Source organism: Synechococcus sp. BIOS-U3-1 (assembly GCF_014279975.1).
Classification (GTDB): Bacteria; Cyanobacteriota; Cyanobacteriia; order PCC-6307; family Cyanobiaceae; genus Synechococcus_C.
Genome location: NZ_CP047936.1, coordinates 2,647,166 through 2,702,488 on the forward strand (window position 1 = coordinate 2,647,166; position 55,323 = coordinate 2,702,488).

The window sequence follows — 55,323 nt, forward strand, 5'->3', positions numbered from 1 at the left end:
GCTTGCCGACAGCTGATCCGGATCCAACTCAGCACCGCTTCTGGCTCACCCTTCAACCCCATCAGCCCAATTTTCAACCCGCGCAGGCCTGGATCAGTGTTCAGGAACAACGCAACGCCAACAGTGTTCTGAGCCAATGCAAGACTCTCGCCTACGGCCAGTCGATTCAGGCCAGGCGGGAAGCGCAAGCACTGGGGTCAGAGCTGGCTCTACTGCGCAATACAAGCGGTGATCTCTGCTGTGGCGACAGCGCCAACCTGCTGGTGAAGCGAGAAGGGCACTGGATCACCCCACCGCTGAGCAGCGGTTGCCTGCCAGGTGTGATGCGAGCCAAAGCACTTCAACAGAAACTCGTCACAGCCACGCGCATTGGTCCAACACTGCAAGCCGACGACCAGGTGCTGCTGATCAACAGCCTGGGCTGCAGGTCCCTCAAACAGGTCGACAGAATGGAGCTGCATCCCTCTGCAGAAGCAAAGTTGCTGTGGCAGCAGCTGCTTCTTGGTTGAGGCAGAACAGGCTTTCAGGAAAGGAGTGTGTTGTTGTCGTGCAACCCTGGAATCCACTTCAACACTGCTGCCGACCAACCCTCGCCATGGGGTGCTGGCGCCAGTTGGTAACGACCCTCGGCCACGCCGACCTTCAGCTCGGGATGGGGTCCGGCTGCTCCTGGAACCACCACCGCACAGTCGCTGGCATCCAGCAGCGCCAGGTCATTCGGCGAATCCCCCAGGGCCAGCACCTTCACGTCCGGAACTCCCTGACGTTGTTTGAGAGTCTGCAATGCCTGGCCCTTGCTCACCCCGGCACCCAGCAGATGACCAAGACGATTGCCCTGCACCACTCCCAGCTGACGCATTTCAGCCAGCACCCGAAGACGATGCCGCGATTCAGGGAGCTTCGGTGGGACGAAGGGAACGCTGCACTGACGGCGTTGTGCCATCTGCAGAGCCTCACCGCTGAGGCCTAAGAGCCGATCGGCATCCATGTCACTGAGATCATCAAGGGCATGGAGCGGCTCCCCGAGCTCACGCTCTAGATCAGCAAGTTGCGGTCTGAGCTGTCTCCAGGATGGACCCAGGTCTTGGCGCCATACCTCACCAGTCGCGGATTCTCCATAGATGGCCCCACCGTTCTCGACGATGAACGGATCATGCAGACCCGCCAACTCACGAAAGCGGAGCACCTCCTCAGCCGTCTTGCTCGTGCAGGGGATCACGGGAATGCCGTGACGCTGAAGGCAACGGATCGCGTCCTTCGCGGCTGACCAGTCGTAGTGATGATCCATCAGCGTGCCGTCGAGATCAGTCACAACCCACCAGTTGGAGTGTGGAGTCATCGTCATGCCTGCACCAGCCAGAGCACGGCATACGGCTCGAGTGCATGCCGCCTTCGCGGCGCAAACTGCTGATCAGTGAGGCGATCGACCCAGACCAGATCATCTCGGCCGCCCATAACGGTGGGATCAAACGTCAAACGTGAGGCTGTGAAGTTGTGCACAGCCACCAAACTGTGACCCTGATGGGAGCAACGCAGAACGACACGATCCACGCGATCGACACTAAGCACGTCCAAGACGCTGTCCGGATGCAGTGCAGGTAGCTCGGCACGCAACGTGAGTGCATGGCGCAGAGCCGTCAACACAGCGGTTGCATCGCTATCGGGATCATCAAGGCGCCGCTCCAGCGCTGCTGCTTTGAATTGAGGGCGATTGATGTCCCGGCGATGACCACTTTGACGAAAGCGAGCCAGATCATTCGGACTCGCAAGCAAGGCTGGTAGATAAAAGGCAGGAATGCCTGGAAGCACCAACTTCAGCATTTCGGTGAGCAGAAAACGCTGGCGCTGAAGATGAGCTGGATCGACACCGGCATCGGCCATGGCGCTCCACCAGCTGATGTTGATCTCATAGGGAACATCATCCCCATCAGCGAGTCGACGGTGACTCACCAAGCCACCTCGCTGCTCACAGGCAATCAGCAAATTCAACAGACGCCGCTGGGGCATCAGACCCTCCAAAGGCCTCAACCCCACGCCGTCATGGCATGCCGTGAAGTTGAGCAATGCAGTGGAGTTTGGCAGTTGGGGCCAGCGCGAAAGCCAGCGGTTCAGCAGATCAGCAGACCCGCTCATGGCGGCCTCCATCAACAGGGGAGGAAGCGGGAAGTTGTAGGCGAGATGGGCTTCGCGACCACTGCGCAGGTAGGAGAGGTTCTCCTCCTCCGGAACGTTGGTCTCCGTCACCACCACGCCACCACCAGCGCAGGCGTAGGTGAGCAGATGTCGCAGCACCTCGACCAGTCGATGGACTTGAGGGCGATGAATGCACGAGGTGTTCGGCTCCTTCCAGACGAAGCCAACGGCATCGAGTCGAATCCAGCGCACACCATGGGCGAGCTTCTGCTTCAACAAACGCGTGAAGCCAAGCAGAACTTCAGGACAACGCCAATCCAGATCAACCTGATCCGGTCCGAATGTGGTCCACACCTGACGCTGACCGACAGAGCTCCGCAGATGGGTGAACAGCGCTGAACTGCGCGGACGGACCACGTCGTCCCAGCAGGGATCAGGGGCAGCTTCCAGCACACACAAGCGACCAGGCTCCTCATCTCTCAAAAACTGACGCACCCATGGATGAGATGCAGAAACATGGTTGAGCACCAGATCGGCCATCAATCGACGGCCCTCGGCCAACGCAGCGAGATCACTCCAGTCGCCATGCCGCTCCTCCAACTGCTCATGACTCGAAACGGCAAACCCACCATCACTGGTGGACTCAAGAAACGGCAGCACATGAATCACAGATGCAAACACCTGCAGATGGCGATTCACAAAGCTGCGAAGCCCCTGCAATCCAGGTTTTGCATCATCAACGACAGAATCCGCATAGGTGATGAGCACCACATCGTCTCGATGCCAGCAGTGATTCGGGTCTGCCGAATCGGCAAACGCCGAAGCCGGTCCGAGAATTTGCAGCAATTGCGACGACAACGCTTGGAGATCGGCGGAAGAATTATGCGGGTAGAGATCACTTAGCAGGATTCGCAGCGTTTGATCGCGCGGAGGCTGCATCAGGTTCCACCAGAACGTCGTTCAGGTATGGAACAAGTTCTTCTCCTCTGTTGTCGCATCGAACACCGCATGGATTTTCAGCAAAGCCTGATCACCACGGTTCATGATTACAGCCTTGGCAATCTCGACGCCATCGACTTCAACCAGGAGCTTCGGCAAAGGTCCACCGCTTTGCTAATTCCGTGTCTGATGGAGGAATTCAAGCGGCCAGCCCTGAGCCTGATCCGCGACACCTTATCCACGCTTACGGGACTTTCCAGTCTGGTGATCGCCCTTTCCGCCGACAGCATCGAGGACGTCGATGCAGCCGAAGCCTTCTTTGCAAACATGCCTTTCCCAGTGCAGGTGCACTGGACCAACGGCCCGGCAGTGCATGAAGTGCTCTCCTCCATGGGCAGCCTGGGCCTGGATCTAACCGGCCCACCTGGCAAAGGCTGGGCTGTCTGGCAAGGACTGGGAGTGGCTTGCCAGCAGGCGGAAGTGATCGGCTTGTTTGACGCAGACATCCGCACCTTTGGTTCTGGCTATCCGGAGCGAATGCTGCGACCACTGCTCAACCCATCCCATGGGATGGCCTATGTGAAGGCCTTCTACAGCCGACTCTCGTTAGAAACCCAGGCGCTGCAGGGGCGCGCTACACGATTGTTCGTTGGCCCCTTACTGGCAAGCCTGGAACAGATTTTCGGCGCACTGCCCTACCTCCGCTACCTCCAGACCTTTCGTTATCCACTGGCTGGTGAATTCGCCTTCACCCGCGACCTGGCGATGAACCTGCGGATCCCTTCCGACTGGGGACTGGAGATGGGACTGCTCTCCGAGGTGTATCGCCACGTGGCACCCAGCCGGATTACGCAGGTGGATCTGGGGTTGTTCGATCACAAGCACAAAAGCCTGGGGAACAAACCTGACGAAGGCCTGCAACGCATGGCCAGCGAAATCTTCTGCACTGTCTTGCGCAGCCTGATGGAACACGAGGGCTGCGTGATGTCGATGGATCAACTACCCACCCTGGAGGTGCTTTACCGGCGTGTCGGAGAAGACAGAGTGCGCCAATTCGGGCTCGACTCCGCCATTAACCGTCTTCCCTACGACCGTCATGGAGAGGAGCTTGCATTGCACAGGTTTGCAGACCTGCTGCGCCCAAGCCTGAGCGGTCTGCTGGCCTCGCCGATCGCACATCAGCTGCCCAGCTGGTCACGACTGAACAGCTGCAATCCATCCTTTGCAATGGACCTCGCACAAGCAGGCAGAGTCGGGCGCGAGTCACCGAGCTACACAACAAGCGCCATCAGACTTAGACGTCCCAACCACTCACCAGCAAGACTCGAAGTCCAGGCCAACGCTTCAACAACCGCAGCAGCTTGAGGCTGAGCATGAACTAAAGCTTTTCGTGGAAATCAGTGAACAAAAGATGATGGGTGTAACACAGCGAACTTCAATCAATGTTGCGACAACTACCGAATCAAAAGATTTGGTATCAAGCCTGTAAAATTGAAATATTGCAGAGGCTCGTTTTGTGACAAATCAGACATTTGACCTGTCAGATTTTGACGATATTAAAGGAGCGAGTTTTGCAACTAGATGATCGAATGCGCGTACCGCAACAACACTGACAAGATGGTGATTGTGAAGTGCATTGGGGAATCGCACTTTTACCTGGAAAAGGTTGTCATGCCCAAAGAGATGTTCTGGTTTGAAGCTCCACAAGAGGCTCAGCTGGAACTCTGGATGATGTCTCCACAAGGTCAGATGTTGGATGTACGAGCATATACAGCCGACTACGCGATGGATGCCGATCTCCAACAACAGTTGGGGCTTGAACGAACCTGTATGGCGGTCGCGGACACCCGCTGAATCAACAAAAGCTCCCCGAAGCTCAACTCCACCCTGCCGAAGATGAGCGTCGACTCATAAACCTATGAGGTGTTCGCTGATGGCAAGCTGCTCAGATGAGCGCCCGCCGACGAGCTGCCACTTTCTCAGCGCTACCTCTTGTTATGAATCAATCCCTGCTGGTGATTCAACACGTTGATCACGAGGGTCCTGATCTGATCCATGAACTCGCAATGCAACGAGGCATGAGCATCCAGACGATCCGTCCAGATCTCGGAGAGCAACTACCCGACCCGGCCAGCACTCCAGACACCATTGCCGTGGTGCTTGGAGGACCGATGGGGGTGAACCAACGCAACGACCCGAAGATGGATTGGCTTCGTCATGAACTGGAGTGGCTGTCGAGCTGGCATCGGCAGAAAAAACCAGTATTGGGAATCTGCCTGGGAGCCCAATTGCTAGCCGTGGCGGCGGGAGGATCGGTGGAGCCGCTCAGCGTGGGAGAACCTTCTGCACCCCTGAAGGAACTGGGGATTGGAGCCATCCACTGGCTGGTCGACCCCAGCGAAGAACCACTACTCCATGGCCTTGATCCCAGTGCACTGGCCCTGCACTGGCATGGCGACCGCATCCGACTTCCCGATGAGGCCACCTTGCTTGGATCGTCATTGCACTGCCCAGAGCAAGTGTTCAAAATCGATCGACATGCCGTAGGCCTTCAGTGCCACCTCGAAATTTCAAAACCAAACCTGGAGCGGTGGATTCAAGCCGACGCCGCTTACATCGTTAGCGCAATCGGAAAAAACGGAGCCGATCAGCTTCGCAACGACTGGAAGCGACTTGGCGGGCATCTGCAAAAAAGCGGGGCCCAGTTGTTCACCAATGTGTTCAGTCAGCTACAAAACATCAGCAGTCAGTAAATCCAAAACATTTCGAAACTGGTATCAGTTTGAAAACCACAACAACAATCCACTCAATCAAAATTGTCGTGTAGTAGTTACTACACAACGTTCACTTCATCCTTGGGTGAAGCGCAGTACAACTCAGGCCATGGAACGGGGACCTGAGCTTGCTTCGGATAACTGAATCATGAGTACGCTTCTCTATCGCGGCCACACCTACGACCAGTACAAAGAGTTTGCAAAAAAACCAGCTATCAAGCTCACTTATCGCCGGCAGGTCTATCAAACACGCCAGGCCGAAGCCCAACGGGAAAGAGTCGAATTGAAATACCGAGGTGTCGCGTACATCCACTGAAATGGCGCTGTTGCAAGCCATCCTCACTGAAGATGACTTATAAAAAATTTGACCTAAGCCGCTAGTGGCAGGGGTCTGACCCCGTGCAGTTGGGGTTTGGCATCCGACGTCGTCGTTGCATTCATCAGCGAAGGGATCCGCGCACTGTTGTACACGCGAAATTCCTGCACAAGAGACACTCCAGGCTTTCGAACAGCCTGGTTCAACACCACAGAGCCATCCGGATCAGAGATGGAACGGTGGAAGGTCCGCGGGGGGATGCGCAAGATATCGCCACCACCTTCAAGCCTGACGATGTGAAACGGCTGCTCCCAGGCAAGATTCACCAAGTAAAACGTTCGTCCACCACTGGCAGCCAGAAGATTGTCTTCCTGATTGGGATGCATATAAAACTGCCAGGCCCCTGTTTCGGGGTCATCTGGTGGACTCACGGCAGGGCCGGAGTGAATCACCAGATCACGGGCATTGGACGTCTCAACCGTGACGTCAAAGAAACGCACAGAAGGCGTGTCGCGAAACCGCTCGAAAGACAACAGTTCGAACATCACCGATGGGCCGGATGAAGGCCCGAACTCTGAACTGTTTTTACCGAGCTTTCTCTACTGAAACGGTGCCGTCGATAACGGTTCAGCCACCCAGATAAGCCATCTCTGCATGAGGTGACGTCCTGAAAGCAGCCTGGCCCCGGCCCTCCTCGCTGTACTGGTCGAGCCTTCTCTGCCACAGGGCACAGATCTCTCTCTCCAGGTCATCGTCACTGGTCAGAGCCGGTTTCAGATCTGTTCCACGAGCTGCAAACAGACAAGTGAAGGCTTGCCCATCAGCGGTAATGCGCAGTCGGTTGCAGTCTCCGCAGAACGGCTCAGTAATTGAGGCGATCACACCAATGGCAGCGACGCCATCGCGATAACGCCAGCGCAAGGCAGTACCACCCGGTGATCGACCGAGTGACGACAACGGCCATTGGCGGCTGATGCGATCGACCATCACGGCTGCAGGCAAAACCTGCTCCATGGCCCAACCGTTGCGATTGCCCACATCCATGAATTCGATTAAGCGCAGCTCCAGCCCTTGCTGACGGGCCAACATTGCTAGAGGAATCAACTGATCGTCGTTCACGCCCCGCTGGATCACCGCATTGAGCTTTAGGGCGCCGACAGCAGGGTCAAATCCGGCCGAACGAGCCGCCTCAAGACCAGCCAGTACCTGTTGAATCAGTCGCGTTCCAGCAGGCTCGCCACCGCGCAGGCCAGCCATGCGCGCCACCACCTCACCCTCGACCGCATCAAGACTGATGGTGATCCGTTCGAGGCCAGCAGCACGAAGAGCACGAGCCCGTTCCTGCGTCAGCAAGACACCGTTGCTGGTGAGTGCCACCTGCCGTAGACCCTGCAGAGGATTGCCAGGAGTGGCACGCCCCAAGGCAACCTGCTCCAGCAGCGGGAGCAACCGATCGCTCAGTAACGGTTCGCCTCCGGTGAGCCGCAGAGTATGGGCCCCCAATCGGGAAGCAACCCGGATCAGTCGCAATTGCTGTTCAAGGCTGAGCAGACCTGGGGGATCCACAGCATCGGGGCAGCAATAAGGACAGGCCAGATTGCAGCGTGCCGTGAGCGACATCCGCAGCACCCCGAGCGCTCGAGCCCTCTGGTCAATCGGGGGAGATGCGGCAATCATCGAATTAACGCTGCCAGATCAATGGGCCGATTGACATTGACCAACTGATCAGGGGGAAGTTTCACCGTGTCATAAGGAATACGTTCAAGCCAGCCGCGCCAACGACCCTTCCCCTCCGTCAGCTCATCGTCAAGCGCCTTGCGATAGAGCGCACCGGAGGGATAGATGCCAAATAGATGCTGGAGCCTGGAGCCATCATCGGCAACAAACGCTCTGGATTGCTGCGTTCTCCAGCAACGGATCAGTTGCTGCAATGCTTCCAGACGTAAGCCGGGCATATCCACAGGCAAGGTGAGCAGCGCTTCATCATCACGATCGTGCAGGAGACAGCTCAAGGCCCAGAGGGGACCTGCCGGCTGCCATGGCTCAGCTTGGACAGTCACACCTTTGCGAGTGCTAAGCAGCTCGTGATGACTGACATGACCCGTCAGCACACAGACCTCAAGACCCGCTGAGCGCAACAGTTGGACCTGAGCCTCAAGCCAGCGCGATCCATCCGGATGGCTCAGCAAGGCCTTATCTGCACCCATGCGACGACTGGCACCGCCGGCAAGAACAACACCCAGAAGACGACGAGACATAGAACCGAAGGTCTTGAGCCTTGGTAACACCTCAGGCCAACGACAGTGCAGTCACAACGACTACTAAAAAGACTCAAGTCACTTACAAACACAATTGAAGCAAAACCTCAGCAATGCAATTTTGTAGCCAATGCAACGATTCTTAAAGGCCCCAAATGGTGCAATTAATCGGCGGTCTGCATGAGCGCCGTATCTTGAAATCCTGAGTGCCTTCGTTTCGACACCGGGGTTTGAATCTCTACACCAACAAACCCCATGCTTGGCGAACTCTGGTCATTCCAGGGGAGATACCGAACACTTCATCTCACCTGGTTTGCTTTCTTTTTAACTTTTGTCGTTTGGTTCAATCTGGCACCACTGGCCACAACCGTTAAAGCAGATCTTGGACTGACTGTCGGTCAGATCCGTACGGTTGCAATCTGCAATGTTGCACTCACCATTCCAGCCCGTGTGCTGATTGGCATGTTGCTGGATAAATTCGGTCCTCGCCGCACCTATTCCACCCTGCTGGTGTTCTCGGTCATTCCCTGCCTGATGTTTGCATCAGCCCAGGATTTCAATCAACTGGTGGTGTCTCGACTGCTTCTCTCCATCGTGGGCGCTGGCTTCGTAATCGGCATCCGCATGGTGGCCGAATGGTTTCCTCCCAAAGAAATTGGCCTGGCAGAGGGCATCTATGGCGGCTGGGGTAACTTCGGCTCCGCCTTCTCAGCGCTGAGCCTGGTAGCCCTAGCTGGCTTTCTCTCCTTCTCCGGGGGATTCGAGCTGCCGACTGGCCCAGCCCTGAACTGGCGAGGAGCGATTGCTTTAACGGGAATTATCTCCGCCGTCTATGGGGTAATTTACTTCTTCAATGTCAGCGACACGCCGCCAGGAAAGGAGTATCAACGACCTGAGAAGACTGCAGGTCTTGAAGTGACCTCGATGAGGGATTTCTGGGGATTGCTAGGCATGAATGTTCCCTTCGCAGCAATCCTCTGCGTGCTGTGCTGGAGACTTCAGAAAGTTGGATTCCTAAACACTGGAACATATCCACTGGCCCTATTGGCTGTACTCATCTGGTTCATCTTCCAAACCTGGGGAATCATCCGAACCAACCGTGATCTGATCATGGGAACCAAGGTGTATCCCAAAGAAGATCGTTATGAGTTCCGTCAGGTGGCCATCCTTGAACTCACCTACATCGTGAACTTCGGTTCCGAACTAGCTGTGGTTTCAATGCTGCCAACCTTCTTTGAAACCACATTCGACCTGCCGAAAGCGACAGCAGGAATTTTGGCGTCCTGTTTCGCCTTTGTAAATCTGGTGGCTCGACCAGCTGGTGGTCTGATCTCCGACAAGCTCGGCAGCCGAAAAAACACCATGGGCTTTCTCACAGCCGGACTGGGCATCGGCTATCTGGTGATGAGCCAGATCAAACCGGGCACATTCAGCGGTTCTACAGGAATCTTCATTGCTGTGGTGATCACCATGCTTGCTTCCTTCTTCGTTCAATCTGGGGAAGGAGCAACATTCGCCCTCGTACCGCTGGTGAAACGCCGGGTTACTGGTCAGGTGGCAGGCCTGGTTGGGGCCTACGGCAATGTTGGCGCCGTGACTTACCTCACCATTTTCAGCCTGCTGCCGCTCTGGATGGGTGGAGGGAAAGATCCTTCCCCTGAGGTGATTGCAGCCTCCAACAGCACCTTTTTCCAGATTCTGGGAATCGCAGGACTGATCGTGGCTTTCTTCTGCTTCTTCTTCCTCAAAGAACCCAAGGGATCCTTCGCTGAGTTGCACGAAGGTGAAAGTCCCTCATCATCCACGCCAGCCCTGGCTCGCTGAACCATCAGCAGCCTCGACTGCAATCACAGATCCCCGGTGCAAACAGCACCGGGGATCTCTCATTCCATCGGCCTCATTGATGACCAGTCCCTGCGAAAGCATTCAGAGTCAGTGCCCGTACTGCGGCGTGGGCTGCGGTCTGGAACTAATGCCACCTGGAGAAGCCGGAAAATCCGTGAAACGGGATGCCGAAGGTAACCCGATGTGGACTGCGCGTGGCAACAAACAGCATCCATCGAACCTCGGACAGGTCTGCATCAAGGGGGCCACAGTGGGAGAGACGCTGGCTAAAGGCAGGCTGGCTCAGCCTCTGTACCGGCCAACGTTCAACGATGATTTCCAGCCGATCAGCTGGGACAGTGCCTTTGACCTCCTGACAGGGCGGATTCGCAGCACCCTCCGCGGGAAAGGGGCCGATGCCATCGCCATGTATGGCTCCGGCCAGTTCCACACCGAGGACTACTACATGGCCCAGAAGCTTTTGAAAGGAGCTCTGGGCACCAACAATTTCGATGCCAATTCACGCCTCTGCATGAGTTCAGCGGTGGCCGGCTACACCCGCAGCCTTGGCTCGGACGGTCCTCCCTGTTGTTACGAGGATCTCGATCACTGTTCTGTTGCATTCCTGATCGGAACAAACACTGCCGAATGCCACCCCGTGCTGTTCCAGCGCCTGCTCAAACGCAAAAAACGTGATCCAAAGGGCCTCACCATCGTTGTCGTGGACCCTCGTTGCACAGACACGGCCAAGATTGCCGACCACCATCTAGCCATCGCCCCGGGCACCGATCTCGCCCTGCTCCACGGTCTGGCTCGACTCGTCATTGAAGACAACGGCTTCGACAGCGATTTCATTGATGCCGCGACGGAAGGGTTCTCTGACTACACCAAAACCATTCATGCCTGGTCAGCGCAGGAGACCGCCAAGCTCTGCGGGATCACAGAACAGGAACTACGCGACGTTGGCAGGCTCTGGAGCCGCAAAGCAGGCATCCTCAGCCTCTGGTCCATGGGCGTGAACCAACGCAGGGAGGGCACCGCCGTAGTCAGTGGACTGATCAATCTGCATTTGCTCACCGGCGAAATCGGTAAGCCCGGTGCAGGACCGTTTTCACTGACAGGCCAGCCCAATGCCATGGGCGGCCGTGAAGCCGGAGGCCTGGCCCATCTGCTGCCGGGCTACAGGCTGGTGGCCAACCCGGAGCATCGCTCCGAAGTGGAGCAGGCCTGGGGATTGGCCTCAGGATCCATCGCTGCAGAACCTGGTCTGAGTGCCTGGCAACAGGTGGAAGCAATGGAGCGGGGTGAGCTGGATCTCTGGTGGGTTGCTGCTACGAACCCCCTGGTGAGCATGCCTGATCTGGAGCGGGTCAAGGCAGCGATGGAACGTTGCCCCCTCGTGGTGGTGAGCGAGGCTTATGCCGACACAGAAACATCTCACTACGCCCACCTGCTGCTGCCGGCATCGCAGTGGAGCGAAAAGTCTGGAGCCATGACAAATTCGGAGCGCCGTGTGACGCTCTGCCCGGCATTCAGACCACAACATGGCGACAGCCGGCCCGACTGGGAGGTCTTCGCAGAGCTCGGACGTCGTCTGGGGTTCGTCGAACAGTTCACCTACGCCTCATCTGCAGAGGTGTACAGCGAATTTGCCGCTCTGTCCGCTAGCCGGATCTGCGATGTATCAGGGCTGAGCCACCAGCTGTTGAACGAGCATGGTCCCCAGCAATGGCCTTTCCCCCTCGGCCATGAGCCGACACAAGCAGCCAAGCGTCTATACGTCGGTAAGCGATTCCCGACAGCCAACGGGCGTGCCCGATTCCAAGCGGATGCTCCGCTGGGACTGGCGGAACCACCCTGTGAGATTTATCCACTGGTGCTCACCGTTGGTCGCTACCTCGGCCAGTGGCACACGATGACGCGCACTGGAAAAGTGAAGCGCCTGAACAGCATGCACCCGGAACCCCGCCTGGAAATTCATCCTAGTGATGCGGAACGATTCTCCATTGAGGATGGGGGTCTGGCGGCGATCACCTCCAGGCGAGGCACACTCACAGCACGCGTCAGTGTGACCGATCGGATCCGCAAGGGCTCAGTCTTTCTTCCGATGCACTGGGGGTTCACGCAATCCGACGCCTGCGAGGCCAACACCCTGATGCACGATCAGGCCTGCCCGATCTCCAAACAACCTGAACTCAAGGCAACGGCAGTGGTGGTTGCCCCGGCCGTCTCAGTGATGCAACCGGTCGAACAACAGAGCGGACGACTGGAGAGACTGCGCAGGATGCTCATCCCAGCACTTCGCTGAACGCGGCATCAAGGTTGTGATGATCATGGCCAGGGCGCACCAGCTTGCAGAGAGCGAAGCGATCCAGCTCACGCAGCCTCATCCAGGCCTGTGAAGTCAGGTTGATGCCACGAAGACGAGCCGCATCCAGAAGCTGATCGGGAAGCTGAGCCGGCCGTTGCCAGGGCTCCTTCACAGCAGGAGGCAGATCTTTGACCATGCCATCCGCCATCGCAGCCGTGCAGACGCGCAGGTGATCGCGCATCTGAGCGAGGTGCTCGGGGGAATCGCCCCAGTCGACCAGACGCTGACGCTGCTCATGACTCATCGCCAACCAATGACTGAGCTTGAGCTTGATTCCTGCCAAATCAAGTTTGCGGCGAACACACAACGGGATACATCGCCAGGTGCCAATGAAGTCCTGTTCGAATGCAAAACAGTGCCGCGACTGATCCAGCTGCGGATGCATTGGTAGTAACAACAACGCTTTGCATATCTCTAGCTGAAAACAGTGGCAACAACGACCAACGACGTTGAGCAAAGCAGAGATGCTCAGCTCAACGTTCTTCACTTCAATGCGTTTCGCCCTTTGTTTGGGAATGATTTTCGGCTCGGCCCATGGCTGGTTGGCCTCCGAAGGATTGGCTTCAGGGCTCCTGCTCATCAACTCCCCGCAAGAGGGGTCGACACTGCAAAGTTTCAGTGAGCTCAGTAGCGATTCTTACAGTTTTTATCCATAGTGAGAGCAGATTGTCCATCTCAGAATGATTCGCTCCTACTCAACAACCAGCGCAAGCCGCAGCCCAATCACCGTTGCAGCAGGTTTCATCGGCGCGTTCATCGTGGCCTCTCTGGCTGTACAGATGGTCCGTAGCCAGCGAGCTGCAGTCCCTCCAGTGATGTCGTCAGAGTCTTCAACCCAGGTGGAGCCAGTCATCACCTCTCAGGCTGCAATGTGGTCTGTACTGGGTGATCGCTGATCAACACTGACGAACTCAGTCAGCAACCGATTCATTGATGTCTGAACAGCTTTCGCACCTCACCGGTCAGGGTGAGGTGCACATGGTTGAAGTCGGTGATCGTGCCATCACCAAACGCGAGGCAACCGCGATGGGTTCGCTGGTGATGAGCACCTCCACATTGGAGCTGGTGCTGAGCGGCGAAACCTCCAAAGGCGACCTAATGGCCGTGGCACGCGTCGCTGCCATTCAAGCCGCCAAGCGCACATCGGAACTGATTCCTCTTTGCCACCCGCTGCCCTTGAGCGGCATCGACGTGTCGATTGAACCTGACCCATCGCTTCCTGGTCTGACTGTGAGGGTCAGCTGTCGCACGACCGGTCAGACCGGCGTGGAGATGGAGGCGATGACAAGCGTCTCCATTGGACTGGTCACCCTCTACGACATGTTGAAGTCGGTTGAACCAGGCATGACGATCAACCGAATTCAGCTCATGCACAAAGACGGGGGTCGCCATGGAAGCTGGAGCTGCTGACCCCTACGGCCGCGAGGGCTTGCCCCTGACAAAAGCGCGACAACAAATTCTGGCTTCCATCCGGGATCAAACATCGCGTCGTACTGAACCGTCGATCGAAACGGTCGCGCTAGATGATGCCCTTGAGCGCGTCAACGCAGCCCCGGTGTTGGCCAGGGCCGATGTTCCCGGCTTTAGGGCCTCGATCATGGACGGCTACGCCCTGGGCCAAAGGCAGCAACCAGCCGTTGATGACACCTGGAGGTTGGTTGGTCGATCCGCACCGGCCGACCCTTACACCACTGTGCTTGCCCACGGTGAAGCTATTCGAATTCTCACCGGTGCACCCTTGCCTGAAGGGGCTGACTGGGTTCTCCCCCAAGAACTGGTGCAGAGGACGAACGACAGTCTTTGCTTAAAACACGAAGCCTCTGCCAACCCATGGATCCGGCCGGCCAACGAGGAATGCAGTCAAGGATCCATCTTGCTGAAACCAGGGCAGCACCTCGGACTTGCTGATCTTGCCCAAGCTGCCAGCTGTGGCGTCCAGCAACTGGATGTTTATCGCCAACCACGCATCGGGCTGCTGATCAGCGGCGATGAACTGGTGCCTCCAGGTGAACAGCGACCTAAAGGAGCCATCTGGGAAAGCAACAGCACCTTGCTTAAAGGTCTGCTGAGGCGTCTTGGCTACCAAGCATGGGATTGCCGGGTGGTGGCCGATCAACCGCACGCACTGCGCGAAACGCTCCTTGAGCTAAGCGCCTGCTGTGATGTATTGGTGAGTACCGGAGGTGTCTCCGCCGGTGACAGCGACTGGATCCGTCCGTTGATGACGGAGCTTGGCGAGGTGGACTTCTGGAAACTGTTCCTCAAACCAGGTCGGCCCTTCGCCTTTGGCTGCGTGGGCACTGACGTGCCGTTCTTTGGCCTGCCAGGCAATCCCGTAGCAGCAGCGATCACCGCTTTGCAACTGCTCTGGCCAGCACTACAGGTGCTGGAGGGCCAGCAGCAACCGGAGCTGTTACCAAGACTGCGTGTGAACCTTGAAACGCCTTACCGACGTCGGCCAGGACGGCCGGAACTAGCCCGGGCTTCGCTGATCTGCACCGCCGACGGGCAACTGCGTGCCCGAATCGATGGATCCCAGGCCTCCTCACGCATCGGCTCACTGCAGAATGCAGATCTGCTACTGGAAATTCCTGCAGAGTCAGGTGAACTGGAACGCGGGGATCAGCTCTGGGCACAGCTGTTGCGACGGCGAATGCTCTGAGAAAGCCCTCAGGGTCACAGCGGTGTGTTCTCCGATAACCAGGTGCCCACGCCATGGCTCCATTCCCGCTTCCAGAAAGGAGCGTCATGCTTTAGCGCCTCAAGCAACTCGGTGCAGCAGCGTTGTGAAGGCCCACGTCGATCAGCACTAATCGCCACCAAAACAATCAGCTCGCCGGGCAGCAACCGACCTACACGGTGCAGCACTAGCGCAGCACGGGCATCGTGTTTCTCCAGCAGTTCGCGGGTAGAAACCTCAATCAAACGCTCGCACAATCCTGGATAGTGGCTGAGCTCAAGGGCCTCCAGCGGTCGCCCATCCATGGCAACGTCGCGCACGCGGCCCATGAACATCGCTGTGGCGGCATCCCTCTGGGAACGCAACCAGCCGTCGAGCTGTGAGAAACCCAAAAGGGGTTGCTCAGCAATGACAATCTCAAGGTCAACCGGCTTCGTTCCCACAATCAACCTCCGGTAAACGGCGGCAGAAAAGCCAGTTCATCGCCCGCTTGCACTGGGTGGTCGGCGCTGACGATGTCCTGGTTGATGGCAACAAGCACCACCTGGGGTAAGTCACCCAGTTCAAGCTGATTCCAGATCTCTCTGGCTGTCTGCACAGCCGGCGCATGCAGTGCAACACAACGATCAGACCAACCCGCCTGGTCCCGCAGTGAGGCAAACAACAACACCTTCACCGAATGTGGCGCATCGGGTTGCCTCTGGTTCATCCGTGCCATACGAAACCATCACGGTTCTAGCGTTTGTCGATCACACCTCAATCAACGCTGCGTGCTGTCCATTGCCCTGCTGACGATTTCAGACAGTCGGACCCTGGAGAACGACCCGAGCGGAGATCTGCTTCAACAACGACTGATCGATGCCGGTCATCAATTGCAGACTCGTTCAATCTGTCCCGACGACCGCTATCAGATTCGAGCGCTCGTCAGCCAATGGATCGCCGATTCAGCCGTTGACGTGGTGCTCACCACCGGCGGCACAGGCCTGACGGGACGCGACGGCAGCCCTGAAGCGATCGGCCCCTTGCTGGACAAGACCATCGATGGGTTCGGTGAACTGTTCCGGATGCTCTCGTTCCAGACCATCGGCACAAGCAGCCTGCAGAGTCGCTGCCTCGCCGGAGTGGCCAACGGTACGTTCATTTTCGTTCTGCCTGGATCGCAGGATGCCGTCACCACAGCCTGGGAGCGACTGATCTCAGCCCAGCTGAACAGCGAAACCCGCCCCTGCAATCTGGCGCAGCTCAAATCACGGCTAAAGGAATCCGCACATCAGCCACCAACCTGAAGATCAGAACGGGATCGGCATGGTGACATCGGCCGGCTGTGGCGCACAGGATTCCACCTGCTCCTTCACCACATCTCCAACCACAATCACGGAGGGGGAGGCAAAGCCTTCACTGCGGGTGCGCGCTGCCACGTCAGAGAGAGTCGCCTTGAGACAACGCTGCCCGGCCACAGTCCCCTGCTGAATCACAGCCACTGGGGTCTCCGCACTGAGACCACCTGCCTCCAACTCAGCAGCGATCTTCGGCAGGTTGTGCAGGCCCATGTAAATCACCAGACCATCACTGGCTGTGGCCAGTGAACGCCAATTCACACTGGGGCGGCGCTTGTCGATCTCCTCATGACCGGTCACAAAGGTGACGGAAGAACCGGCTCGACGATGTGTCACAGGAATCCCGGCGTAGGCGGGTGCGGCGATTCCAGCGGTCACCCCTGGCACCACCTGAACCGAAACGCCGTGTTTCACCAGATGCGCAGCTTCCTCACCACCGCGTCCGAACAGAAAGGGATCCCCGCCCTTGAGACGCACAATGCAGCGGTGACGAGCAGCCAGCTTCACCAGCACTGCATTGGTGCTTGGCTGCGGTACGGAATGATGCCCACGTCGCTTGCCCACGAAATGACGTTCGCAGTTCTCGGGCACCAGATCAAGAACCTCCCGAGGAACCAGAGAGTCGTAAACCAAAGCGTCACAACGACCCAACAGGCGATGAGCCCTCACGGTGAGTAGATCGGGGTCTCCAGGGCCTGCACCGACGAGATAAACGGTTCCGGTGAGTTCAGCAGTCGTCACGGCAGAGCGGCAAGCAAGTCGATCAGGCCCTGACGAATCAGAGCTAGGTCTAGAAGCGGTGGAAGACCTCCAGCCTCGCTCAGTGCCTCCGTCATGCGATTGGGGGCCAGCGCAAGCATCAGTGGGTGAGCCTCGGGATGGCTTTTCTGATAGTCAGACCAATCGTCGAAGGACAGCAACGGCAGCCCCATGCGCTGGGACAACTCCAGAAGGAAACGATCGGCCTCTTCGGAACTCAATGGGTGATGAACCAGAACCGAGCCCTGAGCAGCAAAGGGCTGAAGCGCTTCAGCAACAAGAGTCCACCACCACTGCAAGGAACCAAGAAAAGGAAGCAGCGAGACTTCGGCACCTTCACGCTGCATTCGATTTTTGATCTCAGGCACATCCGCACGCGCGTGGGACCCCGGCCACAACAACAAGGGGACCAACCAACTCGGTTGCTCGGGACTCACTGGTGGTGAATCTGCAGTGAGTACCTCCAGCTGTACAGGAGCCTGACGACGCTGCTGGAGTGCCCGATGAAATTCGATCAGCGATTCAGGCACGACACCACCGGAACGCCCATGCACAACCAACCTGATCGCTCGCTGACAACCCAAATCGCTGTTCCGTAGCAATGGCCACGGATCGATACTCGAACTGACTGCTGTCATCAGTGGATTGTCATTCCTCCAGCTGCCATGCCGCGTCGTCCGTACACCAATCGCACTATCTCTGAAGGACGGTACAAGCGAGACAACGCTGTTCAAAGCTATCGCTCTGAAAGGGTTGATCCGCATTCCGATGAAAGACGCAGCAGTCACCGGAGACACGGCCAGTTCAAAACCGAGCTCGACCGGGATTTCGCCGCAATGAAACGAGTCTGGCAAATGCTTCGTTATGGGGCCATCCGAATGATCGGCGAAGTTGGACGTCAATACTGAGCCCGCGAAAGGCAGCCTTCTAGGGCTACATCAGATGGATGAGTTGTAGCCACAGTCACAAATTCGTTCATCCCAGCTGGATTGAAGAATCAACTGAGGAAATTGTTTGATCCACTACCGACAGTCACCAGACAAGACTCTTAAATGCCGCGAAAGCGCTCATTTTCTTTTTGAAGCGCAGGTCATCTGAACCCTTTGATTGATAAGCAGCATTTCGTGACCAATCATTCGCCCCTCGCTCGACAAGATCATGACGACTAGCTCTCCTTCCAGGCCATATCTGGATGGCAAGAAGCTGAATAAAATCGAACAAAACAAGTCGGCCAAAGATGGTCTATTGGTCGGTAGCGAAATTGAGAAATTTGCTGAAATGGGGTGGGAGCAGGTTGATGAAACTGACCTTCAACTTCGACTCAAATGGTATGGAATGTTTTGGCGGCCTAAAACACCCGGAAAATTCATGCTGCGCCTGCGTGTTCCTAACGGTGTGCTCTCAGCTCAACAATTGCGAGTTGTCGGCTCCATTGTTGAGCGCTACGGCGATAATGGCAGTTGTGACATCACCACCAGGCAAAACCTGCAACTGAGGGGAGTGCTTCTTGGTGACCTACCGGAAATCCTCAAGCGCCTTGAAGAAGCTGATCTGAGTACGATCCAGTCGGGTTTCGATAATCCTCGCAATGTCACCGGAAACCCAATCGCGGGGATTGATCCCAATGAAATCCTTGACACCAGGCCTTACACAGATGAACTTGAAAACTTTTTAACCAATCACCATAAGGGCAATCCTGAATATTCCAATCTTCCCAGAAAATGGAATACGGCAGTTGCCGGTGCAAAAGACAATTTCCTTCTTCATAATGACATTGCCTTCCACCCCGTTGAAAAAGATGGTGTGATGGGTTTCGGCATATGGATTGGCGGCATTCTTTCCTCACAGAAGAATGCCTATGCCATTCCCATGAATGCCTGGGTCAAGCCAGAAGACATTTGCCGGATGACAGATACTGTGATTCGCCTCTGGAGAGATAATGGAGAGCGCAACAAGCGCCCTAAAGGTCGATTCAGAATGTATCTCGATGAAGTTGGTCACGACAACTTCCGCGATCAAGTTGAAGAACAATTCGGACCGCTAACACCTGATCCCGGGTCAGTCTTTAACACCACTCCCCGATCGCACTACGGCATTCATCCGCAGAAACAGGACGGACTAGTGTTTGCTGGACTGCACGTTCCGGTTGGTCGACTGACAGCTCAGGATCTCCATGACTTAGCTACAGCGAGCATCACCTACGGAAGTGGAGAAGTACGGCTAACCGAAGATCAGAACGTGATCATCGTTGGACTACCGCAAGCACAGGTCGAAGCCTTTGAAAGTGATCCACTGCTTCAGCGGTTTCCACTCAATCCTGGCGCCATTTCGGCAGGTACTGTGTCTTGCACAGGAAGTACCTATTGCGGATTTGCACTCACCAACACCAAGGATCAAGCCTTGGCCGCGGCCAAACAACTCGATCAGGAGCTTGATCTACCTGAGGAATTAAAGATTCACTGGACAGGTTGCCCCAACAGTTGCGGTCAGGCCTACATGGGTGCAATTGGCTTAACAGGAGCCAAAGCCAAAAACAGTGAGGGCAAAACAGATGATGGATACACGATGACTCTGGGTGGATCCCAAGGACCCAATCCAACTGTGGGTGAATTACATCAGAAGGCCATTCCGGCTGAAAACATCAAAGAGGTTCTTCGCGAAGTTCTGATTGAGAGATTTGGTGCAAAGCCGCGAAAATAAATTCAAATAGCTAAGCAGATCAATGATTATGCAGTGCTGGTGCCGACTTTTTGAAGCCATCACAGCCAAGCTGATCACATGCCAACCTTACGAAATTGTTTTTATGACCAGCAACAGTGATTTCTTCTCAAAGCTAGTTAACTGGTTTACAAAAGCTGGCCAAGACAAACAACCCATTTTACGCGCAGAACATGAACGGGATGCGTTTTCCAAATTGATGAACAAGATCAGCGGTTAACTATTGGCCTCGGCACTTCATCAACCACCTCATCTCATCCCCCATCAAACACATTGAAATCATGAGTGTGACTGCTTCACAGATGGACTACGTACTTCCCAACGAACTTGTCGACGGCATGATCGGTGCCGGCGGCAAAAAATCCACCGTCAGTGTCAAAAACCTGTTGCTTAGGGGATTTTATTCAGGAGCAATCCTCGGCCTGGCCGTGATCCTTGCACTCACTGTGGGGCTTAAAAGTGGGCAACCATGGCTTGGCTCGCTGCTCTTCCCATTCGGTTTCGCCAGCATCGTTCTGTTTGGCATGGAGTTAGTCACGGGCAACTTTGCCCTGCTACCAATGGCCACCTGGGCTGGCAAAAGCACCTGGGGAGCCACCTTCCGAAATTGGTGCTGGGTGTGGTTGGGAAACTGGATCGGAACTGCTGTTGTGGCAGTTCTGATGGCCATCAGCCTTACAAGTGGAGGAACTGTTGACCCAGCATCAGCTGCTGAGGGTGGCGGGATGTGGCAACAGGTCGCTGCAAAAATCATCGGGCTAAATAAAGCCAATGTTGTTGTCAAATATGAGAATCTTCAGTCTCTTGGCTTCTTCCTGGCCATTGTTCGAGGCTTAATCGCCAACTGGCTGGTTTGTCTGGGTGTGACGATGGCCCTGGTCAGTAAAAGTGTTCCTGGAAAGATTCTGGCGTGCTGGCTGCCAATCACAGCCTTCCAATCGATGGGCATGGAGCACATCGTGGTGAACCAGTTCTTACACACCGCAGGACCAATCCTTGGTTCTGGAGTTCCCTACTGGAAATGCATTTTCTGGAACTTCCTGCCCGTCACCATTGGCAACATCATTGGCGGCATGGTCTTTATCGGAATGCTCTTCTACAGCACCCACCGCACCAACATTGGAAACGTGCTGCCAAGCGAGCACGATGACAAACTGGAACGCGAACTGGCCGCTGAACTCGGCGCCCGCTGACTGACGTTCTGTGTCTCAACCAGTGAATGAAGCCGTTTTCTGGGAGCGGCTTTCAAAATCACGACGTGCTCCACTTGAGCCCGAATGGCTGGAGAAGGTTTACTCGCCCTGTTTTTCAATTGAACTTCGCCGTGCTCTCTGCGAAAAACTTGGAATGCTGGCTGAACAAGGCTGGCCAATCATTGAACGATTGATTCAGCGGCATGGAGCACTTCCCGATCTTGTCCTGGCAGCTGGACTGTGCCACCAGCCAGGAGCGAGGGACTGGCTGCTTGATCAACTGAAAAACAGCTCTGAATTAGCTGAAGTCAATCTTTGCATCCTTGAGGCCTTGTCTTGCTGGGGTGCAGATGTTCCAGCACATGTAGTGCAGGAGTGCTTGCATCACCCCGGTCAAAATCATCGCTTGGCGGGATTGCAGTTAGTGGGTTTCCGATCTCACAGCCTGAGTGACGACGAATTGCTCAAGTTCTGCACTGAAGCCCTTAGCGATTTCCGGGATCCAGTGGTAATTGCCGCAATTCGAGTGTTGCAACGCAGAGATGGCGCAATCATCAGCGAACACTTATCGAATCTATGTAAAACCGGATCCGACGATGTCGCTGCCGCAGCTTTCCGGGCCCTTGGCTGCATTGCAACTCCGATTAGTCAGCGATACCTGAAAGAGCTTAGTGAAACGCTCAGCAGTGAGTCACGAAAACAACTTGCCTGCCAACAGTTGCAGCAGCAATTTCGAATCTGAGCAAACAAAAGCCCGACCAATATCGGGCTGGAGAGCTGTATGAGATTGATTTAAAGCTAAATCAAATGGATGATTACCACTTTTTATAGGGAAGGAACTTTCCGCACATCGTGATCTGAACACGATCACCCTTCGGGTCTTCAATTTTGTCCACATCCAGGGTGAAATCGATAGCACTCATGATTCCATCGCCAAACTTTTCCTGAATCACATCCTTCAGCGGCATGCCATACACCTGCATGATCTCGTAAAAGCGATAAATCAGGGGATCGGTTGGAATCACCGGCTCAAGGCTGCCTTTGGTCGGAAACTCCTGAATTGCAGCTGTAATAGCGGGGTCTAAGGACAACAAGGACGCCAGCTTCTCCGCCTCAACAGTAGAGGCTGTGGCCTGTCCATAGAACAGAGAGGCAATCCACACTTCGTCAAGCCCAAGAGCCGCCTCAAGATCGGCGAAACTCATTCCCTTCGCTTTTTTGGCAGCCATCAACGAGGCAGTCAATGTAGCCGGCGAAGGGGCTGCAAGTGATGGCGTGGACATGGGCGAAACAGTCATAAAAAGCACTAGAAACGGAAAAATATTGTCGCGACTTACACCAGAAAACAGCTACAAAGACGACCAAAATCAAAACTTATTTTGGATGCATTGACTACATCCTGATGAATTCAGAACTGCTCTATTGGTTTCAACGAACGTGTGATCGATGAACACTCTTTTCCGCACTCTCGCCACACTGCTGAATCGCCAGAATCAAAATTCAAGCTTCACCACAAGCTTGGTGCTTGAGCGCCTCTATTACGCCGATGGTCGCCACAACACCAGCCATCCACAGCACGGAAGCTTCGATGGACTTTCCGTACTCGCGTGAGTTGATCAGTAGCAATCGCTACCGCCGAGAGTGACCTCACTGCAGAACACTGCATGAAGAGACCGCTGCAGCCCTTGGCAAACAATGTCTGCAACGGTCGTGAACGCTTCAAACAGCATCTGCGCAAAGTCGGGAGCGGCGAACACACCAGCAAGGGCTTGAGTCGAGAAGAGGCTGCCGATGCAATGGCACTCATGCTCAGGGAGGAGGCCACACCGGCACAGATTGGCGCTTTCCTGATTGCCCACCGCATTCGCCGGCCGGAGCCCCAAGAGCTCACCGGCATGCTCGACACCTATCGATCGTTGGGGCCCGTTGTTCACAGCCCTGCGGATCAGAGAAGACCGCTCTGCTTCGGCATGCCATTTGACGGTCGGTCAAGAACTGCGCCCATCTATCCACTCACCAGCCTGGTGCTGGTGGCTTGCGGTCAACCGGTCGTCCTTCAGGGGGGTGACCGCATGCCAATCAAATACGGCATCACAGCCCTCGAGCTCTTCCGCCTCTTGGGTCTGAATCTGGGTGGACTGCCCCTCAGCAGCGTTCAGGAAGGGTTCAACACGCATGGCTTCGCGCTCATCCATCAATCGGATCATTTCGCGATCGCGGAAACACTGATTGATTACCGCGAGCAGCTGGGCAAACGGCCACCGGTGGCCAGCCTCGAGCTCTTATGGACTGCTCACCAGGGAGACCACCTTCTGGTGAGTGGGTTCGTACACCCACCAACCGAAAGCCGGGCCTGGGAAGCGCTCAGGCTCGCCGGCGAAACCGACCTGCTCACTGTGAAAGGCCTCGAAGGAGGAACAGACCTTCCCATCGGTCGGGCCTGCATCACGGCCCGAGTCCGCGATGGTCAGCCTGAACGTCTGATCCTTCACCCCCGCGATCACGGATGCCACAACGCAGACATCGAATGGTCTTCGGAAAGCGCCTGGAAGAGCCAGGCCCTCGAGGCGCTTAGCAACCGTGGTCCGCTCAGCGAAGCTCTGCGCTGGAATGCGGGTGCCTATCTCTGGAATGCTGGCCTAAGCGAGAGTCTTGACTCGGGGATTGAGAGGGCCACCACAGTGCTGGAACAAGGTCGGGCCCTAGATCAGCTCGATCAACTGCGCAGCCTGCCAAGTGCTTTGTGCATCAGATAACGCTCAAAAGACACTCCAGCGATTGTGATTGTTTCTGGAGCAACAACTCTCCAGCCGTAACGCTCGAACAACGGGCGACTGAACTGACTGGCTTCGGTGCGCAGAGATCTGACGCCATCCGCGATCGCATCAGCTTCAAGTCTCTCTAGGAGCGCTTTGCCGTGGCCCTGACGTGCCGACCGGCCCCGGCAATACAGAAGGGCAAGCCGGTCCTGTGGATGCCGAATAGCAAAGGCGGCATCCTCGCCACTGATCCATCCGGAGCCCTCCTTCAAAGTTTGATCCAACACACCCGGCAACCAGGCGAGTGCTGCCCAGGACATCACCTGCTGATCCGAATACAGCTGTGGGCCCTGACTTTCAATGGCATCGGCATAGATCTCCCGCAGGAGGTTCTCATCGGCTGGAACGATCAATCGCAGGGCCATGGCCGATGCCTATGGGAATGTGAGTCTCACCTGCCCAGCGGCTGCCTTGCAGCAACCACGTGTCCCCACTCTGCTCAGCGCCTTTCTGACGCTGCTCAATGACCGACTCAGCGAAAGCATCGTCTTCCCACTGCTGCCGTTCCTGCTGGCGAGCTTCAACGCCGATGGGCGCACACTGGGACTGCTGGCCGGCAGCTACGCACTCGCGCAGTTTGCTGCCACACCCCTAATCGGAGCCCTCAGTGATCGCTTCGGCCGCCGGCCAGTGATCGCCACCTGCGTTGCAGGCTCGGTGCTGGGTCTGGGCCTGTTCGCCCTCACCGTGAGCATGGACTGGCCCAAAGGCGCCACTTTGCCGCTCGTGCTGCTGTTCGGCGCTCGCCTCATCGATGGTGTGAGCGGCGGAACAGCAGCCACCGCTGGAGCGGTGCTGGCTGATATCACTCCGGAGGAACAACGGGCACGCGCTTTCGGCTTGATCGGTGTGGCCTTTGGTCTCGGCTTCATCATCGGACCGTTCGTGGGAGGACAGCTCGCCCGAATCAACGTGACCGTGCCGATCTGGGTGGCCACCGGTTTCGCCCTGTTCAACCTGCTGGTGGTGCTGGGTTTGCTTCCTGAGACCCATCCCCGCTCGGCGCGCCAAGCCATGCCGCGCAAACGAGACCTCAACCCCTTTGCCCAGATCGCCAAGGTGATTGGCAACCCCGCTGTCGGACGACTCTGTCTCAGCTTCTTCCTGTTCTTTCTGGCCTTCAACGGCTTCACCGCCATCCTGGTGCTCTATTTCAAACAGCGCTTCGACTGGGGACCAGAGCTCGCCACGACCGCCTTCCTGATTGTGGGTGTGGTGGCCACCGTGGTGCAGGGAGGCCTGATCGGTCCCCTCGTGAAACAACTCGGGGAATGGAAACTGACCCTGATCGGTCTGGGCTTGGTGATCCTTGGATGCCTGCTGATTCCCTCGACATCTCCTGAACAAGCACAGCTCGGCGTGTTCAGTTCCGTGGCCATCCTCGCCACAGGAACAGGATTGGTGACCCCCAGCCTGCGCAGCCTGGTGTCTCGCCGCCTTGACTCCGAGGGCCAGGGCACGGCATTGGGCAGTCTTCAGGCCTTGCAGAGCCTGGGGAGTTTCCTAGGACCACCCCTGGCCGGACTCAGCTACGACCTCTTAGGACAAATCAGTCCTTTCGTTGGCAGTGCCTGTCTGCTGATCATGGTGATGCTGCTGGTGGGAGGCAGCCCGCTGCCCTCCAGAACGCAATGAACCAGCCAGCTTCGGAACATCGGTCGAACTGCAGTTCGTCCTCTCGACGATTGCTACGTTTCGCGGATCGGTTCATGCACACTTGGTCACCCGATGAGTGACAACGTTCTTTCCACCGACCTCTACATCAACCGAGAGCTCAGCTGGATCGCCTTCAACAAGCGAGTGCTGATTCAGGCTCTGGATGAACGCACCCCTTTGCTGGAACAGGCCAAATTCAGTGCCATCTTCAGCAACAACCTCGACGAATTTTTCATGGTGAGGGTGGCCTCCCTCAAGGCCCAAGTAGAAGCCGGCATCGACAAGCGCAGTGAGGACGGCCGCACGCCACTGGAACAGCTGCAGGCGATACGAGAACATCTCACACCTTTGCTTCAACAGCAGCAAGAGCATTACCGCAGTCAGCTCAGGTGTGAACTACAGAACCATGGCGCCCATCTGCTCGATTACGAACAACTGAACGAACGTCAGCGACTCTGGGTCGACAACTACTTCCAGACAGCGATTTTTCCTGTGCTGACCCCCCTGGCGGTGGATCCGGCTCATCCCTTTCCATTCGTGAGCAACCTCAGCCTGAATGTGGCGGCTCTGATTGATGACCCCGAAACCGGTCAACGTCTGCTCGCACGCGTCAAAGTGCCCCAGACAATCCTGCCCCGCTTCGTCGCCATCCCCACCGACCTTGCAGGTGAGCAATCAGAACCTGTTCATACAGCTGTTCCTCTGGAACAGGTTGTGGCCTTCAACCTCGGTCTTCTCTTCCCCGGCATGAGCATCGAAGGGCACTACTTCTTCCGCGTCACCAGAGATGCAGATCTGGAACTGCGCGACCTGGAAGCCGACGATCTGATGATCGCCATTGAACAGGGCCTGAGAAAGCGACGCATGGGTGGCGAAGTGGTGCGGCTGGAGGTCGCCGAGGGGATGCCACAGGACGTCGTCGAGATGCTGATGGAGGGCATGTCCGTTGAGGAAGCTGATCTCTACAGGGTTGACGGGCCTCTAGGCCTCGACGATCTGTTCGGTCTGATGGGAATTCCATTAGCCAATCTCAAGAACGAGTCCCACTCGGGCCAGACACCTTCGGTTCTGCGTCGCGCCCAGCGCAACATGCTCGAAGACGGCTCCATCAAAGAGGAGGAGTTCGAAAGCATTTTCTCGGTAGTCCGCCGCCGTGATGTGCTGCTACATCACCCCTATGACCTGTTCTCCACATCCGTGGAGGAGTTCATCAACCAGGCCGCTGATGATCCGCTGGTGATGGGGATCAAGATGACCCTCTATCGCACCTCCAAGGATTCACCAATTATTGCCGCGCTGATCCGCGCTGCGGAAAACGGCAAACAGGTGATGGCACTGGTGGAGCTCAAGGCACGCTTCGACGAAGACAACAACATCCAGTGGGCCAAGCACCTGGAAAGCTCAGGAGTGCATGTTGTCTATGGAGTTCTGGGCCTGAAAACTCACACCAAGATCGTGCTGGTGGTGCGCAAGGAAAAAGAACGTCTTCGCAGTTATGTCCATATCGGCACTGGCAACTACAACTCGAAGACATCACGTCTCTACACCGATCTAGGCCTGCTTTCGGCACGACCCGAGCTCGGCCAGGATCTGGTCGAGCTATTCAATTACCTCACCGGGTTTTCCAAACAACAGGAGTTCCGAAAATTACTGGTTGCACCTGTTTCACTGCGCAAAGGCATGGAACATCTGATTCGTCGTGAGATTGAACACGCGCAGAACGACCGTGGTGGGCATATCCGGGCCAAGATGAATTCACTGGTGGATCCCAGCATCATTGCCCTGCTGTACGAAGCCTCACAGGCAGGTGTGAAAATCGAACTGATCGTCCGCGGGATGTGCTGCCTGTACCCCGGACGCGAGGGAGTCAGCGACAACATCAGCGTAGTGAGCATCATCGGTCGCTTTTTGGAACACTCACGCCTGTTCTGGTTCGCCAATCACGACGAACCCGAGGTTTACATCGGTAGCGCAGATTGGATGCCCAGAAATCTGGACAGACGCGTTGAGGCCGTGACCCCGGTTGAAGAGCCAGCACTTCGAGAGCAACTGGAACGATTGATGCAGATCTATCTCGAAGACAACCGTGGATCATTCGACATGCAAACCGATGGATCCTTCAGACAGCGCCATCCAGAAGGTGCAGAACGTAATTCTCAGCTGAACCTGATTGAAACCTGGAGAACAGGACTGCTCGCGAAAAACTGAACCATCGAGAGCCGTGTTCATCGATACGGGGAAATTGTGCTTTTTGTCTTTATTTCATATTCGATCCACGAGACTTAACACCGCATCATTGATTCGTAAAAACTTTCGATTTAATCAGCTCACTTTTTGCTTTGGGTGCTAAATTTTCCCCAAATCTAATTTTCAGGAGGCCAGGGTGATGGGGATCCCTCTGGAATCTGAAGGAGCAACTCAAAAAGTTGCTTCATCAGAACCTGTGTTGCCGACCACTGGTCGTCGCGACAGCAGTACACGTTCACGCTCATCTTCCAGTCGTTCAACACGTCAAAGCGGGCGCTTGGCCACTGACTCGATTGGTTATTACCTGAGCAGTATTGGTCGCGTTCCGCTGCTCACTGCAGCCGAAGAAATCGAGCTTGCTCATCATGTGCAAGCGATGAAAGAGTTGCTGGAGACGGCTGAGGAGGAACGCACTCCTAGGCAACGTCACCGCATTCGCATGGGCAAACGTGCCCGAGATCGGATGATGGCCGCCAACCTCCGACTCGTCGTGAGCGTTGCCAAGAAGTATCAGAACCAGGGCCTGGAATTGCTCGATCTGGTTCAGGAAGGAGCCATCGGCCTGGAGCGGGCCGTGGACAAGTTCGACCCTGCCATGGGCTACAAGTTTTCGACCTATGCCTACTGGTGGATTCGCCAGGGCATGACTCGCGCCATTGACAACAGCGCGCGCACCATTCGCCTGCCGATTCACATCAGCGAAAAGCTCTCCAAGATGCGCCGCATCACGCGTGAGCTCTCACATCGCTTCGGTCGTCAACCGAACCGACTGGAACTGGCGAACGCGATGGGAATCGAACCTCGCGATCTCGAAGACCTCATCGCCCAGAGCGCACCCTGCGCATCCCTTGATGCCCATGCCCGTGGCGAAGAAGATCGCAGCACTCTCGGCGAACTGATTCCTGACCCCAATGGTGCTGAGCCAATGGAGGGAATGGATCGCAGCATTCAGAAGGAGCACCTCGGCGGATGGCTCTCTCAGCTGAATGAGCGTGAACAAAAAATCCTCAAATTGCGCTTCGGACTTGATGGAGCCGAGCCACTGACGCTTGCTGAAATCGGACGTCAGATCAATGTGTCGCGCGAACGAGTACGACAACTAGAAGCCAAAGCCATCTTGAAGTTGCGTGTGATGACCAACCATCAGCAGGCGGCCTGAGTTTTTGCTCACGTCCCTACTGATCATCGGCATCTGGATGCTGCTGGTGCTCTCAGCAGCTGTGATCTGTCGAAAGCGATGGCCGGAACAACAGGAACTGAGTCGCAAGATCGTGCACATCGGCACCGGCCCGATCGTTCTTCTGGCCTGGTGGCTCGCAATTCCAGCCTCGATTGCCGTACCGGTGGCCCTCGTCGTCACCGTGATCACGGCCGTCAATCACCGCATACAACTTCTGCCCGCTGTTGAGGATGTCGACCGCAACAGCTACGGAACCGTGGCGTATGGTCTGGCGATCAGTCTGTTGCTGCTCCTGTTCTGGCCCGACCAAGCGGTTGCTGTTTGTGCTGGTGTGCTGGTGATGGCCTTTGCCGATGGGCTGGCGGGGCTTGTTGGTCGTGGCATGACATCGCCAAGCTGGACCGTATGGCAACAGCGGAAGTCCGTCGCTGGCACCCTCACGATGGGCTTGGTCACGGCGTTGGTGTTGTTCCTGCTGGTGCTGATCAGTCAGAGTCCTCTGCATCCCCTGCGTCTGATCGCTGTCTGTGCTCTGGCCGTCGGCCTCGAGCAATGGGGGCGCTGGGGAATCGACAACCTCAGTGTGCCGTTAGCAGTAGGCCTGTGCTGGACATGGATGACCGTTTAAACGGCCGCCACCTCCCTTACAACTCAAGACGCAGGAATCCCTGAGGCAGGAGTGCCAGCTTTCTTCACGGATTCAGCCAGCTCAGCGAGCAACTCGGCCGTTGCTTCAATACTGATGCAGGCATCGGTGACACTCTGTCCGTAAGTGAGTGAAGAGCGATCAGCACTGATTTTCTGATTGCCTTCGACCAGGTGGCTTTCCAGCATCACACCCATGACAAGGGTTGATCCCTTCTGCACTTGAGCAGCCACAGCCCGGAGAACCTCGCCCTGGCGGCGATAATCCTTATTGGAATTGGCATGACTGCAGTCGACCATCAAACGATCCGGGAGACCAGCTCCAGCCAATTCCGTGCATGCCTCCTGAATCGCCTCCAGGTGGTAGTTACTACCGCTGTTCCCTCCCCTCAACACCAGATGGCCATAGGGATTACCGGTGGTGCTCACGATGGACGCATTCCCTTCGCAGTTGATCCCGAGAAAATGATGGGGACTGGAGGCTGACTGCATCGCATTGATGGCGATGGTGGCACTGCCGTCGGTGCCGTTCTTGTAGCCCACAGGCATCGAAAGACCTGAGGCCATCTCTCTGTGGGTCTGACTTTCTGTGGTGCGGGCACCGATCGCAGTCCAGCTGATCAAGTCGGCGATGTACTGCGGCACCACTGGATCCAGCAATTCCGTCGCAGTGGGCATGCCGTCCCGGGCGAGATCCAGGAGCAGAGAACGCGCCATCCGTAATCCGGTATTGATGTCGTAAGAACCATCGAGGTGGGGATCGTTGATCAATCCTTTCCAGCCCACGGTCGTTCGAGGCTTCTCGAAATAAACCCGCATCACCACCTCCAGTTCCCCCGCATAACGGGCCCTCAGGGGAGCGAGACGGCGGGCGTAGTCAAGGGCCGCATCCACGTCGTGCACGGAACAGGGGCCAACGATCACAAGCAAGCGGTGGTCCTCTCCCCGGAGAATGGCCTGGATGCGATGTCTGGCGGTTGCGACGGTTTCAGTGGCCCTGGCGTCGGCAGGAAAATCCCCGTGCAGCAATGCCGGTGAAACCAGTGGCAGGGTATCCACCACATGCAGATCGTGAGTGGTGGTCATGCCCTGAGCAATAAATGAGGTCACGTTACGCAAGCTGCTTCAGAGCGCATGACGTCAGCAGGGAACGGTGACGCAGGAGAATGAAGTGCGTTTGCCGTTCCTGCGCCGATTCCGATGCTGAGCACCTACCGCGAGAACGCTGCAGAACGCCTGGCTCAGGGGATCCCAGCGCTGCCACTCGATGCCAGCCAGGCCAAAGCGCTTACGGAGCAGTTGCAGGACCCGCCTGCTGGAGAAGAGCAGGAACTGCTGCATCTGCTGAGTGAACGCATTCCACCCGGGGTGGATGAAGCCGCCTACGTGAAGGCAACCTGGCTGAGTGCTGTGGCGCAGGGCGAAGCGACCAGCCCGTTGGTGTCACCGCTGGAAGCGATCCGTCTGCTTGGAACGATGGTGGGGGGCTACAACGTGGCCGCCCTAATAGAGCTGCTGAAACACAGCAATGAAGAGCTGGCTGAATGTGCCGCTGAGGGCCTGAGCCGCACCCTGCTTGTGTACGACGCCTTCAACGAACTGATGGAGCTGGCGGCAGACAACCGTTTCGCCAAACAGGTGGTGGACAGCTGGGCAGCAGCGGAATGGTTCACCTCCAAACCGGAGCTGGCTGAGTCCATCACCGTGACTGTCTTCAAGATCGAAGGTGAAACCAACACTGATGATCTCTCTCCAGCAACCCATGCCACGACCCGTCCGGACATTCCCATGCATGCCCTGGCAATGCTGGAGACCCGAGACCCTGAAGGCCTTCAGACCATCACAACGCTGAAGCAGGGTAAACATCCCGTGGTCTACGTAGGCGATGTTGTCGGCACAGGAAGTTCCCGCAAGAGCGCCATCAACTCGGTGCTCTGGCACACGGGCGATGACATTCCACATGTCCCGAACAAGCGAGCCGGCGGGGTAATTCTGGGCGGAAAAATCGCTCCCATCTTTTTCAACACCGCGGAAGACTCGGGCGCACTGCCGATCGAATGTGATGTAACTGGTCTGAACACCGGTGATGTCATCACCATTCGGCCCTACCAAGGCACGATCGAACGGGATGGTGAGGTGGTGAGCCGCTTCGATCTGAAGCCAGCCACGATCAGTGATGAGGTGCGCGCTGGTGGCCGCATTCCGCTGATGATCGGTCGAGCCCTCACCGACAAGGTGCGCGCAAAGCTTGGTTTGCCGCCCTCCGAGCTGTTCATCCGCCCCAGCGCTCCGGTGGATACCGGCAAGGGCTTCACCCTCGCGCAAAAAATGGTGGGCAAGGCCTGCGGCCTCACCGGTGTGCGCCCAGGCACCAGCTGCGAACCGCTGATGACAACAGTCGGCTCCCAGGACACCACCGGGCCGATGACCCGGGACGAAATGAAGGAGCTGGCCTGCCTGGGCTTCTCCTCCGACCTGGTGATGCAGAGCTTCTGCCACACCGCCGCCTATCCCAAGCCTGTAGATCTTCAGACCCAGAAGGACCTGCCCGATTTCTTCGCTCAGCGCGGCGGCGTCGCGCTGCGGCCCGGCGATGGCATCATCCACAGCTGGCTGAACCGCATGCTTCTTCCCGACACGGTGGGCACCGGCGGTGACAGCCACACCCGCTTTCCACTGGGCATCTCCTTCCCGGCCGGATCAGGCCTTGTGGCTTTCGCCGCGGCCATTGGCGCTATGCCGCTCGACATGCCTGAGTCAGTTCTGGTGCGATTCAGCGGCTCTCTGCAGCCCGGTGTGACCCTGCGCGATGTGGTGAACGCCATTCCCTGGGTTGCCATTCAACGCGGCCTACTAACAGTCGAGAAAGCCAACAAAAAGAATCTGTTCAATGGCCGGATCATGGAGATTGAAGGCCTCCCTGATCTGAAGCTCGAGCAGGCCTTTGAACTCACCGACGCCAGCGCCGAGCGCTCCTGTGCCGGCTGCACGATCAAGCTTTCCGAGGACACGGTGAGCGAATACTTGCGCAGCAACGTGGCCCTGCTCAAGAACATGATTGCGCGTGGTTACAGCGATGCACGCACCCTGGCCCGCCGCATCAAGGAGATGGAGGTGTGGCTATCCAATCCCCAGCTGCTCAGCGCAGATGCCGATGCCGAATACGCCGAGGTGCTGGAGATCAACCTCAACGAACTCACCGAACCCGTTGTGGCCTGCCCGAACGATCCCGACAACGTAAAGCTGCTCAGCGAGGTGGCTGGAGCGCCGGTGCAGGAGGTCTTCATCGGCTCTTGCATGACCAACATCGGCCATTACCGGGCCGCGGCCAAGGTGCTGGAGGGAGCCGGTGAAAACAAGGCCCGACTCTGGGTCTGCCCTCCCACCCGCATGGATGAGGAAACTCTCAAGGCCGAGGGTTATTACGCCACCTTCGAAGCAGCCGGCTCACGCATGGAAATGCCAGGCTGCTCCCTGTGCATGGGCAACCAGGCCAGGGTCGAAGACGACACCACCGTGTTCTCCACCAGCACTCGCAACTTCAACAACCGCCTCGGCAAAGGCGCCCAGGTTTACCTCGGTAGCGCCGAACTGGCAGCGGTCTGTGCCCAGCTGGGCCAGATCCCTACAGCCGACGACTACCGCAGCATCGCCTCAGCAAAGATCGACCCTCTTTCCGACGAGCTTTACCGCTATCTGAATTTTGATCAGATCAACGGCTTCGAGGATCAGGGTCGGGTTATCAGTGCGGATGAGGAGGCTCAGATGCTCGCCGGGGCCTAACCCCCGACAGGCAACGCAATGGTCGCTCTCAGTGAACTAAAACAACGCCGCCACCAGCTGGGCTCCAGCCGCAGCATCCGGCGGTTGCTTGAGCGACGCTGGTGGGTTGTGGTGCTGGCCCTGATGCTCACTGGCCTGGGCGCTGCCCTGACCGGTGTGCTGTTCAAGGCCGGCATCAAAGTCTTGAGTGGCTGGCGACTGGAACTGCTGGCGGATCTACCGGCCTGGGCTGTTTTGCCTGGACTCGGAGCCCTGGGCGGCCTGATTTCAGGGCTGATGGTGGCCTACCTGGCCCCAGCCGCTGGCGGCTCAGGCATCACCCACATCATGGGTTTCCTGAAACACCGGGCGGTGCCGATGGGGCTGCAGGTGGGCCTCGTGAAGCTGGTGGCTGGAATCGTGGCCATCGGCAGCGGCTTCCCTCTCGGCCCGGAAGGGCCTGCGGTTCAGATGGGCGGCTCGGTGGCATGGCAGATGGCCCGCTGGCTGAAAGCACCTGTGGCCTTTCGCCGCATGATCGTGGCCGCCGGTGGCGGAGCCGGTATCGCAGCGGTGTTCAGTGCCCCCATCGGAGGCTTCGTCTACGCCGTGGAGGAATTGCTGCACTCCGCCAGACCGGTGGTGTTGCTGCTGGTGATTGTCACCACCTTCTGGGCCGATGCCTGGGCAGATGTGCTGGGTCTGGCAGGCCTCAATTCCAGCGGTGGTGGCCTCGATGCAACGCAGGGATTCCAGCTGGAGCGGGAATACACACCACTGGTGAACTTCCTGCCAATTGATCTTGGCTACCTGATCGGGCTTGGTGTGGTGGTTGGGGTTCTGGCGGAGCTCTACTGCCGCTATGTGCTCGCCATGCAACGCAAAGGCAATGCCTGGTTCGGCGATCACCTAGTGCTGCGCATGGTGATCAGTGGTGGCGTGCTGGGGGCCGTGTACGCCTTTCTACCTGGAGATTTTCACAACCTTGAAGGGCTGCAGCACCTGATTGCTGATGGCAAGGCCGATATCCCCATGGCGCTTGGCACCTTCATCGTGCTCTTCTTCAGCACCGGTCTGGCTGCTGCATCAGGAGCTCCAGGAGGCTTGTTCTACCCGATGCTCACTCTTGGAGGCGCCATCGGTCTGGCCTGCGGCATCTGGGTGGAAGCGCTCACCGGACACGTTCCAAGCACCTATGTCTTCGCCGGCATGGGTGCCTTCGTAGCGAGCTGTTCACGCACGCCAATTACGGCCATGTTCCTGGCCTTCGCGCTCACCAAGGATCTGCTGATTCTCAAGCCGATCCTGGTGGCTTGCCTGGCCAGCTTCCTCGTGGCACGTCTATTTGATGACCGATCAATTTATGAGCGCCAGCTGGGTATGGAGCTGTTGGAAGAGGACCACCTGGATGCGCGCAGAGAACGGCGTGGTGGCATCCACCACGCTTGGGAGGGGTCCGTTCGACGCCGGAAGTTTGATGCTCCCAAACCATCAACGCCTCCAAAAAACAAAGCCAATCCACCTGATCCATAGGGGCACTTGATTCCATGGCTAGGAAGCTCAACAGGCGCCTTCGGTGTTTCTGCTGCCGCCGGTGATGAGCAGTTCTTCACGTCGCGGGGCTACAGCGTCGATGGCATCGGCTGGAGCATCTGAATCCTTGATCCTTCAGGATGACTATCTGAAGCTCAAGCTCTCCTGAACCAGGAAACGCTGCTGTTTGATCCGGCTGTGCCGGAAACTGGAGCCCTGCGTGCGGTGATGGCTTTTCCCAGCACCTACACAGTGGGAATCACCAGCCTCGGATATCAAATCGTGTGGGCGACTCTGGCCATGCGGTCCGATCTGGATGTGCGGCGGCTGTTCACCGACCAGAGCGATCCACCTCATCGACAATGCGATCTGTTCGGACTCTCCCTCAGCTGGGAACTCGATGGTCCGGTTCTGCTTGATCTACTGGAGCAGCAACGGATACCTATCTGGAGCGAGCAACGATCGGATCAGGATCCAATCGTGTTCGGGGGTGGTCCTGTGCTGACTGCGAACCCCGAACCGCTGGCTCCCTTTTTCGATGTGATTCTTCTGGGAGACGGCGAAGAACTGCTGCCCAGCTTCATCGACACTCTTCAGGAGGTCCGGACTGAATCACGATCCGTCCGTCTGCGGCGGCTGGCTCAGGTCCCCGGGATTTACGTGCCATCGCTATACGCCCCGCGCTACGGAAACGACGGCTGTCTACAAAGCATTGACCCCATCGAGACAGATCTGCCACCAACGATCAGCAAGCAGACCTGGCGTGGCAACAGCCTCAGCCATTCAACGGTGATCACTCCCGAATCCGCCTGGCCCGATATCCACATGGTGGAGGTGGTGCGCAGCTGCCCAGAACTGTGCCGCTTCTGTCTGGCCAGCTATCTCACCCTTCCCTTCCGCACTCCCTCTCTTGACGACGGCCTGATTCCTGCCGTCGAGAAAGGTCTTGTCGCAACGCGCCGGCTGGGACTGCTTGGTGCATCAGTGACGCAGCATCCACAGTTCGCAGAGCTATTGAGCTGGCTTGGTCATGACCGCTTTGATGACGTTCGCCTGAGTGTGAGTTCGGTGCGGGCAGCCACCGTAACGACTGAACTTGCGAGCGGATTGGCCAGACGCGGCAGTAAATCACTGACGATCGCCATCGAAAGCGGCAGCGAACGCATGCGCGAGGTGGTGAACAAAAAGCTGAGCAACGAGGAGATCAGCGCCGCTGCGCGCCATGCCAAGGAAGGGGGTCTGCGTGCCCTCAAGCTCTACGGAATGGTTGGACTGCCCAGTGAACAGGATGAGGATGTGGAATCAACGGCAGATCTGCTGCTTCAACTCAAGAAAACCACCCCTGGCTTGCGTTTCACCCTGGGTGTGAGCACCTTTGTCCCCAAGGCTCAGACGCCTTTCCAATGGCAGGGCGTGAGACCTGAAGCCGACAAACGCCTTAAACGGCTGGCCAAACGACTGAAACCAAAAGGAATTGATCTGCGACCCGAAAGTTACGGCTGGAGTGTGATCCAAGCTCTGCTCTCTCGCAGTGACCGCCGTTTGGCTCCGGTGATTGCCGCAGTCCGAGGATCACAGGAAAGCCTCGGGGGCTGGAAGAAGGCTTATCGCAGCAGCAGAGCAGGAGAACTGCCGGGGGCCAGAAGTGGTGGGATAGATCTACCTTTGCCTCCCCCATGGGAACAGGTGGTGCACGACAACTGGGGTGAAGACGTTGTGCTGCCCTGGGACCACCTCAACGGCCCGCTGGGACAAAAGACCTTGCTCAAGCATCAGAAGCTTTCTCTGGCTGAAGCCGCACCGACAGTTCAGGACTGAAGGACGCTCGCAGACCCGCGAGCAGAATCCACCCGGCGATGTTCACTCGACTGTCAAAAAAGGGCAGATCCGTTCCATGCAAAACCATCAGCACGAAGAACGCTGTCCACCAGGCCCGGTCAAACAGTCCTGAGAGTCCTCGACGCAGGCTCACCACCAACAGGGCTAAGACGAAGCCCAAAAGCAGAAACGCCACCGGGAGGCCATGACCGATGGCCAACTCCAGCGGCAGATTGTGGGCATGGCCATGCCACTGACCGGTGCGAAGTGGATAAATCGCCGAGAACGCTGCTGCTCCCCAACCCAACCAAGGACGTTCAGCAATCAATTGCAGAGCAACGTTCCATTGACTAATGCGAGTGGAAGCCAGAACCCGCTCTCCCGCGTACTGACTGTCGTTGAGGCGAGCCCAGAGAGTCTCTGGCACCAGCGACCGAGCAGGATCCTGGAGAATCAGCGGCACACCTGGAAGCACTGACAGCAACACAGGCAAAAGCGCCAGCACCAGCAGAGGAATCAACCAGGGCCAGCTGGGTGGACCTAGAACGAGAGGCACCACCAGCATCAGTGAACCCCAGCCATTGCGGGATTCCGTGAGCACCAAGGCCACCACCAACAACACGGCCAGGATGACGACCACGAACCGACGCCAGCGGTTCAGCCCCTGTTGAACGAGGGCAGCCAGGGTCAGTGGCCAAACCATGGACAACCAAGCGGAAGCAATGTTGGCGTAATCAAACAGACCGGAAAGACGCCCTTCAGGACGGCCACCTGCTGCCATGAACCAGACGATCAAACCACCCAGCAGCTGCCAGGGTCCCTGCCATCCCCACCAGAGTTGGCCGAGACCAGTCACCACCACAGGGACACTGCCTGCCACCAACCAAAGGGCAGAGCGCCGCCGGGCCTCCCGACTCATGACGTAGGGCTGAAAACCCCAGAATCCCCAGAAAAAAGGAAGCCAGTTGCCCAGCCCCACCCAGGCGAGTCCCTGGTCGTAGGCCTGAAAGCAACCAAGGATCATCAGGCCTGAAGCCGCCAGCAGCGGGGCATTCCAGAGGTCACGCCAACAGGACCGTTCACGCCCAACACAGCCAAACAACAGCGCAGGGAACAGCAACAGACTTCCAAGCAGAGCTGACGATGGCAGCAGAAACAGGCCGAGCTGAAAGCAACGCCAACCGCGTGAAGACGCCAGTGAAGGTCGGTTCTGGTCCAGCCAGACCATCATGCGAACACTGCAGTGCGGCCTCGATAGACCATCACCTGACGGCAGAGATGAAGGCGCAGAGCCCTTGCCAGAGCCAGTCTCTCGGTGTCGCGACCCTTTCGAATCAGATCTTGCACCTCATCGCGATGGCTCACATGGGCGATGGTCTGCTCGATGATCGGGCCGTCATCCAGTTCCTCGGTGACGTAATGGGAGGTCGCACCAATCAACTTCACGCCCCGTTCCCAGGCACGGTGATAGGGCTGTGCACCCTTAAAGGCAGGCAGAAATGAGTGATGGATATTGATCACATTGGGGAATTGCTCGAGGAAGGTACCGCTGAGCACCTGCATGTACTTGGCCAGCACCACCAGCTCCACCCGATGTTCCATCAGCAGCTCAAGGATGGCCTGCTCAGCTTCAGCCTTGGTCTCGCGGGTCACTGGCACATGCACAAAAGGGACCCCGAACTCCTTACAGCTGCTCTCCAAATCATTGTGATTGGCAATCACGATGGGAACCTGCATCGGCAATTCACCACTGCGTGCCCGCCAGAGCAGATCAAGCAGGCAATGACTTTGCTTGCTCACCAGAATCGCCACACGGGGATGCTCATCAGAGAAGTGCAGCTGAGCCTCACCACCGAGCCGTTGTGCCAGAGACTCCGCTGCAGGTGCAATCGCCTGGCGCGGTAAACCGAAACCCTCCAGGTCCCACTCGATCCTGCTGAGAAACAGACCGGCACCGACATCGGTGTGGTGATCAGCATGTCGAATATTGCCCCCGTTCGCAGCCACCCAGCCGGCGAGCTCACTCACGAGTGCCGGACGATCAGGACAGATCAGCTGAAGGATGACCGAAGCGGAGGACAAGGATCTCAGAGAGATGAGAACGTTGATTCTGCGCCCGGATGGTTCCCTACGTCTCAACGAAGATGCAGGTTCAGATCTCTGGTGGTGGCCTTTCGGATCCGAGCACGAATGGTTGGCAATCCGAGGCGTTCGTGAGCTGCAACCCTGTGACAGCCGTTAAACCCCCAGAGCTGACCATCCACCTCCAGCAGATCGATCGGTTCGTGCAATCCCTCCTGGCGTATCGAAGCCATCAGGGATTCCACCTTGTCTTCGTCAAGAAATCGCTGCAGAGGTCGACGGACGGATGCCAAAGCCACCGTGTCCACCCTCATGAGCGCACTCCTGTAACGACGTTTGATCAGCGGAATTTAGGTGGCGGTTAAAGTCGCTTGCACACATGTGAACTCCGATGCTGAGCGCCCTGCGCCGCGTGGCCGCCCTTTGCCTCTGCCTCGTCCTCTGTTTCGGCCTCGCCGCTTGTGACGGCAGCGCCAATGCCAATCCTGCCACCATCAGTCCTGAGGATATGGCTGTCATCCGCCGCCAGGCGGAAGGGTTCACTGCTGCCAAGGATCGGCTGCCTGAACTTGCCAAGCTCGTTGATGAACGCGACTGGACCTTCACTCGCAACCTGATCCATGGCCCCATGCAGGAAGTGGGCCGCGAAATGCTTTACATCAATCAACGCCTGCTTCCCCAGGACCGAGCAGAAGCCAACAAATTGGCGAAATCCCTGAAGGACGCCATGGCTGATCTCGATGAAGCCGCTCGTCTGCAGGACAGCGACAAACTTCAGAAGTTTTACGACGACCTTGAGGCTGACTTCGCGAATTACGCCGCAGTCATCCCAGAGCAGGCTCTGAGCTGATCGCCTCCATTGCCGTCATCGGTGCTGGAGTGACCGGCACCGGCACAGCTTGGCAACTTGCCGAGCAAGGGCACAGTGTTTTGATCGCCGACCCTCTGCTGGCTCAGCCGATCCCGGACAAGCCGGCTGATCGTGATCTCAATGGCAGCACTGCTTCGCTTGGTGTTCTCATGGGCCATGCCTTTCGGCGTTCGAGCGGCCGGGCCTGGAGACTGCGCCAACGCAGCATGACGCTGTGGCCGTCGTGGGTTGAGCAACTGAATCATCCAGAGTCACCTCTGCATCTGGAGACTCCGCTAATCCAACTCGCAGGCAGTGCCGAAGAAGCTCTGCGCATGCAACAGCTCACGTCAACGAAACCCAATTCAGGACTGCATTTCATCGACGACGACAGCCTTGAGCAGGCTGATCCTGTTTGGCCCCAGGCTGGTCATGGGGCAATGCTGTCCGAAAATGATGGCCGGATCGATCCTCTGAAACTGTTGCAGGCGCTGAGGAGGAGCCTGGTTCAACACAACGTCGAGCTTCGAGCGACAGACGTTGTGGAACTGCAGCGGCGAAGCAGCTCACATCGGCACCATTGGCAGCTCATCAACGCGGACGGACGGAACGAAGACGTCGATCTGGTGGTGATCTGCTCCGCATTAGGCAGCACCAAACTGCTGCAGCGCCTTGGGCATCAGCGCCCCATGGATGCCGTACTCGGACAGGTGCTTGAGCTTCAGCTCAACAAGCAAGCCAAGCAATGGTCAGGATGGCCAGCAGTTCTCACCTGCGGCGGCATCAATCTGATTCCCCATGGACAAGACCGGCTGTGGATCGGAGCCACGTTGGAGCCAGGGGTGAAAGCGGATTCCGCAGCCACAGAGACCATGAGACGGTTGAACGGCCTAGCCCCGGCATGGCTTGAAGACTCCTGTTTACTCGGCCAGTGGCATGGCTTGCGTGCACGACCACGAGAAAGACCTGCTCCACTGCTGGAAGAGCTCGAACCTGGACTTCTGCTGGCATCAGGGCACTACCGCAACGGCGTGTTGCTAACCCCGGCAACCGCTGAGTGGGTTGGCCAACACATTAATAAAGCAATGATTACCAGCTCTTAAATGAAGAGGCAACGGCCTGACATAAGTTCCGACAGGCATCAATTCAGCTCTTCCATTTTCATCCTCGAGATCATGGCTCGCTCTCTCAACGCATGGGCACTCACTGCTGTCGCCAGCATGACCGCAGGACTGACCCTGTCTGCTTGCTCAAGCGGCGACGGTAACCAAGCCCAGAGAAACCTTTCTGCAGCTGGCGCTTCCTTTCCTGCGGCGATCTACCAGCGGTGGTTTCAGGGACTGTCACAGCAAGGTGTCTACGTCAATTATCAGTCGATTGGCTCAGGTGCCGGAGTCCGGCAATTCACAGCAGAAACAGTCGATTTCGGTGCATCAGACAAACCGATGAAGCCCGAAGCCATCTCCAAAGTGAGCCGCGGAGTGGTGCAGATTCCGATGACCGCTGGTGCGATCGCCGTGGCTTACAACAACGCCGACTGCGAGCTGTCACTCACGCAGAAACAACTGGCAGGCATTTTTCTCGGGCAGATCACGAACTACAGCGAACTGGGTTGTGCTGACAAAGAGATCAACGTGGTTCACCGTTCCGATGGCTCCGGCACCACCTTCAACTTCACCAAACATCTGGCAGCCATCAGCCCCCGGTGGAAAACAGAAGTTGGTGTTGCCAAATCCGTTCAATGGCCCACTGGAGTGGGAGCCAAAGGCAATGAAGGTGTGGCCGCCCAACTCACTCAAATCAATGGTGGAATCGGTTACGTCGAGCTGGCTTACATCCAAGGAGCCCTTAAGGCGGCGGCTGTAGAAAACGCCAGCGGCAAGAAAGTCAAGCCCACCAATGCCACTGCAAGCGAAGCTCTGGGTTCCATTGTCCTGGGTCCCGATTTGATCGGCAGTAATCCCAATCCAAAAGGGGGCTATCCGATCGTCACCTTCACCTGGGTGCTGGCCTACAAGACAGGCAACGACGACAAAACGGCAATGTTGAAGAAGACTTTCAACTACATGCTTTCAGAGGAAGCACAATCGCAAGCTCCTGAACTGGGCTACATCTCCCTACCTCCTGAAGTGGTGAACAAAGCCAAAGCTGCTGCAGATTCCATCAACTGAGCGATCGCAGGGAACGAATGCTTCCTTTTTTGTGCAATAAAAAACCCCGTCTGTGACCAGACGGGGAAAGATAAAAAGGAGACAAATCAAGAATGGTTTGCCTTAATTGATCACTTGGATTCAGTGAATTCAGCATCGATCACATCATCTCCAGACTCACCAGATCCAGATCCACCTCCAGGATTCGCGCCTGAGTCGCCTCCTGGAGCTGCACCGGCTTCAGCACCAGCCTGCTGATAAACAGATGCGCCAACGGTGTAGAGCTCCTGCTGCAGTTCTTCCAGCAAAGTCTTCATCGCGTCGTAATCCTCCTTCTCAGTGGCCTCTTTGAGCTTGGTGCGCTTCTCCTGGACCTTGGCCTTGGCATCTGCATCAACCTTGTCTCCCAGCTCCTCGACCTGTTTCTCTGCCTGGTAAATGAGGGTTTCAGCCTGATTCTTCAGATCGATCCGCTCACGCTTTTCCTTATCGGCGCTGGCGTTGGATTCGGCATCCTTGACCATGGTCTCCACCTCGGAGTCGCTGAGGGTGGAGGCTCCGGTGATGGAGATGGATTGCTCCTTGCCGCTGCCCTTGTCCTTAGCAGTGACGCTGAGAATGCCGTTGGCATCGATGTCGAAAGTCACTTCAATCTGAGGCACGCCACGGGGAGCAGCGGGAATGCCATCAAGACGGAAGGTTCCCAGACTCTTGTTGTCGGAAGCCATCTCGCGCTCGCCCTGGAGCACGTGAATTTCCACGTTGGTCTGGCCGTCCACAGCAGTGGAGTAGGTCTCAGACTTCTTGGTTGGAACCGTTGTATTGCGGGTGATCATCTTGGTCATCACACCGCCGAGAGTCTCCACGCCCAGAGAGAGGGGAGTGACATCCAACAAAAGGATGTCTTTGACTTCACCGGCAAGGACGCCGCCCTGAATGGCAGCACCCACTGCAACCACCTCATCGGGATTCACGGTCTGATTGGGATCTTTACCGGTAACGCGCTTGACCAGCTCAAGTACGGCTGGAATCCGGGTTGAACCACCCACCATCACGATCTCGTCGAGCTCGCCGGAGGACAACTTGGCGTCCTTGAGCGATTGCTCAACAGGAATGCGACAACGATCAATCAGCTTGGAGGCCAGCTCCTCAAACTTGCCCCGTGTGAGGGTGAGATCGAGATGCTTAGGACCTTCAGGGGTAGCCGTGATGAACGGCAGATTGATCTCGCTCTGAGTGGCGCTGGAGAGTTCAATTTTGGCTTTTTCAGCAGCTTCGGTGAGGCGCTGAAGCGCCTGCTTGTCCTGACGCAGATCGATGCCTTCATTGGACTTGAAGGTGTCGGCCAAGTGATCGACGATCACCTTGTCAAAGTCATCGCCACCGAGATGGGTGTCACCCGAGGTGGAGAGCACCTCGAACACACCATCACCCACCTCCAGAACGGAGACGTCGAAAGTGCCGCCGCCTAAGTCGAAAACCAGAATTCGCTCATTGCTCTTCTTGTCGAGGCCGTAGGCGAGTGCAGCCGCAGTCGGCTCGTTAATGATGCGCAGCACCTCGAGACCAGCAATTTTGCCAGCGTCCTTGGTGGCTTGACGCTGGGAGTCGTTGAAATAGGCGGGAACGGTGATCACCGCCTGGGTCACAGACTCGCCGAGGTACTTGCCGGCATCCTCTGCCAACTTGCGCAGCACCTGGGCGGAAACTTCCTCAGGGGCGAACTGCTTTTCGAGAACCGGACACTTCACCTTCACGTTGGAGCCGGCTTTTTCAACCGTGTAGCTCACTTCCTTCGACTCTTCGTTCACTTCATCGACCCGACGGCCGATGAATCGCTTCACGGAATAAAAGGTGTTGTCAGGATTCATGACCGCCTGGCGCTTGGCAATCTGACCCACCAATTGATCTTGATTCTTGGTGTAGGCCACCACGGACGGCGTGGTGCGGAAGCCCTCGGCATTGGCGATCACGGTGGGCTTGCCGCCCTCCATCACCGACACACAACTGTTGGTGGTTCCGAGATCGATGCCGACAACCTTGCCCATCCTTGTCTCCTTGCTTCGCGTAGTGACTGATTAAATCCCTTGCATCTTCGGCAGAGGCAATGCCTCCAGGCGAGGTGTGGTTCCCGAACAGACCGATGACGCAGCAGGCTGGTGAAGAGGATCGCGCTTCCCCGAATGATCAGCGGAACCACTGAATTGATCGGCTTGCTTGGTCAACCCGTGAGCCACTCCTTGTCACCGGCGATGCACAACGCCGCACTGAAGGCAATGGCGCTTAATTGGCGCTACATGGCATTTCCCTGTGACGCTGAAAATCTGAAGGCGGCGCTCGATGGACTGCAGGGCGTAGGTTGCCGCGGCCTGAGCGTGACGATTCCGCACAAACAGCAGGTGGTAGGTCTCTGCCAAGAGCTAAGCCCCCTTGCCAGACGACTGGGTGCCGTCAACACGCTCACTCCCCTCAAAGAAGGAGGCTGGCATGGCCACAACACCGATATGGAGGGTTTTCTTGCGCCGCTGCAGACGCAGTTGGAGCAGTGGCAGGGTGCAGAGGCCGTGGTAATGGGCTGCGGTGGCAGCGCCCGCGCCGTGGTGGCTGGGCTGCAGCAACTTCCGCTGACCGCAATTCATGTCGCCGGGAGACGCCCAGATGCGCTGGATACCTTCCTGAAAGACCTGCGTGCAGACCAGTGCAACGACAGCGTGCCGCTGATCTCCATGAGCCTCGATCCTGAACCGCTCAGCAGGGTCTTGAAACGATCGAAGCTCGTGGTGAACACCACTCCTGTGGGAATGCAGGGGCACGGGGATGACAAGGCAATGCCGCTCAGCAGTGACCTCTGGACAAAAAGTATCGATTCATCCGTAACCCTCTATGACCTGATCTACACGCCGCGACCAACACCTTGGCTTGAACTGGGTCAACAGCACGGATGCCGCACCATTGATGGCCTGGAAATGCTGGTTGAGCAAGGAGCTGCAGCGCTGCGTCGATGGTCAGGCCGAGAGGATGTCCCGGTTGATCAGATGCGGGAAGGTGCTCTTCGAAGCCTGGGTGCACATCAGGCTTAACCCGGACAATCCACGGACTGAATCACACGCTCTACGCTCGAGCGACTATCGAGGCTGCGATGGCTATTCCCGTCTGGCAACGGTTCCTGGGTCTGCTGGTGTACGTGCTGCCTTGGAGCGATGCAATTCCTTTCGGAAGCCACCTAATGGGTCAGTTCCCCTGGATGCAATGGCTCACGCTGCCTGCACTTCCTCTCGTACTGCTCGAACGGGGCATTCCTTTCGGAAATCTGCTGGTGTTCTTCGTACTGTTCCTGGCAGTGGTGCGCAATCCGAACGTGCCGTACTTCCTGCGATTCAACACGCTCCAGGCCCTGCTCGTGGACATCATCGTGGTGCTGATCGGCTACGCCTTTGCCATCCTCTTGCAGCCCCTCAGCAGTGGCTTGATGCTGCGCACTCTTTCGAGCACGGTGGTGGTGGCAGCGCTGGCCGTGGTGGTCTTCGCTTTGATCGAGTGCATCCGTGGCAGAGAGCCTGATTTGCCTGGATTGAGCCAGGCTGTACGCATGCAGCTCTACTGAGTCTGTCAACGCCAAGGAGATAGGCTGTTGAATCCGTCGCTCACGTAGTGAGCCTTCAGTCCCTGTCGGATCTGTCTCCATGACCCAGCAGCCTTATTACGAGACCATGTACATCCTTCGTCCGGATATTCCGGAAGAGGAGGTCGAGTCTCACCTCACCAAATACCGCGACATCCTTGTGGAAACCGGTGCTGATGTTCTGGACAACCAGATGCGCGGCAAGCGCCCCCTGGCTTATCCGATCGCGAAGCACAAAGAAGGGATCTACGTTCAGCTGAGTCACAACGGTGATGGTCAGCAAGTTGCTGTTCTTGAGAAAGCAATGCGCCTCAGCGAAGACGTCATCCGCTATCTCACCGTCAAGCAGGACGGTCCTCTCCCTGCTCCCCGCGTGGCTCCTGGCAGTGAGCCCGCAGCACAGCCTGAAACAGCCGAAGCTCCCGCCTGAAACAAGGGCATTGTTCAACTGATGACCGGGCGATAGCGTTCGGTCATGCAGGTTCAAGAACCCAACCATCAGGCGCCATTGCCTGTCTGGAACCCGTCGTCAGAAGGGATTCAGGCAAACGTGACGCTTGAAAACAATGCTCTGCGAGCGCGCATCGACGAACTCGAGCAGACAGTTGAGAGCTATGAATCACTCCTGAGTGAGCTTCCAGAGCTGTTTGAGCGCAAGTTTCAGCAACGCCTTGAACCCCTTATGGAGCGTTATCGCCTCCTGGCGAGAGCCCAGCAAATGCTCGGTGAACCTGCTTTGCCCCTGATTGAGGAGCCTTCAGAACCGCTGACCGATATCCCCATTCCCTTCCTCGAACGCTGGCGGAACAGAAAGCAAAGCCATCAAGGGCGATCCGCTCGGAACGCCGCCTGATTCAATCAACGACTTCCTGACCGCTAACGACGTCGGGCTGCAGACCAGAGCCGGATCGGCAACCCCCAGATGTAGATGAACCCCTCTGCTGCGCGGTGATCAAATTGATCATCGCTGCCATAAGAGGCCAACTCTGGAACGTAGAGGCTGCTGTCGCTAGACCCGCGCCCCGTGACAATGGCATTGCCCTTGTGCAGACGAAGACGGACCGTGCCGTTCACGTGGGTCTGGGTGCGATCCATGAATCCATCCAGAGCTTCCTTGAGAGGACCAAACCAGAGGCCCTGATACACCAGATCCGCCCACTGCATCTCCAGCTGACGTTTGGTGCGGAGCACATCGGCAGCCAATGTGAGGCTCTCCAGTTCCTGATGGGCCTGAATCAACAGGAGCAAACCAGGGGTTTCGTAGATCTCACGGCTTTTGATGCCAACCACCCGGTTTTCGATCATGTCGAGCCTGCCGATGCCGTGCATTCCAGCCAGACGGTTGGCTTCTCGGATCAGCTCGACCGGAGCCAGTCGCACGCCATCAATGCTGACAGGATTGCCCGCTTCGAAGCCAATTTCAATCTCCTGATGCTGAGACGGAGCCGCGTCCACGGAGACGCTCATGGCAAACACTTCCTCAGGAGGCGCAACCATCGGATCCTCAAGCGGACCCGCCTCGACGCTGCGGCCCAGCAGGTTGAGGTCGATTGAATAGGGAGACTTCTTGCTTACTGGAGCGGGGATCCCGCAACGCTCACCGTAGGCAATGGTCTGCTCACGGCTCATTCCCCATTCACGGGCAGGTGTGAGCACCTTCAGATCAGGAGCCAAGGCAGCGATCGCCACGTCAAAGCGCACCTGATCATTTCCCTTGCCGGTGCACCCATGAGCCACGGCATCGGCGCCAACCTCCCTCGCTACCTCCACAAGGCGTCTGGCAATCAGCGGACGCGCAAGCGCAGTAGACAGTGGATACCGGCCTTCATACAAAGCGTTGGCCCGGATCGCTGGAAAAGCGAACTCCTCGATGAAGGGTTGAATCAGGTCACCAACAAGAGACTGACTTGCACCAGCGTCCAGAGCCTTAAGACGAATCGGCTCGAGCTCATCGCCCTGTCCGAGGTCTGCAGCGAAAGTGATCACCTCGTCGACTCCCCACTCCTGCTTGAGGTAGGGAATGCAGACACTGGTGTCCACACCTCCGGAATACGCGAGCACAACCTTCTTGGCGCGTCCCATCAAGCGGACTCCTGATCTGTATCGGAACTATTCCGATTCTCCACTCCCACGGGACGACCACAGCAACCATCCGGCCATTAGCCCTGAAGGCACAAACAACAGAGCCAATACAGGAATGAAACTGGGCTGCAAAGGTTGTGGATGCTGATGTCCCCAGAACCGCACAAGCGCACTGATCAGTAGAGAGATTCCCCAGACGGAAGCGAGAATCGCCACTTTTTTCAAGAACTAGAAATGCGCGGTCTTCTATGATGGAGGATTGGCTCTGAAGATCTTGTCCTCAGCTCTCACCGACTTGAGCGCCCTCGACAACGTCAACCCGGCCCTGACCCGCTACGGACGCAAGGAGCCTGCACCGGTGCTCCCGCTACGCGAGGAGCCCGATCTGCTGAGCTGGCTTGAAACCAGCGGTCGCTTGGTGGAGGACGAGGAGTCCAGTTCACCCGAGGTGAGCACGGTGGAAGAGGAGGAACTCTCCGCGCTGATGGGCGAAAAAGAGGATTACAAAGCTGACGAAGAGAACGAGGAAAACTGGGAAGACTGACTTAGGTGTCGTCTTCTGTGGAGCGATCCACCCGTCGCGATGGACGTGGTCCCGCTGCTGTGTTGATCACGGTGGTGGTAGCGGCGACCTTCGCATCAGACCGCTGGATCCCCAACAGCCTGCTGAGCCTGCCACTGCTCACGGCCACTCTGATCTCTGCCCTCGTGACCTGGTGGGGAACACCGCGACTGCGATCACTCAAGATGGGTCAAGTGATCCGAACCGAGGGTCCGGAAGCTCATCAAAGTAAATCCGGCACACCGACGATGGGTGGCCTTCTAGTCGTCCCCGTCGGAGTGATTGCGGGATGCCTGATCAGCTGGGGAGGACGCAGCGCTGCTCAGTTGTTGTCTGTTGGTCTGGTCACGCTGGCCTACATGGTGATCGGTGGCATCGATGACTGGAGCAGCCTGACCAAACGCACCAACACAGGCCTGAAACCCAGAGGCAAAATTCTGCTGCAGAGTGCTGCAGCCATGCTGTTTCTGAGTTGGTCAGCCTGGCAGGGATGGATCCCTGACGCGGTGAACATGCCCCTCGGGATGGTGATTCCTTTTGGCTGGCTGATCTGGCCACTGGGTTTGTTCGTTTTCCTTGCGGAAAGCAACGCCACCAACCTCACCGATGGACTCGACGGACTCGCCTCGGGCTGTGGAGCCCTGGTGTTCACAGGTCTGGGATTGCAGTTGATGCTGCGCGGCAACGAGGGTGACCCTGCGATGGCAGGGTTCTGCATGGCGATGGCCGGTTGCTGGCTCGGCTTTCTCATTCACAACCGCAACCCGGCAAGGGTGTTTATGGGAGATACGGGGTCCCTGGCGATGGGTGCGTCACTCAGTGCAGTGGCGTTGCTATCCAACAGCCTCTGGCCGCTGCTGGTGATGGGTGGCGTCTTCCTGGCTGAATCGCTGTCAGTGATCATCCAGGTGTGGGTGTTCAAAGCGACCAAGGGGCCTGACGGAGTAGGGCGCCGGGTGTTGCGCATGGCACCGCTCCATCACCATTTCGAACTGGGTGGGACAACCGAGCAGATCGTGGTGCCGATGTTTTGGCTTGCAACAGCAGGTCTGGTCATTCTTGGTATCGTTCTCCGCCCCACCTGAGCCGGCTAACAATGAGTTATTTCACCTGGAAAGAAGCAGGTCTCACTGCCGACTGCGCCAGCCTTGAGGCAATGGCCTCCCGATTCGAGGAGGCCGCAAGCCTGATGCGCCGCATGGCCGACAGAGGCTTCGTGCTTGAACAACGCAATGGCGCACAACACATCACCCACACGGATGCCGACATCTTCCAGTCGTGGGGATTTGTGAACGAGGAGCCAGCAGAGCGCCAACTGACCCTGATGCACGACCTCGAACCCTGAACTGATTGCACTCAGACCCTGGTGCGCAAAGCTCCAACCAACCAAACAATGACAAACGCCAGCAGCGATGCGCCCAGATAGATCAGGGCCCATTTCTGGACTGTGGCGATCTCCCAGCCAAAAATCAGCCCATCAGCGGCATCTCCCGCCGTCGTGAATGCGACGGGAGCGAAGCTCAGGGGTAAGAGCATCAGGCGTGGAGCGAGGATCAATCCATGCTGCCCTGAAAAAGGCCATGACGACGTTTCCCGCCACTGTGATGCTGTTGGGCAGTGGTGAACTGGGTAAAGAGGTGGCCATTGCCGCCCAGCGCCTGGGCTGCAGGGTGATCGCCTGCGATCGCTATGCCGGTGCACCAGCCATGCAGGTGGCAGATCTCGCGGAGGTCCTACCGATGACCGAGCCTGAGGCACTGCTGGAGGTGGTGCGCCGCCATAGGCCAAGCGTGGTGATTCCAGAAATAGAAGCTCTCGCCGTGAACGCACTGGCCGAACTGGAAGCAGAAGGCATCACCGTGATTCCCACAGCCCGCGCCACTGCCGTGACGATGAACCGTGATCGCATCCGCGACCTGGCAGCAACTGAGCTTGGGCTGCGCACTGCTCGTTTCGCCTACGCCACCAGTGCCGAAGCACTGCACAACGCTGCGGCACCGTTGGGGTTCCCGGTGGTTGTAAAGCCTGTGATGAGCTCCTCCGGGAAGGGACAGAGCGTTGTGAACAGCGCTGAGGAACTTGATCAGGCCTGGGAGGCGGCAATCACCAACGCGCGTGGCACCTCCAGCCAGGTGATCGTGGAAGAGTTCCTGCACTTTGATCAGGAAATCACACTGCTCACAATCCGCCAACGCGGCGGATCCACTCTGTTCTGTCCACCGATCGGACATCAACAGGCCAACGGTGACTATCAATGCAGCTGGCAGCCTGCCCAATTGAGCGAAGAGCAGTTGCAACGAGCCCAGACCATGGCCCGCACAGTGACAGACAACCTGGGAGGAACTGGTCTGTTCGGAGTGGAGTTCTTTCTCTGCGGCGAGGAGGTGATTTTTTCAGAGCTGTCGCCTCGTCCCCATGACACAGGTCTCGTCACTCTGATCAGCCAGAACCTCAGTGAATTCGAACTGCATCTGAGAGCTGTGCTTGGTTTACCGATTCCCACGATCCGCTGTGCCGCTGCGGCTGCCAGCAGAGTGATCCTCGCGGATCGCCATGGCAGCCAGGTGAGCTTCAGCGGACTGGAATCAGCCCTGAGCGAACCTGACACGAAAGTGTTGTTGTTTGGGAAAGCGGAGGCCCGGCCCGGTCGGCGCATGGGTGTGGCTCTGGCATGCGGCAACCAAGCGACTGATGCTCAAGCCAAGGCCGACCGCAGCGCTGCTGCTGTGACGCTTCAGATCGAGGCCTAATCCAGTCGGGACCGTGCGTTGAGAAAGCGGTAGTGCTGGAGACCCTCCAGCACGCCCATCAAGCGTGACCGATTAGCGAAATAAACCCGCTGCTGATGGCGGCAGCCATCAAGACAGGGGTCATGATCGGCAGTCACCACAGCCGCTGGCAGACCTTGGACCAGCTCCGCATCCCCCTGCTGACTGGCCACCACAAGAATGTGCTCCAGAGGCAAACCCCAACGCAACGAAAGGAAGCGAATCGCCTCGCTGCGTGAGGCCCGCATGGGAAGCACGTCAAGGAACCAGTGACAGCGCAATTGGGGCCTTGCAGGCAGGCCGCTCTGACGCAAACGCTGGCGAATCAACGGCAACACGGAAGGGCCCGGTTGCTCCAGCAGGTAGCTGACCTTGAACTGACCCTGGTGCTCAGGTTTCTGCAGTTTGATGTGATCGCCAAGATCGGAAAGGGTCTGCTCCACACACTCGCGTTGCCAGTCAACGCTGATTTGAGACTGCCAGAAACGATCCGCCTGCTCCTCATCCCCATAGTGAATCTGAGTGCCCGCCTGTGTGATCCAGACCTGCGGGTCAGGCAGATGAAGCTCAGCAAAACGCTGCCGGGCCACACCGAGAGGCCGACCAGTAATGATGCCGAAGCTTGTCTGGGCCGCTTGGGCAGATGGTGCCATCAGTTGTTGCCGCAGACTCTGCAAATCCTTGAGATCGGGCTGATCAAGACTGCTGTCGAGATCCAGCAGCAGCAGACGAGAGCCGAAAGGACTCAGCGCCGATGGTGTCGCCAACAGCTGCGACGACACAGTCACTGTGCTCGAGCGCTTGAGACGGTCTTGCATCAGTGCCAGGTAACCGCACACATGTGCATCCCAGCTGTAGTGACGGCTGACAGCCTCCACGCCGTTGTCACTCCAGCGCCGCCAACGATCGCGATCAGCACCGGCACGCTCCATTCCATCCTGGAGCGATTCCCGGTCAGTCACGTCAACGACAAGCCCGTTATCGCAACGACTCAGTATTTCTCTCGGACCACCGTCATCCGTGGCAACCATCGGCAAACCCGACGCCGCAGCCTCCAGAAGCGTGAGACCGAAAGGCTCTGTGAGAGCTGGATTCACGAACAAACCGCGTTGAGCCGCGGCCCAGCGATAGATGGCCGGAACCTGATCACGACGATGGTGCTTGGGATAGGCAACGGAGCCGTAGAGGTCATAACGGTCCACCAGATCAAAGATCTGTTGAAAAACCTCCCGCTGCTGACGATCCATCTGGCGGGAATCATCACGATTGCCAAGCACGAGCACCAAGTTGTGGCGCTGCCGCAGGACCGCAGATCGACCGAAAGCTTCAACGAGGGCAGGAATGTTTTTGCGCCGATCCGCACGGCAGATAGCCAGCAGAGGTGGACGTTCAGGCTCCCTCAGAAAAGAACTCAGTAGCTCTGAGACCTCAGTGAATTCTTCCGCGTTGCCGTGAGGATGGAAACGCCGGCTGTCGACACCCGGTGGTACAACCGCCGCATGGTCAGGGTTGAAGCATCCATAACGGGCGTATTGCTCATCACGCTCCTGTCGCGTGCTGGTGATGACCAGATCGGCATGGGCAAGAGCCAGCTCTTCGGCATCGATGCGCCGACTGATCGAATAACTCTGCTCGATCTGTTCATGCTCTCCACCGGCCGCAAGCAAACGGCGCAATTTCTCACGTCCTAGGGAATGGCCTGTGTAAGCAAGGGGAATTCCTAGACGTCGACTGACCAGAGCCCCTACATATCCGGCATCGGCGTAATGGGCATGAATCCAGTCGGGTCGATTGTCACTGACTCGGAGATGACGAACCAGCTGATCGGCCAATTCATCCAGATGCGGCCAGAGCTGTTCCTTACGCAAATAACGGCGAGGTCCAAAACTGAATCGACGGATCGATGCACCAGGTGCAATCGGCTCGAGAGGTTTGGAATAGTCGAGGGACACACGCCGATCGTGAATCAGCCGCGTGACGACCTCGACCTGAGACACCTCGGCGCGATTGGCCAGGCTACGGGCCAATTCCAAGACGTAGAGGGTCTGACCTCCGGTGTCTGCATCACGGCCAAGCTCCAAATCCTGCGAGCGAAATAAGCCGTGGAGATGAAGATGCAGCAGCTTCAGTCCCACAGGACCTCCAACACGTTCAGGAACAGGTCCTGGTGTCCGATCAAGGATTAGGTGATAAAGAACTTCGAAAAGATGAAAACAATCTGATAACTGAAAGGGAGTAAGGCAAAAGCATGCCGAGATCGCTTGCTTTCAAGACGGTTTAAGGCCGTCCAGCACTATCGCTTGCAATTGTTTTGAGTGTAGAAATGCAGACAAATAAGGCTTGTTTACAACAGCGACATGGCGTAAAGAATTTTCATAATTGACCGGTCACATCCAGTAAAGGCACGCGTTGATGGCCCCAACCACCGCCCCTGAAGCTCAGCGAATCGTTGATTCCCAACTGGTCATTGATCCAGGCAAGGATCAGGGGGCCCAAAACCGGGGGTTCTTCAGCACCCACCGGAGCCCAAAGATTGAAGTGATCTCCACCTGAGGCCAGCACAAGGCGGTGACCATTGGCCAGAGGCTGACCATTGCGCAGCGGAACAACCGCTTCAGGATCCGATGGAACAACCCAATCGTGGGTCCCGCTCACCAACAGCACCTTCGCATGCATCGACGGGCCACTGGCTTCGTCAAACAGCAGTCGTAGAGGCGGACTCACCACAACCGCAGTCCGTACTCTCATGTCGGCCAATGATCCCTGATCGGCACCTTTGAGCCAGCTGCACTGCAAAACCCAGCTGAGGTTGCGGTCTGGATCACGAGCATCCTGACAACGGGAACTCAGCTTCCGGCTCGTGGTCTGAAGACCACCCAACTGGAGAGCCGCAGTGGCACCCCAGGAATGACCCACAACCGCCACTGAATCGGTTTGAACAGCGGCACCAGAGAGCAGGCTGCCAGTCTCGACCGCATCAATCACGGCAGTGACATCCATTGGACGCAAGCGCAGTTCCTCGGATGCCGGCGGTGGCTGTTGGCCTTTCAGCAGTGACTCCTGCTGCTTGGAATCACTACCTGGGTGACGTGGAAGCAATACGGAATAACCATGAGCAGCAAGCAGATAGGCCCAGCCTTCGAAACTGGAGGGCGCATCCCAGAGCCCATGGGAAATCACCACCAATCGACCATTTGACATTCCAGTCGGGGAGATCACCGTGACCTGCAAAGGCTGCGGACGATGGTTCACTGCAACGGAGCGTTGTCGACGGCTCCAGCCAGATGCCGCAGCCGCGACGATCGTTGAGGAAACAGGCGTGGCCGCGGTGCCCTTCTGCATCAGCGCCCTTGCATCGTCCTGATTGCTTCTGAGTCTCTTGGCGTAAAAAGCAAGCTCCTGGAGATTGATCGAGAGCTCATCTCCAGGAACATGTCGCAGGAATCCCAGTAGATGGGGCTCATCATCCCGATAAGCCGCGGCCAAAGCTTCCGACACCATTCGCCCGCTGGTATCAGCCGGAAGACCCTTGACCTCAACCAATTTGGAAGCAGCGAGAAGCAGCTGCTCAAACAGAGGGTGTCCAAGGGATTGGCGAATAATGCTGCTGGTTGCTTCAGGGAGAGGGGCCGTGAGCAGAGATTCGATCAGCTTCTGTACTGATCCATCGCCTGCCAAATCCAGCTCCTGAAGATCTCGATTGGACTCGATCAACTCCCGCGCATTGGAGGCCTGACTCAAATCCAGGCTGATGCTCTCATCCAGCAAAGGCAAGGTGAAAGTGAGGCGCTCGACAGCTGCGACCGGTTGAGCGACCAACAGCGAAGCCAGGGCTGCAACCAAGCCACTGAAGCGGAAACAGGGGGAGGAGCTCATGCCGCCAGAGGAACAGTCTGAGGTGGATGCTGCTCCAGAACCCTTGCTAGGTAACGACCGGTGTGACTGGTTGGGTGCTGTGCCACCTCTTCCGGCGTTCCACAGGCCACCAACTCTCCACCACGATCACCACCCTCTGGACCAAGATCAATCAACCAGTCAGAACAACGGATCACGTCGAGGTTGTGCTCGATGCAGATGATCGAATTGCCCTTATCCACAAGACGCTGCATCACATCCATCAGCTTGTGGACGTCATAGAAACTCAGGCCAGTGGTGGGCTCATCAATGAGATAGAGCGTCTTGCCGGTGGCCCTGCGGGACAGTTCAGTGGCCAACTTCACCCGTTGGGCTTCACCGCCGGAAAGC

At 57.2% G+C, this 55,323-nt stretch carries 57 protein-coding genes and 1 pseudogene (2 of these 58 only partly in view); 34 read left to right on the forward strand and 24 right to left on the reverse strand.

Annotation, left to right across the window (positions count from 1 at the left end; all coding sequences use genetic code 11):
• Positions 1–509 carry the 3' portion of an aminotransferase class IV gene (locus tag SynBIOSU31_RS14280; protein WP_186491086.1) on the forward strand. 328 nt of this gene lie to the left of the window's left edge, so 509 of the gene's 837 nt are visible here — the last part of the coding sequence; its start codon lies off the left edge, out of view; it ends in the stop codon at positions 507–509.
• Positions 510–523: 14 nt separating this feature from the next.
• Here the strand turns inward: SynBIOSU31_RS14280 and SynBIOSU31_RS14285 are convergent, their stop codons facing one another.
• Positions 524–1,345 (reverse strand): HAD-IIB family hydrolase, encoded by an 822-nt coding sequence (locus SynBIOSU31_RS14285; protein ID WP_186491087.1) that lies wholly within the window; start codon positions 1,343–1,345, stop codon positions 524–526.
• A complete protein-coding gene (locus SynBIOSU31_RS14290; RefSeq protein ID WP_186491089.1) occupies positions 1,342–3,072 on the reverse strand; it encodes an alpha-amylase family glycosyl hydrolase in 1,731 nt (576 codons plus the stop codon). The genes SynBIOSU31_RS14285 and SynBIOSU31_RS14290 overlap by 4 nt, the downstream gene beginning before the upstream one ends.
• A gap of 69 nt (positions 3,073–3,141) precedes the next feature.
• Between SynBIOSU31_RS14290 and SynBIOSU31_RS14295 the strand changes: the two genes are divergently transcribed.
• The 4 genes and pseudogenes from SynBIOSU31_RS14295 to SynBIOSU31_RS14310 all read left to right on the forward strand — a co-directional run bounded on the left by SynBIOSU31_RS14295 (position 3,142) and on the right by SynBIOSU31_RS14310 (position 6,162).
• Positions 3,142–4,437, forward strand: coding sequence for a glycosyl transferase (locus tag SynBIOSU31_RS14295; RefSeq protein WP_186491091.1), 1,296 nt, complete (start codon positions 3,142–3,144; stop codon positions 4,435–4,437).
• Between the two features lie 216 nt (positions 4,438–4,653).
• A pseudogene (locus SynBIOSU31_RS14300) lies at positions 4,654–4,827 on the forward strand (DUF1830 domain-containing protein); the annotation flags it as partial.
• A gap of 194 nt (positions 4,828–5,021) precedes the next feature.
• Entirely contained in the window at positions 5,022–5,825 is an 804-nt protein-coding gene (locus tag SynBIOSU31_RS14305; RefSeq protein WP_370593639.1) for a type 1 glutamine amidotransferase, read from the forward strand.
• A gap of 169 nt (positions 5,826–5,994) precedes the next feature.
• The gene (locus SynBIOSU31_RS14310) at positions 5,995–6,162 is read left to right on the forward strand and encodes a DUF4278 domain-containing protein (protein WP_186491095.1); all 168 of its coding nucleotides are present in this window, start codon (positions 5,995–5,997) and stop codon (positions 6,160–6,162) included.
• Positions 6,163–6,215: 53 nt separating this feature from the next.
• Here the strand turns inward: SynBIOSU31_RS14310 and SynBIOSU31_RS14315 are convergent, their stop codons facing one another.
• From SynBIOSU31_RS14315 to SynBIOSU31_RS14325, 3 genes are all read right to left on the reverse strand, one after another.
• Positions 6,216–6,707, reverse strand: a complete 492-nt coding sequence (locus SynBIOSU31_RS14315; protein ID WP_186491096.1) for a redox protein — start codon at positions 6,705–6,707, stop codon at positions 6,216–6,218.
• An 82-nt stretch (positions 6,708–6,789) separates the two neighbouring features.
• Entirely contained in the window at positions 6,790–7,839 is a 1,050-nt protein-coding gene (locus SynBIOSU31_RS14320; RefSeq protein ID WP_186491105.1) for a GTP 3',8-cyclase MoaA, read from the reverse strand.
• Positions 7,836–8,420 carry a molybdenum cofactor guanylyltransferase gene (locus SynBIOSU31_RS14325; RefSeq protein WP_186491107.1) on the reverse strand — a complete coding sequence of 195 codons (585 nt, stop codon included), beginning with the start codon at positions 8,418–8,420 and terminating at the stop codon, positions 7,836–7,838. The genes SynBIOSU31_RS14320 and SynBIOSU31_RS14325 overlap by 4 nt, the downstream gene beginning before the upstream one ends.
• A gap of 255 nt (positions 8,421–8,675) precedes the next feature.
• On the opposite strand from SynBIOSU31_RS14325, the gene SynBIOSU31_RS14330 reads away from it, so the two are divergent.
• Together SynBIOSU31_RS14330 and SynBIOSU31_RS14335 are read left to right on the forward strand one after the other, a co-directional pair.
• Positions 8,676–10,244 carry an MFS transporter gene (locus tag SynBIOSU31_RS14330; RefSeq protein WP_186491109.1) on the forward strand — a complete coding sequence of 523 codons (1,569 nt, stop codon included), beginning with the start codon at positions 8,676–8,678 and terminating at the stop codon, positions 10,242–10,244.
• Between the two features lie 79 nt (positions 10,245–10,323).
• Positions 10,324–12,552, forward strand: coding sequence for a molybdopterin oxidoreductase family protein (locus tag SynBIOSU31_RS14335; RefSeq protein WP_186491111.1), 2,229 nt, complete (start codon positions 10,324–10,326; stop codon positions 12,550–12,552).
• Here SynBIOSU31_RS14335 and SynBIOSU31_RS14340 read toward each other — a convergent pair.
• Both SynBIOSU31_RS14340 and SynBIOSU31_RS14955 read right to left on the reverse strand, forming a co-directional pair.
• Positions 12,533–13,000, reverse strand: a complete 468-nt coding sequence (locus SynBIOSU31_RS14340; RefSeq protein WP_186493152.1) for a nitrate reductase associated protein — start codon at positions 12,998–13,000, stop codon at positions 12,533–12,535. The genes SynBIOSU31_RS14335 and SynBIOSU31_RS14340 overlap by 20 nt on opposite strands.
• 306 nt (positions 13,001–13,306) lie before the next feature.
• Positions 13,307–13,468 carry a hypothetical protein gene (locus SynBIOSU31_RS14955; protein WP_186491113.1) on the reverse strand — a complete coding sequence of 54 codons (162 nt, stop codon included), beginning with the start codon at positions 13,466–13,468 and terminating at the stop codon, positions 13,307–13,309.
• Between the two features lie 80 nt (positions 13,469–13,548).
• On the opposite strand from SynBIOSU31_RS14955, the gene moaC reads away from it, so the two are divergent.
• Together moaC and SynBIOSU31_RS14355 are read left to right on the forward strand one after the other, a co-directional pair.
• Complete coding sequence (moaC, locus tag SynBIOSU31_RS14350) at positions 13,549–14,025, forward strand: cyclic pyranopterin monophosphate synthase MoaC (RefSeq protein WP_186491115.1); 477 nt, start codon at positions 13,549–13,551, stop codon at positions 14,023–14,025.
• Positions 14,006–15,277 carry a molybdopterin molybdotransferase MoeA gene (locus tag SynBIOSU31_RS14355; protein WP_186491117.1) on the forward strand — a complete coding sequence of 424 codons (1,272 nt, stop codon included), beginning with the start codon at positions 14,006–14,008 and terminating at the stop codon, positions 15,275–15,277. The genes moaC and SynBIOSU31_RS14355 overlap by 20 nt, the downstream gene beginning before the upstream one ends.
• A gap of 14 nt (positions 15,278–15,291) precedes the next feature.
• Here the strand turns inward: SynBIOSU31_RS14355 and SynBIOSU31_RS14360 are convergent, their stop codons facing one another.
• Together SynBIOSU31_RS14360 and SynBIOSU31_RS14365 are read right to left on the reverse strand one after the other, a co-directional pair.
• Positions 15,292–15,741 (reverse strand): molybdopterin synthase catalytic subunit, encoded by a 450-nt coding sequence (locus SynBIOSU31_RS14360; protein ID WP_370593722.1) that lies wholly within the window; start codon positions 15,739–15,741, stop codon positions 15,292–15,294.
• Complete coding sequence (locus tag SynBIOSU31_RS14365; protein ID WP_186491118.1) at positions 15,741–16,004, reverse strand: MoaD/ThiS family protein; 264 nt, start codon at positions 16,002–16,004, stop codon at positions 15,741–15,743. The genes SynBIOSU31_RS14360 and SynBIOSU31_RS14365 overlap by 1 nt, the downstream gene beginning before the upstream one ends.
• Before the next feature lie 61 nt (positions 16,005–16,065).
• On the opposite strand from SynBIOSU31_RS14365, the gene moaB reads away from it, so the two are divergent.
• The gene (moaB, locus tag SynBIOSU31_RS14370; protein ID WP_186491119.1) at positions 16,066–16,581 is read left to right on the forward strand and encodes a molybdenum cofactor biosynthesis protein B; all 516 of its coding nucleotides are present in this window, start codon (positions 16,066–16,068) and stop codon (positions 16,579–16,581) included.
• Between the two features lie 3 nt (positions 16,582–16,584).
• Here moaB and cobA read toward each other — a convergent pair whose 3' ends face one another.
• Positions 16,585–17,373 (reverse strand): uroporphyrinogen-III C-methyltransferase, encoded by a 789-nt coding sequence (gene cobA, locus SynBIOSU31_RS14375; protein ID WP_186491120.1) that lies wholly within the window; start codon positions 17,371–17,373, stop codon positions 16,585–16,587.
• Positions 17,370–18,029 carry a DNA mismatch repair protein MutS gene (locus SynBIOSU31_RS14380; RefSeq protein WP_186491121.1) on the reverse strand — a complete coding sequence of 220 codons (660 nt, stop codon included), beginning with the start codon at positions 18,027–18,029 and terminating at the stop codon, positions 17,370–17,372. The genes cobA and SynBIOSU31_RS14380 overlap by 4 nt, the downstream gene beginning before the upstream one ends.
• Positions 18,030–18,056: 27 nt before the next feature.
• Between SynBIOSU31_RS14380 and SynBIOSU31_RS14385 the strand changes: the two genes are divergently transcribed.
• From SynBIOSU31_RS14385 to SynBIOSU31_RS14400, 4 genes are all read left to right on the forward strand, one after another.
• Positions 18,057–18,299, forward strand: a complete 243-nt coding sequence (locus tag SynBIOSU31_RS14385) for a hypothetical protein (RefSeq protein WP_186491122.1) — start codon at positions 18,057–18,059, stop codon at positions 18,297–18,299.
• Between the two features lie 250 nt (positions 18,300–18,549).
• A complete protein-coding gene (locus SynBIOSU31_RS14390) occupies positions 18,550–20,091 on the forward strand; it encodes a ferredoxin--nitrite reductase (protein WP_186491128.1) in 1,542 nt (513 codons plus the stop codon).
• 320 nt (positions 20,092–20,411) lie between these two features.
• The gene (locus SynBIOSU31_RS14395; RefSeq protein ID WP_186493156.1) at positions 20,412–21,302 is read left to right on the forward strand and encodes a formate/nitrite transporter family protein; all 891 of its coding nucleotides are present in this window, start codon (positions 20,412–20,414) and stop codon (positions 21,300–21,302) included.
• A 22-nt stretch (positions 21,303–21,324) separates the two neighbouring features.
• Positions 21,325–22,044: a HEAT repeat domain-containing protein gene (locus SynBIOSU31_RS14400; RefSeq protein ID WP_186491130.1), complete on the forward strand. Its 720-nt coding sequence runs from the start codon at positions 21,325–21,327 to the stop codon at positions 22,042–22,044.
• Between the two features lie 73 nt (positions 22,045–22,117).
• Here the strand turns inward: SynBIOSU31_RS14400 and cynS are convergent, their stop codons facing one another.
• Positions 22,118–22,585 (reverse strand): cyanase, encoded by a 468-nt coding sequence (gene cynS, locus SynBIOSU31_RS14405; RefSeq protein ID WP_186491132.1) that lies wholly within the window; start codon positions 22,583–22,585, stop codon positions 22,118–22,120.
• A gap of 163 nt (positions 22,586–22,748) precedes the next feature.
• Here cynS and SynBIOSU31_RS14410 point away from each other — a divergent pair, with 163 nt between their 5' ends.
• Together SynBIOSU31_RS14410 and SynBIOSU31_RS14415 are read left to right on the forward strand one after the other, a co-directional pair.
• Positions 22,749–22,913: a cyanate hydratase gene (locus SynBIOSU31_RS14410; RefSeq protein ID WP_186491134.1), complete on the forward strand. Its 165-nt coding sequence runs from the start codon at positions 22,749–22,751 to the stop codon at positions 22,911–22,913.
• Positions 22,914–22,966: 53 nt separating this feature from the next.
• Positions 22,967–24,058: an anthranilate phosphoribosyltransferase family protein gene (locus tag SynBIOSU31_RS14415; RefSeq protein ID WP_370593640.1), complete on the forward strand. Its 1,092-nt coding sequence runs from the start codon at positions 22,967–22,969 to the stop codon at positions 24,056–24,058.
• Here SynBIOSU31_RS14415 and SynBIOSU31_RS14420 read toward each other — a convergent pair.
• Entirely contained in the window at positions 24,019–24,486 is a 468-nt protein-coding gene (locus SynBIOSU31_RS14420; RefSeq protein ID WP_186491138.1) for a GNAT family N-acetyltransferase, read from the reverse strand. The two genes, SynBIOSU31_RS14415 and SynBIOSU31_RS14420, sit on opposite strands and share 40 nt — an antisense overlap.
• On the opposite strand from SynBIOSU31_RS14420, the gene SynBIOSU31_RS14425 reads away from it, so the two are divergent.
• The 4 genes from SynBIOSU31_RS14425 to SynBIOSU31_RS14440 all read left to right on the forward strand — a co-directional run bounded on the left by SynBIOSU31_RS14425 (position 24,485) and on the right by SynBIOSU31_RS14440 (position 29,832).
• A complete protein-coding gene (locus SynBIOSU31_RS14425) occupies positions 24,485–25,756 on the forward strand; it encodes an MFS transporter (protein WP_186491140.1) in 1,272 nt (423 codons plus the stop codon). The two genes, SynBIOSU31_RS14420 and SynBIOSU31_RS14425, sit on opposite strands and share 2 nt — an antisense overlap.
• A gap of 93 nt (positions 25,757–25,849) precedes the next feature.
• A complete protein-coding gene (gene ppk1, locus SynBIOSU31_RS14430; protein ID WP_186491145.1) occupies positions 25,850–27,985 on the forward strand; it encodes a polyphosphate kinase 1 in 2,136 nt (711 codons plus the stop codon).
• A 178-nt stretch (positions 27,986–28,163) separates the two neighbouring features.
• The gene (locus SynBIOSU31_RS14435) at positions 28,164–29,183 is read left to right on the forward strand and encodes an RpoD/SigA family RNA polymerase sigma factor (RefSeq protein WP_186491146.1); all 1,020 of its coding nucleotides are present in this window, start codon (positions 28,164–28,166) and stop codon (positions 29,181–29,183) included.
• Positions 29,184–29,187: 4 nt separating this feature from the next.
• A complete protein-coding gene (locus SynBIOSU31_RS14440; protein WP_255477279.1) occupies positions 29,188–29,832 on the forward strand; it encodes a diacylglycerol/polyprenol kinase family protein in 645 nt (214 codons plus the stop codon).
• Positions 29,833–29,855: 23 nt separating this feature from the next.
• On the opposite strand, the gene SynBIOSU31_RS14445 is transcribed toward SynBIOSU31_RS14440, so the two are convergent.
• Positions 29,856–30,935, reverse strand: coding sequence for a 3-deoxy-7-phosphoheptulonate synthase (locus SynBIOSU31_RS14445; RefSeq protein ID WP_186493160.1), 1,080 nt, complete (start codon positions 30,933–30,935; stop codon positions 29,856–29,858).
• A 114-nt stretch (positions 30,936–31,049) separates the two neighbouring features.
• Here SynBIOSU31_RS14445 and acnB point away from each other — a divergent pair, with 114 nt between their 5' ends.
• From acnB to SynBIOSU31_RS14460, 3 genes are all read left to right on the forward strand, one after another.
• Positions 31,050–33,632: a bifunctional aconitate hydratase 2/2-methylisocitrate dehydratase gene (gene acnB, locus SynBIOSU31_RS14450; RefSeq protein ID WP_186491147.1), complete on the forward strand. Its 2,583-nt coding sequence runs from the start codon at positions 31,050–31,052 to the stop codon at positions 33,630–33,632.
• A gap of 18 nt (positions 33,633–33,650) precedes the next feature.
• Positions 33,651–35,144 (forward strand): ClC family H(+)/Cl(-) exchange transporter, encoded by a 1,494-nt coding sequence (locus tag SynBIOSU31_RS14455; RefSeq protein WP_186491148.1) that lies wholly within the window; start codon positions 33,651–33,653, stop codon positions 35,142–35,144.
• Between the two features lie 228 nt (positions 35,145–35,372).
• A complete protein-coding gene (locus SynBIOSU31_RS14460; protein ID WP_186493162.1) occupies positions 35,373–36,962 on the forward strand; it encodes a B12-binding domain-containing radical SAM protein in 1,590 nt (529 codons plus the stop codon).
• Here the strand turns inward: SynBIOSU31_RS14460 and SynBIOSU31_RS14465 are convergent.
• From SynBIOSU31_RS14465 to SynBIOSU31_RS14475, 3 genes are read right to left on the reverse strand one after another with little or no spacing between them, the layout of a single operon-like run.
• Positions 36,910–38,193 (reverse strand): O-antigen ligase family protein, encoded by a 1,284-nt coding sequence (locus SynBIOSU31_RS14465; protein WP_186491150.1) that lies wholly within the window; start codon positions 38,191–38,193, stop codon positions 36,910–36,912. The two genes, SynBIOSU31_RS14460 and SynBIOSU31_RS14465, sit on opposite strands and share 53 nt — an antisense overlap.
• Complete coding sequence (gene purU, locus SynBIOSU31_RS14470; RefSeq protein ID WP_186491156.1) at positions 38,190–39,044, reverse strand: formyltetrahydrofolate deformylase; 855 nt, start codon at positions 39,042–39,044, stop codon at positions 38,190–38,192. The genes SynBIOSU31_RS14465 and purU overlap by 4 nt, the downstream gene beginning before the upstream one ends.
• Before the next feature lie 53 nt (positions 39,045–39,097).
• Positions 39,098–39,358, reverse strand: coding sequence for a sulfiredoxin (locus SynBIOSU31_RS14475; RefSeq protein ID WP_186491157.1), 261 nt, complete (start codon positions 39,356–39,358; stop codon positions 39,098–39,100).
• 77 nt (positions 39,359–39,435) lie between these two features.
• On the opposite strand from SynBIOSU31_RS14475, the gene psbQ reads away from it, so the two are divergent.
• The 3 genes from psbQ (at position 39,436) to pstS (ending at position 42,065) form a co-directional block, all read left to right on the forward strand.
• Entirely contained in the window at positions 39,436–39,894 is a 459-nt protein-coding gene (gene psbQ, locus SynBIOSU31_RS14480) for a photosystem II protein PsbQ (protein ID WP_186491158.1), read from the forward strand.
• A gap of 17 nt (positions 39,895–39,911) precedes the next feature.
• On the forward strand, positions 39,912–40,997 hold the full coding sequence (locus SynBIOSU31_RS14485; RefSeq protein WP_255477461.1) for an NAD(P)/FAD-dependent oxidoreductase: 1,086 nt from the start codon (positions 39,912–39,914) through the stop codon (positions 40,995–40,997).
• A gap of 72 nt (positions 40,998–41,069) precedes the next feature.
• Positions 41,070–42,065, forward strand: a complete 996-nt coding sequence (pstS, locus tag SynBIOSU31_RS14490; RefSeq protein WP_186491159.1) for a phosphate ABC transporter substrate-binding protein PstS — start codon at positions 41,070–41,072, stop codon at positions 42,063–42,065.
• Between the two features lie 110 nt (positions 42,066–42,175).
• Here pstS and dnaK read toward each other — a convergent pair whose 3' ends face one another.
• Positions 42,176–44,092, reverse strand: coding sequence for a molecular chaperone DnaK (dnaK, locus tag SynBIOSU31_RS14495; RefSeq protein ID WP_186491161.1), 1,917 nt, complete (start codon positions 44,090–44,092; stop codon positions 42,176–42,178).
• Positions 44,093–44,203: 111 nt separating this feature from the next.
• On the opposite strand from dnaK, the gene SynBIOSU31_RS14500 reads away from it, so the two are divergent.
• The 4 genes from SynBIOSU31_RS14500 to SynBIOSU31_RS14515 all read left to right on the forward strand — a co-directional run bounded on the left by SynBIOSU31_RS14500 (position 44,204) and on the right by SynBIOSU31_RS14515 (position 46,519).
• Entirely contained in the window at positions 44,204–45,124 is a 921-nt protein-coding gene (locus SynBIOSU31_RS14500) for a shikimate dehydrogenase (protein ID WP_370593641.1), read from the forward strand.
• A 59-nt stretch (positions 45,125–45,183) separates the two neighbouring features.
• Positions 45,184–45,648: a Tic20 family protein gene (locus SynBIOSU31_RS14505; RefSeq protein ID WP_186491162.1), complete on the forward strand. Its 465-nt coding sequence runs from the start codon at positions 45,184–45,186 to the stop codon at positions 45,646–45,648.
• 79 nt (positions 45,649–45,727) lie between these two features.
• A complete protein-coding gene (gene rpsF / locus SynBIOSU31_RS14510) occupies positions 45,728–46,096 on the forward strand; it encodes a 30S ribosomal protein S6 (protein WP_186491163.1) in 369 nt (122 codons plus the stop codon).
• Positions 46,097–46,141: 45 nt separating this feature from the next.
• Positions 46,142–46,519 (forward strand): hypothetical protein, encoded by a 378-nt coding sequence (locus tag SynBIOSU31_RS14515; protein ID WP_186491164.1) that lies wholly within the window; start codon positions 46,142–46,144, stop codon positions 46,517–46,519.
• Positions 46,520–46,542: 23 nt separating this feature from the next.
• Here SynBIOSU31_RS14515 and SynBIOSU31_RS14520 read toward each other — a convergent pair whose 3' ends face one another.
• Positions 46,543–47,748, reverse strand: a complete 1,206-nt coding sequence (locus SynBIOSU31_RS14520; protein ID WP_186491166.1) for an argininosuccinate synthase — start codon at positions 47,746–47,748, stop codon at positions 46,543–46,545.
• A gap of 27 nt (positions 47,749–47,775) precedes the next feature.
• On the reverse strand, positions 47,776–47,964 hold the full coding sequence (locus SynBIOSU31_RS14525; RefSeq protein WP_255477282.1) for a hypothetical protein: 189 nt from the start codon (positions 47,962–47,964) through the stop codon (positions 47,776–47,778).
• 43 nt (positions 47,965–48,007) lie between these two features.
• Between SynBIOSU31_RS14525 and SynBIOSU31_RS14530 the strand changes: the two genes are divergently transcribed.
• From SynBIOSU31_RS14530 to SynBIOSU31_RS14540, 3 genes are read left to right on the forward strand one after another with little or no spacing between them, the layout of a single operon-like run.
• Entirely contained in the window at positions 48,008–48,292 is a 285-nt protein-coding gene (locus SynBIOSU31_RS14530) for a DUF3134 domain-containing protein (protein ID WP_255477283.1), read from the forward strand.
• Between the two features lie 17 nt (positions 48,293–48,309).
• A complete protein-coding gene (gene mraY, locus SynBIOSU31_RS14535) occupies positions 48,310–49,395 on the forward strand; it encodes a phospho-N-acetylmuramoyl-pentapeptide-transferase (protein ID WP_370593642.1) in 1,086 nt (361 codons plus the stop codon).
• Positions 49,396–49,406: 11 nt separating this feature from the next.
• Positions 49,407–49,655, forward strand: coding sequence for a hypothetical protein (locus SynBIOSU31_RS14540; protein WP_186491169.1), 249 nt, complete (start codon positions 49,407–49,409; stop codon positions 49,653–49,655).
• Between the two features lie 11 nt (positions 49,656–49,666).
• On the opposite strand, the gene SynBIOSU31_RS14545 is transcribed toward SynBIOSU31_RS14540, so the two are convergent.
• Positions 49,667–49,846: a cytochrome B6 gene (locus SynBIOSU31_RS14545; RefSeq protein ID WP_186493170.1), complete on the reverse strand. Its 180-nt coding sequence runs from the start codon at positions 49,844–49,846 to the stop codon at positions 49,667–49,669.
• A gap of 44 nt (positions 49,847–49,890) precedes the next feature.
• Between SynBIOSU31_RS14545 and purT the strand changes: the two genes are divergently transcribed.
• Complete coding sequence (gene purT / locus SynBIOSU31_RS14550; protein WP_186491171.1) at positions 49,891–51,060, forward strand: formate-dependent phosphoribosylglycinamide formyltransferase; 1,170 nt, start codon at positions 49,891–49,893, stop codon at positions 51,058–51,060.
• On the opposite strand, the gene SynBIOSU31_RS14555 is transcribed toward purT, so the two are convergent.
• The 3 genes from SynBIOSU31_RS14555 to uvrA form a co-directional block, all read right to left on the reverse strand.
• Positions 51,057–53,213 carry an HAD family hydrolase gene (locus SynBIOSU31_RS14555; RefSeq protein WP_186491172.1) on the reverse strand — a complete coding sequence of 719 codons (2,157 nt, stop codon included), beginning with the start codon at positions 53,211–53,213 and terminating at the stop codon, positions 51,057–51,059. The two genes, purT and SynBIOSU31_RS14555, sit on opposite strands and share 4 nt — an antisense overlap.
• A gap of 238 nt (positions 53,214–53,451) precedes the next feature.
• Positions 53,452–54,954: an alpha/beta fold hydrolase gene (locus SynBIOSU31_RS14560; RefSeq protein WP_186491173.1), complete on the reverse strand. Its 1,503-nt coding sequence runs from the start codon at positions 54,952–54,954 to the stop codon at positions 53,452–53,454.
• A protein-coding gene (gene uvrA, locus SynBIOSU31_RS14565; protein ID WP_186491175.1) for an excinuclease ABC subunit UvrA crosses the window boundary here: on the reverse strand, positions 54,951–55,323 show its 3' end. It continues 2,606 nt past the right edge of the window; only the last 373 of its 2,979 coding nucleotides appear in the window; the start codon falls outside the window, past its right edge — the gene reads right to left on this strand; its stop codon occupies positions 54,951–54,953. The genes SynBIOSU31_RS14560 and uvrA overlap by 4 nt, the downstream gene beginning before the upstream one ends.

What these genes read in the sequence shown, in the direction of transcription:
- SynBIOSU31_RS14285 (WP_186491087.1), bottom strand. Translation starts at nt 1,345, where the DNA reads ATGACGATGACTCCACACTCCAACTGGTGGGTTGTGACTGATCTCGAC.
- SynBIOSU31_RS14290 (WP_186491089.1), bottom strand. Translation starts at nt 3,072, where the DNA reads ATGCAGCCTCCGCGCGATCAAACGCTGCGAATCCTGCTAAGTGATCTC.
- SynBIOSU31_RS14295 (WP_186491091.1), top strand. Translation starts at nt 3,142, where the DNA reads ATGGATTTTCAGCAAAGCCTGATCACCACGGTTCATGATTACAGCCTT.
- SynBIOSU31_RS14305 (WP_370593639.1), top strand. Translation starts at nt 5,022, where the DNA reads ATGAGCGCCCGCCGACGAGCTGCCACTTTCTCAGCGCTACCTCTTGTT.
- SynBIOSU31_RS14310 (WP_186491095.1), top strand. Translation starts at nt 5,995, where the DNA reads ATGAGTACGCTTCTCTATCGCGGCCACACCTACGACCAGTACAAAGAG.
- SynBIOSU31_RS14315 (WP_186491096.1), bottom strand. Translation starts at nt 6,707, where the DNA reads ATGTTCGAACTGTTGTCTTTCGAGCGGTTTCGCGACACGCCTTCTGTG.
- SynBIOSU31_RS14320 (WP_186491105.1), bottom strand. Translation starts at nt 7,839, where the DNA reads ATGATTGCCGCATCTCCCCCGATTGACCAGAGGGCTCGAGCGCTCGGG.
- SynBIOSU31_RS14325 (WP_186491107.1), bottom strand. Translation starts at nt 8,420, where the DNA reads ATGTCTCGTCGTCTTCTGGGTGTTGTTCTTGCCGGCGGTGCCAGTCGT.
- SynBIOSU31_RS14330 (WP_186491109.1), top strand. Translation starts at nt 8,676, where the DNA reads ATGCTTGGCGAACTCTGGTCATTCCAGGGGAGATACCGAACACTTCAT.
- SynBIOSU31_RS14335 (WP_186491111.1), top strand. Translation starts at nt 10,324, where the DNA reads ATGACCAGTCCCTGCGAAAGCATTCAGAGTCAGTGCCCGTACTGCGGC.
- SynBIOSU31_RS14340 (WP_186493152.1), bottom strand. Translation starts at nt 13,000, where the DNA reads ATGCATCCGCAGCTGGATCAGTCGCGGCACTGTTTTGCATTCGAACAG.
- SynBIOSU31_RS14955 (WP_186491113.1), bottom strand. Translation starts at nt 13,468, where the DNA reads ATGACTGGCTCCACCTGGGTTGAAGACTCTGACGACATCACTGGAGGG.
- moaC (WP_186491115.1), top strand. Translation starts at nt 13,549, where the DNA reads ATGTCTGAACAGCTTTCGCACCTCACCGGTCAGGGTGAGGTGCACATG.
- SynBIOSU31_RS14355 (WP_186491117.1), top strand. Translation starts at nt 14,006, where the DNA reads ATGGAAGCTGGAGCTGCTGACCCCTACGGCCGCGAGGGCTTGCCCCTG.
- SynBIOSU31_RS14365 (WP_186491118.1), bottom strand. Translation starts at nt 16,004, where the DNA reads ATGAACCAGAGGCAACCCGATGCGCCACATTCGGTGAAGGTGTTGTTG.
- SynBIOSU31_RS14380 (WP_186491121.1), bottom strand. Translation starts at nt 18,029, where the DNA reads ATGACAGCAGTCAGTTCGAGTATCGATCCGTGGCCATTGCTACGGAAC.
- SynBIOSU31_RS14385 (WP_186491122.1), top strand. Translation starts at nt 18,057, where the DNA reads ATGCCGCGTCGTCCGTACACCAATCGCACTATCTCTGAAGGACGGTAC.
- SynBIOSU31_RS14390 (WP_186491128.1), top strand. Translation starts at nt 18,550, where the DNA reads ATGACGACTAGCTCTCCTTCCAGGCCATATCTGGATGGCAAGAAGCTG.
- SynBIOSU31_RS14395 (WP_186493156.1), top strand. Translation starts at nt 20,412, where the DNA reads ATGGACTACGTACTTCCCAACGAACTTGTCGACGGCATGATCGGTGCC.
- cynS (WP_186491132.1), bottom strand. Translation starts at nt 22,585, where the DNA reads ATGTCCACGCCATCACTTGCAGCCCCTTCGCCGGCTACATTGACTGCC.
- SynBIOSU31_RS14410 (WP_186491134.1), top strand. Translation starts at nt 22,749, where the DNA reads ATGAACACTCTTTTCCGCACTCTCGCCACACTGCTGAATCGCCAGAAT.
- SynBIOSU31_RS14415 (WP_370593640.1), top strand. Translation starts at nt 22,967, where the DNA reads ATGAAGAGACCGCTGCAGCCCTTGGCAAACAATGTCTGCAACGGTCGT.
- SynBIOSU31_RS14425 (WP_186491140.1), top strand. Translation starts at nt 24,485, where the DNA reads ATGGCCGATGCCTATGGGAATGTGAGTCTCACCTGCCCAGCGGCTGCC.
- SynBIOSU31_RS14420 (WP_186491138.1), bottom strand. Translation starts at nt 24,486, where the DNA reads ATGGCCCTGCGATTGATCGTTCCAGCCGATGAGAACCTCCTGCGGGAG.
- ppk1 (WP_186491145.1), top strand. Translation starts at nt 25,850, where the DNA reads ATGAGTGACAACGTTCTTTCCACCGACCTCTACATCAACCGAGAGCTC.
- SynBIOSU31_RS14435 (WP_186491146.1), top strand. Translation starts at nt 28,164, where the DNA reads ATGGGGATCCCTCTGGAATCTGAAGGAGCAACTCAAAAAGTTGCTTCA.
- SynBIOSU31_RS14445 (WP_186493160.1), bottom strand. Translation starts at nt 30,935, where the DNA reads ATGACCACCACTCACGATCTGCATGTGGTGGATACCCTGCCACTGGTT.
- acnB (WP_186491147.1), top strand. Translation starts at nt 31,050, where the DNA reads ATGCTGAGCACCTACCGCGAGAACGCTGCAGAACGCCTGGCTCAGGGG.
- SynBIOSU31_RS14455 (WP_186491148.1), top strand. Translation starts at nt 33,651, where the DNA reads ATGGTCGCTCTCAGTGAACTAAAACAACGCCGCCACCAGCTGGGCTCC.
- SynBIOSU31_RS14460 (WP_186493162.1), top strand. Translation starts at nt 35,373, where the DNA reads ATGGCTTTTCCCAGCACCTACACAGTGGGAATCACCAGCCTCGGATAT.
- SynBIOSU31_RS14465 (WP_186491150.1), bottom strand. Translation starts at nt 38,193, where the DNA reads ATGATGGTCTGGCTGGACCAGAACCGACCTTCACTGGCGTCTTCACGC.
- SynBIOSU31_RS14475 (WP_186491157.1), bottom strand. Translation starts at nt 39,358, where the DNA reads ATGAGGGTGGACACGGTGGCTTTGGCATCCGTCCGTCGACCTCTGCAG.
- psbQ (WP_186491158.1), top strand. Translation starts at nt 39,436, where the DNA reads ATGCTGAGCGCCCTGCGCCGCGTGGCCGCCCTTTGCCTCTGCCTCGTC.
- pstS (WP_186491159.1), top strand. Translation starts at nt 41,070, where the DNA reads ATGGCTCGCTCTCTCAACGCATGGGCACTCACTGCTGTCGCCAGCATG.
- dnaK (WP_186491161.1), bottom strand. Translation starts at nt 44,092, where the DNA reads ATGGGCAAGGTTGTCGGCATCGATCTCGGAACCACCAACAGTTGTGTG.
- SynBIOSU31_RS14505 (WP_186491162.1), top strand. Translation starts at nt 45,184, where the DNA reads ATGGCTATTCCCGTCTGGCAACGGTTCCTGGGTCTGCTGGTGTACGTG.
- rpsF (WP_186491163.1), top strand. Translation starts at nt 45,728, where the DNA reads ATGACCCAGCAGCCTTATTACGAGACCATGTACATCCTTCGTCCGGAT.
- SynBIOSU31_RS14515 (WP_186491164.1), top strand. Translation starts at nt 46,142, where the DNA reads ATGCAGGTTCAAGAACCCAACCATCAGGCGCCATTGCCTGTCTGGAAC.
- SynBIOSU31_RS14520 (WP_186491166.1), bottom strand. Translation starts at nt 47,748, where the DNA reads ATGGGACGCGCCAAGAAGGTTGTGCTCGCGTATTCCGGAGGTGTGGAC.
- SynBIOSU31_RS14540 (WP_186491169.1), top strand. Translation starts at nt 49,407, where the DNA reads ATGAGTTATTTCACCTGGAAAGAAGCAGGTCTCACTGCCGACTGCGCC.
- SynBIOSU31_RS14545 (WP_186493170.1), bottom strand. Translation starts at nt 49,846, where the DNA reads ATGCTCTTACCCCTGAGCTTCGCTCCCGTCGCATTCACGACGGCGGGA.
- purT (WP_186491171.1), top strand. Translation starts at nt 49,891, where the DNA reads ATGACGACGTTTCCCGCCACTGTGATGCTGTTGGGCAGTGGTGAACTG.
- SynBIOSU31_RS14560 (WP_186491173.1), bottom strand. Translation starts at nt 54,954, where the DNA reads ATGAGCTCCTCCCCCTGTTTCCGCTTCAGTGGCTTGGTTGCAGCCCTG.